At 74.4% G+C, this 56,695-nt stretch carries 51 protein-coding genes, 1 tRNA gene and 2 pseudogenes (1 of these 54 cut by a window edge); 26 read left to right on the plus strand and 28 right to left on the minus strand.

What is annotated here, in order from left to right; genetic code table 11:
• The 3 genes in view from KSP35_RS11395 to mftR are tightly spaced (at most 49 nt apart) and all read right to left on the minus strand, a layout consistent with a single transcriptional unit that may run on beyond the window.
• A protein-coding gene (locus KSP35_RS11395; RefSeq protein WP_217001889.1) for an iron chelate uptake ABC transporter family permease subunit crosses the window boundary here: on the minus strand, positions 1-302 show its 5' end (the start). The gene continues 769 nt to the left of window position 1, outside the view; the window shows 302 of its 1,071 coding nt (coding positions 1-302); the start codon lies at positions 300-302; the stop codon falls past the left edge of the window.
• A gap of 11 nt (positions 303-313) precedes the next feature.
• Entirely contained in the window at positions 314-1,375 is a 1,062-nt protein-coding gene (locus KSP35_RS11400; RefSeq protein WP_217001891.1) for an iron ABC transporter permease, read from the minus strand.
• Between the two features lie 49 nt (positions 1,376-1,424).
• The gene (mftR, locus tag KSP35_RS11405; RefSeq protein WP_217001892.1) at positions 1,425-2,027 is read right to left on the minus strand and encodes a mycofactocin system transcriptional regulator; all 603 of its coding nucleotides are present in this window, start codon (positions 2,025-2,027) and stop codon (positions 1,425-1,427) included.
• Positions 2,028-2,107: 80 nt separating this feature from the next.
• Here mftR and mftA point away from each other — a divergent pair, with 80 nt between their 5' ends.
• The 11 genes from mftA to KSP35_RS11460 all read left to right on the plus strand — a co-directional run bounded on the left by mftA (position 2,108) and on the right by KSP35_RS11460 (position 11,481).
• On the plus strand, positions 2,108-2,242 hold the full coding sequence (gene mftA, locus KSP35_RS11410) for a mycofactocin precursor MftA (protein WP_217001900.1): 135 nt from the start codon (positions 2,108-2,110) through the stop codon (positions 2,240-2,242).
• An 8-nt stretch (positions 2,243-2,250) separates the two neighbouring features.
• Positions 2,251-2,532, plus strand: coding sequence for a mycofactocin biosynthesis chaperone MftB (gene mftB, locus KSP35_RS11415; RefSeq protein ID WP_217001902.1), 282 nt, complete (start codon positions 2,251-2,253; stop codon positions 2,530-2,532).
• Positions 2,529-3,752 carry a mycofactocin radical SAM maturase gene (gene mftC / locus KSP35_RS11420; protein ID WP_217001903.1) on the plus strand — a complete coding sequence of 408 codons (1,224 nt, stop codon included), beginning with the start codon at positions 2,529-2,531 and terminating at the stop codon, positions 3,750-3,752. The genes mftB and mftC overlap by 4 nt, the downstream gene beginning before the upstream one ends.
• Position 3,753: 1 nt before the next feature.
• The gene (mftD, locus tag KSP35_RS11425; RefSeq protein ID WP_217001904.1) at positions 3,754-4,944 is read left to right on the plus strand and encodes a pre-mycofactocin synthase MftD; all 1,191 of its coding nucleotides are present in this window, start codon (positions 3,754-3,756) and stop codon (positions 4,942-4,944) included.
• Entirely contained in the window at positions 4,941-5,618 is a 678-nt protein-coding gene (gene mftE, locus KSP35_RS11430; RefSeq protein WP_217001906.1) for a mycofactocin biosynthesis peptidyl-dipeptidase MftE, read from the plus strand. The genes mftD and mftE overlap by 4 nt, the downstream gene beginning before the upstream one ends.
• Complete coding sequence (locus tag KSP35_RS11435; protein WP_217001908.1) at positions 5,611-6,417, plus strand: mycofactocin-coupled SDR family oxidoreductase; 807 nt, start codon at positions 5,611-5,613, stop codon at positions 6,415-6,417. Before mftE ends, KSP35_RS11435 begins: the two co-directional genes overlap by 8 nt.
• A 1-nt stretch (position 6,418) precedes the next feature.
• Positions 6,419-7,840, plus strand: coding sequence for a mycofactocin biosynthesis glycosyltransferase MftF (gene mftF / locus KSP35_RS11440; RefSeq protein ID WP_217001910.1), 1,422 nt, complete (start codon positions 6,419-6,421; stop codon positions 7,838-7,840).
• A gap of 79 nt (positions 7,841-7,919) precedes the next feature.
• Positions 7,920-9,038 (plus strand): NDMA-dependent alcohol dehydrogenase, encoded by a 1,119-nt coding sequence (locus KSP35_RS11445; protein WP_217001912.1) that lies wholly within the window; start codon positions 7,920-7,922, stop codon positions 9,036-9,038.
• A gap of 22 nt (positions 9,039-9,060) precedes the next feature.
• Positions 9,061-10,008: a MoxR family ATPase gene (locus KSP35_RS11450; protein WP_217001914.1), complete on the plus strand. Its 948-nt coding sequence runs from the start codon at positions 9,061-9,063 to the stop codon at positions 10,006-10,008.
• Between the two features lie 38 nt (positions 10,009-10,046).
• Positions 10,047-10,976 (plus strand): VWA domain-containing protein, encoded by a 930-nt coding sequence (locus tag KSP35_RS11455; protein ID WP_217001916.1) that lies wholly within the window; start codon positions 10,047-10,049, stop codon positions 10,974-10,976.
• A gap of 76 nt (positions 10,977-11,052) precedes the next feature.
• Positions 11,053-11,481: a hypothetical protein gene (locus tag KSP35_RS11460; protein WP_217001918.1), complete on the plus strand. Its 429-nt coding sequence runs from the start codon at positions 11,053-11,055 to the stop codon at positions 11,479-11,481.
• Between the two features lie 30 nt (positions 11,482-11,511).
• Here KSP35_RS11460 and KSP35_RS11465 read toward each other — a convergent pair whose 3' ends face one another.
• Positions 11,512-12,672, minus strand: a complete 1,161-nt coding sequence (locus KSP35_RS11465; protein WP_217001920.1) for a thiolase family protein — start codon at positions 12,670-12,672, stop codon at positions 11,512-11,514.
• A gap of 150 nt (positions 12,673-12,822) precedes the next feature.
• Here KSP35_RS11465 and KSP35_RS11470 point away from each other — a divergent pair.
• A tRNA-Arg gene (locus tag KSP35_RS11470) sits at positions 12,823-12,896 on the plus strand.
• A gap of 109 nt (positions 12,897-13,005) precedes the next feature.
• Here the strand turns inward: KSP35_RS11470 and KSP35_RS11475 are convergent.
• Positions 13,006-14,391, minus strand: coding sequence for a DUF222 domain-containing protein (locus tag KSP35_RS11475; protein ID WP_217001922.1), 1,386 nt, complete (start codon positions 14,389-14,391; stop codon positions 13,006-13,008).
• A gap of 116 nt (positions 14,392-14,507) precedes the next feature.
• On the minus strand, positions 14,508-16,292 hold the full coding sequence (locus tag KSP35_RS11480; RefSeq protein ID WP_217001924.1) for an amidohydrolase family protein: 1,785 nt from the start codon (positions 16,290-16,292) through the stop codon (positions 14,508-14,510).
• A 94-nt stretch (positions 16,293-16,386) separates the two neighbouring features.
• On the opposite strand from KSP35_RS11480, the gene KSP35_RS11485 reads away from it, so the two are divergent.
• From KSP35_RS11485 to KSP35_RS11495, 3 genes are all read left to right on the plus strand, one after another.
• Positions 16,387-17,547: a serine hydrolase domain-containing protein gene (locus tag KSP35_RS11485; RefSeq protein WP_217001926.1), complete on the plus strand. Its 1,161-nt coding sequence runs from the start codon at positions 16,387-16,389 to the stop codon at positions 17,545-17,547.
• A gap of 120 nt (positions 17,548-17,667) precedes the next feature.
• Positions 17,668-18,321, plus strand: a complete 654-nt coding sequence (locus KSP35_RS11490; protein ID WP_217001928.1) for a TetR/AcrR family transcriptional regulator — start codon at positions 17,668-17,670, stop codon at positions 18,319-18,321.
• Entirely contained in the window at positions 18,318-19,514 is a 1,197-nt protein-coding gene (locus tag KSP35_RS11495) for a family 1 glycosylhydrolase (protein WP_217001930.1), read from the plus strand. Before KSP35_RS11490 ends, KSP35_RS11495 begins: the two co-directional genes overlap by 4 nt.
• Positions 19,515-19,586: 72 nt before the next feature.
• Here the strand turns inward: KSP35_RS11495 and KSP35_RS11500 are convergent, their stop codons facing one another.
• Positions 19,587-20,258, minus strand: coding sequence for a PadR family transcriptional regulator (locus KSP35_RS11500; protein WP_217001932.1), 672 nt, complete (start codon positions 20,256-20,258; stop codon positions 19,587-19,589).
• A 116-nt stretch (positions 20,259-20,374) separates the two neighbouring features.
• On the opposite strand from KSP35_RS11500, the gene KSP35_RS11505 reads away from it, so the two are divergent.
• Entirely contained in the window at positions 20,375-21,484 is a 1,110-nt protein-coding gene (locus KSP35_RS11505) for a PHB depolymerase family esterase (RefSeq protein WP_217001934.1), read from the plus strand.
• A gap of 39 nt (positions 21,485-21,523) precedes the next feature.
• Here KSP35_RS11505 and KSP35_RS11510 read toward each other — a convergent pair whose 3' ends face one another.
• The 4 genes from KSP35_RS11510 to KSP35_RS11525 all read right to left on the minus strand — a co-directional run bounded on the left by KSP35_RS11510 (position 21,524) and on the right by KSP35_RS11525 (position 26,831).
• Positions 21,524-23,164, minus strand: a complete 1,641-nt coding sequence (locus KSP35_RS11510; protein WP_217001935.1) for a DEAD/DEAH box helicase — start codon at positions 23,162-23,164, stop codon at positions 21,524-21,526.
• A gap of 106 nt (positions 23,165-23,270) precedes the next feature.
• Complete coding sequence (locus KSP35_RS11515; RefSeq protein ID WP_217001937.1) at positions 23,271-24,095, minus strand: hypothetical protein; 825 nt, start codon at positions 24,093-24,095, stop codon at positions 23,271-23,273.
• Positions 24,096-24,143: 48 nt separating this feature from the next.
• Positions 24,144-25,262: a serine hydrolase gene (locus KSP35_RS11520; RefSeq protein ID WP_217001939.1), complete on the minus strand. Its 1,119-nt coding sequence runs from the start codon at positions 25,260-25,262 to the stop codon at positions 24,144-24,146.
• A 60-nt stretch (positions 25,263-25,322) separates the two neighbouring features.
• On the minus strand, positions 25,323-26,831 hold the full coding sequence (locus KSP35_RS11525) for a neutral zinc metallopeptidase (protein WP_217001941.1): 1,509 nt from the start codon (positions 26,829-26,831) through the stop codon (positions 25,323-25,325).
• A 123-nt stretch (positions 26,832-26,954) separates the two neighbouring features.
• Between KSP35_RS11525 and KSP35_RS11530 the strand changes: the two genes are divergently transcribed.
• The gene (locus tag KSP35_RS11530) at positions 26,955-28,388 is read left to right on the plus strand and encodes a M20/M25/M40 family metallo-hydrolase (RefSeq protein WP_217001943.1); all 1,434 of its coding nucleotides are present in this window, start codon (positions 26,955-26,957) and stop codon (positions 28,386-28,388) included.
• A 54-nt stretch (positions 28,389-28,442) separates the two neighbouring features.
• Here KSP35_RS11530 and KSP35_RS24325 read toward each other — a convergent pair whose 3' ends face one another.
• Together KSP35_RS24325 and KSP35_RS11540 are read right to left on the minus strand one after the other, a co-directional pair.
• Positions 28,443-28,826, minus strand: coding sequence for a PPOX class F420-dependent oxidoreductase (locus KSP35_RS24325; RefSeq protein WP_254127140.1), 384 nt, complete (start codon positions 28,824-28,826; stop codon positions 28,443-28,445).
• A gap of 307 nt (positions 28,827-29,133) precedes the next feature.
• Positions 29,134-30,537: pseudogene (locus KSP35_RS11540) on the minus strand (LemA family protein); the annotation flags it as partial.
• A gap of 55 nt (positions 30,538-30,592) precedes the next feature.
• Between KSP35_RS11540 and KSP35_RS11545 the strand changes: the two are divergent.
• The gene (locus KSP35_RS11545) at positions 30,593-31,768 is read left to right on the plus strand and encodes a cation diffusion facilitator family transporter (protein WP_217001947.1); all 1,176 of its coding nucleotides are present in this window, start codon (positions 30,593-30,595) and stop codon (positions 31,766-31,768) included.
• 116 nt (positions 31,769-31,884) lie between these two features.
• On the plus strand, positions 31,885-32,523 hold the full coding sequence (locus KSP35_RS11550; protein WP_217001949.1) for a peroxiredoxin: 639 nt from the start codon (positions 31,885-31,887) through the stop codon (positions 32,521-32,523).
• Positions 32,524-32,599: 76 nt separating this feature from the next.
• Here the strand turns inward: KSP35_RS11550 and KSP35_RS11555 are convergent, their stop codons facing one another.
• Entirely contained in the window at positions 32,600-33,178 is a 579-nt protein-coding gene (locus tag KSP35_RS11555; RefSeq protein ID WP_217001950.1) for a TetR/AcrR family transcriptional regulator, read from the minus strand.
• Positions 33,179-33,284: 106 nt separating this feature from the next.
• On the opposite strand from KSP35_RS11555, the gene KSP35_RS11560 reads away from it, so the two are divergent.
• Together KSP35_RS11560 and KSP35_RS11565 are read left to right on the plus strand one after the other, a co-directional pair.
• Complete coding sequence (locus tag KSP35_RS11560; RefSeq protein ID WP_217001952.1) at positions 33,285-34,298, plus strand: ATP-binding cassette domain-containing protein; 1,014 nt, start codon at positions 33,285-33,287, stop codon at positions 34,296-34,298.
• The gene (locus tag KSP35_RS11565; RefSeq protein ID WP_217001954.1) at positions 34,295-35,173 is read left to right on the plus strand and encodes an ABC transporter permease; all 879 of its coding nucleotides are present in this window, start codon (positions 34,295-34,297) and stop codon (positions 35,171-35,173) included. Before KSP35_RS11560 ends, KSP35_RS11565 begins: the two co-directional genes overlap by 4 nt.
• Positions 35,174-35,212: 39 nt before the next feature.
• Here KSP35_RS11565 and KSP35_RS11570 read toward each other — a convergent pair whose 3' ends face one another.
• On the minus strand, positions 35,213-38,725 hold the full coding sequence (locus KSP35_RS11570) for an adenylate/guanylate cyclase domain-containing protein (RefSeq protein WP_217001956.1): 3,513 nt from the start codon (positions 38,723-38,725) through the stop codon (positions 35,213-35,215).
• A gap of 73 nt (positions 38,726-38,798) precedes the next feature.
• On the opposite strand from KSP35_RS11570, the gene KSP35_RS11575 reads away from it, so the two are divergent.
• Entirely contained in the window at positions 38,799-39,221 is a 423-nt protein-coding gene (locus KSP35_RS11575; RefSeq protein WP_217001958.1) for a TIGR03618 family F420-dependent PPOX class oxidoreductase, read from the plus strand.
• Here KSP35_RS11575 and KSP35_RS11580 read toward each other — a convergent pair.
• Genes KSP35_RS11580 through KSP35_RS11600 form a run of 5 tightly spaced genes read right to left on the minus strand, consistent with a single transcriptional unit; the run spans position 39,199 to position 42,667 of the window.
• On the minus strand, positions 39,199-40,470 hold the full coding sequence (locus tag KSP35_RS11580) for an NAD(P)/FAD-dependent oxidoreductase (RefSeq protein ID WP_217001960.1): 1,272 nt from the start codon (positions 40,468-40,470) through the stop codon (positions 39,199-39,201). The two genes, KSP35_RS11575 and KSP35_RS11580, sit on opposite strands and share 23 nt — an antisense overlap.
• Positions 40,471-40,523: 53 nt before the next feature.
• Positions 40,524-41,150 carry a hypothetical protein gene (locus tag KSP35_RS11585; RefSeq protein ID WP_217001962.1) on the minus strand — a complete coding sequence of 209 codons (627 nt, stop codon included), beginning with the start codon at positions 41,148-41,150 and terminating at the stop codon, positions 40,524-40,526.
• Entirely contained in the window at positions 41,147-41,593 is a 447-nt protein-coding gene (locus KSP35_RS11590; RefSeq protein WP_217001964.1) for a DUF3052 family protein, read from the minus strand. The genes KSP35_RS11585 and KSP35_RS11590 overlap by 4 nt, the downstream gene beginning before the upstream one ends.
• A 9-nt stretch (positions 41,594-41,602) precedes the next feature.
• Positions 41,603-42,460, minus strand: coding sequence for a DNA-formamidopyrimidine glycosylase family protein (locus KSP35_RS11595; RefSeq protein WP_217001966.1), 858 nt, complete (start codon positions 42,458-42,460; stop codon positions 41,603-41,605).
• 12 nt (positions 42,461-42,472) lie between these two features.
• On the minus strand, positions 42,473-42,667 hold the full coding sequence (locus KSP35_RS11600) for a hypothetical protein (RefSeq protein ID WP_217001968.1): 195 nt from the start codon (positions 42,665-42,667) through the stop codon (positions 42,473-42,475).
• Positions 42,668-42,803: 136 nt separating this feature from the next.
• Between KSP35_RS11600 and KSP35_RS11605 the strand changes: the two genes are divergently transcribed.
• Together KSP35_RS11605 and KSP35_RS11610 are read left to right on the plus strand one after the other, a co-directional pair.
• Positions 42,804-43,562 carry an SDR family oxidoreductase gene (locus KSP35_RS11605; protein WP_217001970.1) on the plus strand — a complete coding sequence of 253 codons (759 nt, stop codon included), beginning with the start codon at positions 42,804-42,806 and terminating at the stop codon, positions 43,560-43,562.
• 74 nt (positions 43,563-43,636) lie between these two features.
• A complete protein-coding gene (locus KSP35_RS11610; protein WP_371748977.1) occupies positions 43,637-44,668 on the plus strand; it encodes an S-adenosylmethionine:tRNA ribosyltransferase-isomerase in 1,032 nt (343 codons plus the stop codon).
• 115 nt (positions 44,669-44,783) lie between these two features.
• On the opposite strand, the gene KSP35_RS11615 is transcribed toward KSP35_RS11610, so the two are convergent.
• Entirely contained in the window at positions 44,784-45,737 is a 954-nt protein-coding gene (locus tag KSP35_RS11615) for a ubiquinol-cytochrome c reductase iron-sulfur subunit (RefSeq protein WP_217001974.1), read from the minus strand.
• A gap of 171 nt (positions 45,738-45,908) precedes the next feature.
• Here KSP35_RS11615 and KSP35_RS11620 point away from each other — a divergent pair, with 171 nt between their 5' ends.
• On the plus strand, positions 45,909-46,670 hold the full coding sequence (locus KSP35_RS11620) for an SDR family oxidoreductase (protein ID WP_217001976.1): 762 nt from the start codon (positions 45,909-45,911) through the stop codon (positions 46,668-46,670).
• A gap of 36 nt (positions 46,671-46,706) precedes the next feature.
• On the opposite strand, the gene KSP35_RS11625 is transcribed toward KSP35_RS11620, so the two are convergent.
• The 6 genes and pseudogenes from KSP35_RS11625 to KSP35_RS11650 all read right to left on the minus strand — a co-directional run bounded on the left by KSP35_RS11625 (position 46,707) and on the right by KSP35_RS11650 (position 54,454).
• Positions 46,707-47,162 carry a hypothetical protein gene (locus KSP35_RS11625; RefSeq protein ID WP_217001978.1) on the minus strand — a complete coding sequence of 152 codons (456 nt, stop codon included), beginning with the start codon at positions 47,160-47,162 and terminating at the stop codon, positions 46,707-46,709.
• 37 nt (positions 47,163-47,199) lie between these two features.
• Entirely contained in the window at positions 47,200-47,679 is a 480-nt protein-coding gene (locus KSP35_RS11630) for a GNAT family N-acetyltransferase (protein ID WP_217001980.1), read from the minus strand.
• Between the two features lie 23 nt (positions 47,680-47,702).
• A pseudogene (locus KSP35_RS11635) lies at positions 47,703-52,345 on the minus strand (DEAD/DEAH box helicase).
• Positions 52,346-52,400: 55 nt separating this feature from the next.
• The gene (locus tag KSP35_RS11640; RefSeq protein WP_217001982.1) at positions 52,401-53,078 is read right to left on the minus strand and encodes a hypothetical protein; all 678 of its coding nucleotides are present in this window, start codon (positions 53,076-53,078) and stop codon (positions 52,401-52,403) included.
• A gap of 21 nt (positions 53,079-53,099) precedes the next feature.
• Entirely contained in the window at positions 53,100-53,951 is an 852-nt protein-coding gene (locus KSP35_RS11645; RefSeq protein ID WP_217001984.1) for an FTR1 family protein, read from the minus strand.
• A gap of 65 nt (positions 53,952-54,016) precedes the next feature.
• A complete protein-coding gene (locus KSP35_RS11650) occupies positions 54,017-54,454 on the minus strand; it encodes a cupredoxin domain-containing protein (protein WP_217001985.1) in 438 nt (145 codons plus the stop codon).
• A 68-nt stretch (positions 54,455-54,522) separates the two neighbouring features.
• On the opposite strand from KSP35_RS11650, the gene KSP35_RS11655 reads away from it, so the two are divergent.
• The gene (locus tag KSP35_RS11655) at positions 54,523-55,194 is read left to right on the plus strand and encodes a metal-dependent transcriptional regulator (protein WP_217001987.1); all 672 of its coding nucleotides are present in this window, start codon (positions 54,523-54,525) and stop codon (positions 55,192-55,194) included.
• A 31-nt stretch (positions 55,195-55,225) separates the two neighbouring features.
• On the opposite strand, the gene KSP35_RS11660 is transcribed toward KSP35_RS11655, so the two are convergent.
• Positions 55,226-56,674, minus strand: coding sequence for a hypothetical protein (locus tag KSP35_RS11660; protein WP_217001989.1), 1,449 nt, complete (start codon positions 56,672-56,674; stop codon positions 55,226-55,228).
• Positions 56,675-56,695 lie beyond the last annotated feature (21 nt).

Consider the following 56,695-nt stretch of genomic DNA (forward strand, 5'->3'; position numbering starts at 1 on the left):
GCCCCCGAGAGCCCGAAGGAGGCCCCGACGAGGATGGCGGTGAGGCCCCGGGGCAGGCGGAGGGTCCGCACGATGAAGCGGGCGTCGGCGTCGCCCTGCCCCACCAGCGACAGCAGCACGTTGCGGATGGACACGGGGAAGTCGCCGACGGCGAGCGACCAGGCGAACACCGCGAACATCAGGGCGAGGGCCACCAGCGACACCGCGACGGCACGGAGCTGGACGCGGGTGCTCCAGCCCACGATGGGGATGCGGATGACCAGCCCACCGGCGCGCGACGGGTGCACCACCGGTCGGAACATCGAGTGGGCGATCACAGCTCGGCGAGCTTGCGCCGGCGCACCAGGGCGATGAAGAACGGGGCCCCGATCACCGCGGTGACCAGCCCCACCTGCAGCTCGCCGGGCCGGGCCACGAGGCGGCCCACGACGTCGGAGCCGAGCAGCAGGATCGGCCCCAGCACCATCGACCACGGCAGCACCCAGCGGTAGTCGGGCCCGGTGATGGCCCGGGCCACGTGCGGGATGGTCAGCCCGATGAAGCCGATGGGCCCGGCGGCAGCCACCGCGGCGCCGGACAGGATGACCACGGCCAGCGCCGAGACGCCCCGGGCCACGCCCACCCGCATGCCGAGCGAGCGCGCGACGTCGTCGCCGAGGGCGAGGGCGTTGAGCGAGCGGGCCGAGCCCAGCGCCAGCACCGCGCCCACGACCATGAACGGCACGACCTCCCGGGCGATGTCGGCGTCGCGCCCGGCCAGGGAGCCGACCACCCAGAAGCGGAAGGCGTCAAGGGTCTGGAGGTCGAGCAGCAGGATGGCGCTGGTGAGCGAGGCCAGCATGGCCGCCATGGCGGCGCCGGCCAGCGCCAGCTTCACCGGCGTGGCCCCGCCCCGGCCCATGGAGCCGAGGCCGTAGACCACGACGCTGGCGATGCCGGCGCCGAGGAACCCGAACCACACGAAGCTCCCGAGCGAGGTGATGTCGAGGAAGCGGATGGCCATGACGACGGCCAGCGACGCCCCCGCCTCGACGCCGAGGATCCCGGGGTCGGCGAGCGGGTTGCGGGTGACGCCCTGCATCACCGCGCCCGACAGGCCCAGCCCGGCGCCGACGGCCACGCCCACCACCGTGCGGGGCACGCGCAGGCTGCGCACGATCAGGTGGTCGTTGCTGCCGTCGAAGTGCAGGAAGGCGTCGAACACCGACGCGATGGGCACCGACTTCGAGCCGAACGCCAGCGAGGCCAGGACCACCAGGAACAGCGCGCCGAGCGCCACGACCAGCCCCAGCAGCCGGGTCCACGACGAGCCCAGCAGGCCCCTCCGCTTGGTGGGCTCCACCGCGGCGGGGGCGGCGTCGGTCAGGGCGGTCACCCGACGGACCGTAGTAGGTGCCCCTAACTCACCTCAACAGCGGCACCTATCAGTGGGGCTCGTCGACGAACCCGGTCGCCAGGGCGCGCAGCGCGGCGTCCAGGTACACCGTCAGGTCCGCGTCGCCCACCGCCACCCAGCGGTCGAAGGCCGCCCGGCACGCGGCGAGCGTGGTGCGGCCGATGGCGAGCGGCACCAGGGCGTCGGCCGACTCGCCCCTCCGCCGGCCGGCGTACTCGCTCACCGCCTCCTCCCAGGGCTCGTAGCGCGAGGCCGCGCTGGCGGCGAGCGCGGGCACGCTGCCGATCAGGTGCATGCGGGCGCGCAGCTCAGCCACGTCCTGGGCCCGGTACCGGTTGACCCCGACCACCACCACGCGGATGGCCTCCATCAACGGGAGCTCGTCGTCGACGGCGTCGAAGGCCGACCGCAGCGTCGCCACCTCCTGGTCGAACTGGTGCCACAAGACCGAGGCCTTGGAGTCGAAGTAGCGGAAGAAGGTGCGGCTGCTGACCCCGGCCCGCTCGGCGATCTGCTCGACGGTGGTGTCCTCGAAGCCCTGCTCGCCGAACAGCTCGAGGGCGATGAGCTCCACCGCCCGGGCGCTGGTGCTCGGCGGCCGGCCGGCCCGCTCGCCCCTTGCTTCTGTCATGGTGTGACAGTATCGTCCGAACACCCTCGCCACCGGCTCCGCGGCCCACCGCTGCGGCGCCCTCCCCCAAGGAGCACCGCATGACCGCCTCCCCCGCCGATCCCACCGCCGAGGTCCGTCCGGTCGACGCCGACGTCGACGCGGCCGACGAGCTGGTCGTCGACGAGGTCCTCGTCGAAGAGGTCTCGATCGACGGCATGTGCGGCGTGTACTGAGCGCCACCGTGCCCACGGAGTTCGACCTCGACGCCGGGTGGCGCCTGCACCCGAAGGTGTCGATCCGGCCGGAGCGCTTCGGCGCCCTGCTGTACCACTTCGACACCCGCAAGCTGTCGTTCCTCAAGAGCCCCACGATCCTCGCCGTGGTCCGGGCGCTCGACGCCGCGCCCAGCGCCCGCGCCGCGTGCGCCGAGGCCGGCATCGCCGAGGCCGACCTCGCCCCCTACGCCCGGGCCCTCTCGACCCTGGCCGACTCCCAGACCATCTGCCGCCGGAGCGCTGCGTGACCACCACCCCCACCAAGGTCCGTCCCCTGGTCGAGGAGTTCGCCGCCGGGCTGGACGCCCCGATCTGCCTCACCTGGGAGCTCACCTACGCCTGCAACCTGGCGTGCACCCACTGCCTCTCCAGCTCGGGCCGGCGCGATCCGCACGAGCTCACCACCGCGCAGGCCAAGGCCGTCATCGACGAGCTCGAGCGCATGCAGGTCTTCTACGTCAACATCGGCGGCGGCGAGCCCACCATCCGCTCCGACTTCTGGGAGCTGGTCGAGTACGCCACCGCCCACCACGTCGGCGTGAAGTTCTCCACCAACGGCAGCCGCATCACCGCCGAGGTCGCCCGCCGCCTGGCCGCCAGCGACTACGTCGACGTGCAGATCTCGCTCGACGGCGCCACCGCCGAGGTCAACGACGCCATCCGCGGCGAGGGCACCTACGCCACCGCCCTGGCCGCCATGGACCACCTGGCCGCCGCCGGCTTCACCGGCTTCAAGATCTCCGTGGTCATGACCCGGGAGAACGTCGCCCAGCTCGACGCCTTCAAGGCCATCGCCGATCGCTACCAGGCCCAGCTGCGCATCACCCGGCTCCGCCCCTCGGGCCGCGCCGTCGACGTGTGGGACGAGCTGCACCCGCTGCCCGAGCAGCAGCACGAGCTCTACCGGTGGCTGCTGGCCAACGGCGAGGACGTCCTCACCGGGGACTCCTTCTTCCACCTCGCCGGCTTCGGCGAGTCGCTGCCCGGCCTCAACCTCTGCGGCGCCGGCCGCGTGGTGTGCCTGATCGACCCGGTGGGCGACGTGTACGCCTGCCCCTTCGCCATCCACGAGAACTTCCTGGCCGGCAACGTGCTCAGCCCCGGCGGCTTCGGCCACGTGTGGCGGGAGTCCGAGCTGTTCACCGAGCTGCGCGGCCCGCAGTCGGGCGGGGCCTGCGCCTCGTGCTCGGCCTACGACGCCTGCGGCGGTGGCTGCATGGCCGCCAAGTTCTTCACGGGCCTGCCGCTCGACGGCCCCGACCCCGAGTGCGTGAAGGGCTACGGCGAGTCCGCCCTCGACGCCCGCGACGGCGTCGCGCTGCCCGTCCCCACGCCCGACCACTCCAAGCCCAACCGCACGTCGGTCCCGGTCGCCATCGGGGCCCGCCCCGGTCGCACCACCGCCCCGGACCGCGCCTGCGACGAGAGCCCGCTCGCCGGGCTCCAGATCCCCGTCGGGAGCAACTGACATGGCCAACCCCTGGTTCGAGACCGTCGCCGAGGCCCAGCGCCGGGCCAAGAAGCGCCTGCCGCCGTCGGTCTACGGCGCCCTGGTCGCCGGCTCCGAGGCCGGCGTCTCGCTCGATGGCAACCTGGCCGCCTTCACCCAGCTGGGCTTCGCTCCCCACCTGGTGGGCCTGGCCGACGAGCGGTCCCTCGCCACCGAGGTCATGGGCCAGCCCATGTCGATGCCGGTGATGATCTCGCCCACCGGCGTGCAGGCCGTCGACCCCGACGGCGAGGTCGCCGTCGCCCGGGCCGCCGCCAACCGCGGCGTGGTGATGGGGCTGAGCTCCTTCGCCAGCAAGCCCATCGAGGAGGTCACCGCGGCCAACCCGCAGACCTTCTTCCAGATGTACTGGTGCGGTTCGAAGGACCAGCTGGTGCAGCGCATGGAGCGGGCTCGCGCCGCCGGGGCCAAGGGGATCATCCTCACCCTCGACTGGTCCTTCTCCAACGGCCGGGACTGGGGCAGCCCCACCATCCCCGAGAAGGTCGACCTCAAGGCGGCGCTGCGCTTCGCCCCCGAGGCGCTGACCCACCCGAGGTGGCTGGCGGCCTTCGCCAAGACCAAGAAGATCCCCGACCTCACCGCACCGAACATGGCCGCCCCCGGCCAGCCGGCGCCCACCTTCTTCGGCGCCTACTACGAGTGGATGCAGACCCCGCTGCCCACCTGGGACGACGTGTCCTGGCTGTGCGCCGAGTGGGGCGGCGAGGTCATGCTCAAGGGCATCGGCCGCATCGACGACGCCAAGCGCGCCGTCGACGCCGGCGTCACCGCCATCTCGGTGTCCAACCACGGCGGCAACAACCTCGACACCACCCCGGCACCCATCCGCTCGCTCCCGGGCATCGCCGAGGCGGTCGGTGGCGACGTCGACGTCGTGCTCGACGGCGGCATCCGCCGCGGCTCCGACGTCGTGAAGGCCGTCGCCCTCGGCGCCAAGGCCGTCATGATCGGGCGGGCCTACCTGTGGGGCCTCGCCGCCAACGGCCAGGCCGGCGTCGAGAACGTGCTCGACATCTTCCGGGGCGGCATCGACTCCGCCCTCCTGGGCATCGGCAAGGCCGACGTCCGGGACCTGGTCCCCAGCGACGTCGTGGTGCCCGAGGGCTTCCGCCACGTGGCCGGCGCCGACGAGCCCACCTCGCCGTGATCCTCGGGTCGGCCACCTGGACCGAGGTCGACCTCGTGGCCGACCGGCTCGTGCTGGTCGTCCCCCTGGGCGCCACCGAGCAGCACGGGCCGCACCTGCCGCTCGCCACCGACACCGACGTCGCCGAGGCCGTCGCCCGCCGCGCCGCAGGTCGCCGGTCCGACGTCGTGGTGGCGCCTGCGCTCCCCTACGGCTCCAGCGGCGAGCACGTCGGGTTCGCCGGCACCCTGTCCATCGGCCAGGAGGCCCTGGAGCAGGTGGTGCTCGAGCTGGGCCGCTCGGCCGACGCCTTCGCCGGCGTGGTGTTCGCCTCCGGCCACGGCGGCAACGCCGGCCCGCTGGCCCGCGCCATCGCCACCCTCCGGTCCGAGGGCCGCCAGGTCGCCGCCTGGCACCCCACCGGCTACGTCGACGCCCACGCCGGTCGCACCGAGACGTCGCTGGTCCTCGCCCTCGACCCGGGCGCGGTCCGGGCGGGCGCGCCGAGCCCGGCGACCGCCGACCCCTCGCCGAGCTCCTGCCCGCCCTCCAGGCCGGCGGCGTCCGCGCCGTGGCCGCCAACGGCGTCCTCGGCGACCCCGCTGGTGCGTCGGCCCCCGAGGGCGAGGCGCTGCTCGCGGCCCTCGTCGACCAGCTGCTCGCGGCCATCGACCAGGTGGCCCCCCCGTGGCTGAGGGAGCCGCTCCCCGGGTCGGGATCGTCACCGGCGCAGCCCGGGGCATCGGCGCCGCCACCGCCCGCCGGCTGGCCGCCGACGGGTGGCGCCTCGTGCTGGTCGACCGGGCCGCCGACGACCCTGCGCTCGCCTACCCGCTCGCCACGGCCGACGAGCTGCGCGCCGTCGCCGAGGCGTGCGGCGGGCCGGACCACGCCCTCCCCGTCGTCGCCGACGTGCGGGACCAGGCCGCCCTCGACTCGGCCGTCGCCCTCGCCGTCGACGGCTTCGGCGGGCTCGACGCCGCGGTGGCGGTGGCCGGTGCCATCCACGGTGGCCTGCCCGCCTGGGAGACCAGCGACGACGCGTGGTCGGCCATGGTCGGGGTGAACCTCGAAGGCGTCTGGCGCCTGGCCCGGGCCGCCGTCCCCGCCCTGCTGCAGCGCCCCCAGCCCCGCAGCGGGCGGTTCGTGGCGGTGTCGTCGTCGGGCGGCACCCTGGGCCTGCCCCTGCTCGCGGCCTACACCGCCGCCAAGCACGGGGTCGAGGGGTTCGTCCGCAGCCTCGCCGCCGAGCTCGGGGTGGAGGGCATCACCGCCAACGTGGTGGCGCCCGGGTCCACGGTCGGCGCCATGCTCTCGGCCTCGGCCGACGTCTACGGCCTCGACGACCCCGCCGAGTTCGCCACCCACGCGCTGCAGAAGCGGCTCCTCGAACCGGACGAGGTGGCGGCCACGCTGCACTGGCTCTGCGGGCCCGACACCGGCGCGGTCACCGGTGCGGTCCTGGCGGTCGACGCCGGCATGACCGCGGGCTGAGGTGCTGCCGGGCTCCTGGCGGGTGGCGCTCGACCCCGACGCCCGCCGCCGCGACGACGGGCACGTGCTGCTCGGCGGTGCGCCCTTCCGCGTGCTCCGCTTCAACGACCGCGCCGCCCGGGTGGTCGAGCGCCTGCTGGGCGGCGAGCCCCTCGGCGACGACCCCGACGCCCAGGCGCTGGCCCGCCGGCTGCTCGACGCCGGGCTGGTGCAGCCGCTCCCGGGCCCCGGCCCCCGCCCCCCGGGCGACGTCACCGTGGTCGTCCCCTTCTGCGGCCCCGCCGCCGAGCTGGCCGCCACCCTCGCCGCCCTCGGCCCGACCGGACCGTCGATCGTGGTCGACGACGCCTCGCCCGATGCCGATGCCGTGGCCGCCGCGGCGCAGCGCTTCGGCGCCCGCCTGGTGCGCCACGAGGCCAACCGCGGGCCGGCGGCGGCCCGCAACACCGGGTGGCGCCAGGCCGCCACCGACGTGGTGGCCTTCGTCGACGGCGGCTGCCTCCCCGATCCCGGTTGGCTCGACGCCCTCCTCCCCCACCTCGACGACCCGGCCGTGGCCGCCGTCGCCCCCCGGATCACGAGCGTCGCATCCCCGACCCTGCCGGAGGCCCTCGCCGCCTACGAGCAGGCGCGACCCTCGCTCGACCGGGGCGCGAGGCCGGCGGCCGTGGCGCCCCGAGGTCGGGTGCCGTTCGTGCCGACGGCCACCCTGGTGGCCCGCCGCGCCGACCTGGAGGAGGTCGGCGGCTTCGACGAGGGCCTCCGCTTCGGCGAGGACGTCGACCTGGTCTGGCGGCTCGTCGCCGCCCGTCGCACCGTGCGCTACGAGCCCGAAGCCACCGTGCGCCACGTGTCCCGGGCCACCACCCGCGCCTGGCTGCGGCAGCGCTTCGACTACGGCGCGTCCGCCGCTCCCCTCGCCCGCCGCCACGACGACGCGGTCCGCCCGCTGGGCACCGCGGCGCGGGTGGCGGCGGCGTGGGCGCTCGCGGCCGGCGGCGGCGTGGTGCCCGGGGTGGTGTGCGCCGGGGCCACCACGGTCGCCCTGGCCCGCAAGCTGCCGCCCCTGCCCGATCGAGGCCGCGAGGCCCTCCGCCTCTCGTTGCAGGGCCACGCCTACGGCGGCCTGGCCATCGTCGACGCCCTCCGCCGGCCGTGGTGGCCCCTGCTCGCGCTGGCCGCCCTGGGCTCGCGCCGCGGCCGCCGCCTGGCGGCGCTCGTGGTGGTCGTCCCCCCGGCGGTCGAGTGGGCCCGCGAGCGGCCACCGCTGGCGCCGCTCCGATGGATCGGGCTCCGGCTGATCGACGACGTGGCCTACGGCAGCGGCGTCTGGGCCGGCTGCTGGCGGGGGCGATCAGCCCGTGCCCTGCGCCCCGTGCTCGTGCGGGATCGACGCCCTACGCTCCCCGCTGCGGCCTCTTGACCAATCGGTCAGGTCCGTCCGCCGAAGGGGGTACCGTCGACCCCAGGAAACCGAAGACGCGATTCTCAAGGGGAAGATCATGCCTACCACCACACGTGCCGCCGTCCTTTGGGAGGTCGGGGGCGACTGGATCATCGAGGACGTCGAGCTCGACGATCCGAAGGAGGGCGACGTCCTCGTCAAGATGGTCGTCGCCGGCATGTGCCACTCCGACGAGCACTCGGTCACCGGCGACCTGCCGCTGGGCCTGCCCGTCATCGGCGGCCACGAGGGCGCCGGCATCGTCGAGGCCGTCGGGCCGGGCGTGAAGAGCCTGGCCGTCGGCGACCACGTCTCCATGTCGTTCATCCCGAGCTGCGGCCGCTGCAAGAGCTGCGTGAGCGGCAAGGGCTACCTGTGCGACGAGGGCGGCAAGCTCTTCGACGTCGGCATGATGAGCGACGGGCGCATCGCCCACACCTGCAAGGGCGAGCCCATCGCCCGCTACGCCCAGCTGGGCACCTTCTCCGAGCACATCCTCGTGAGCGAGAACTCGCTCATCAAGGTCGAGCCCGACCTCCCGATGCACGCCGTGGCCCTCGTGTCCTGCGGCGTGGCCACCGGCTTCGGCTCGGCCACCGAGCGGGCCGGCACCAAGCCCGGCGAGACGGTGGCCGTGGTGGGCATCGGCGGCATCGGCATCAACGCCGTGCAGGGCGCCAAGGCCGCCGGCGCCAGCCGGATCATCGCCATCGACCCCGTCGAGTTCAAGCGCGAGAAGGCCATGGAGCTGGGTGCCACCCACACCTTCGAGTCGATGGAAGCGGCCCAGGCCGAGGTCCCCGGCCTCACCTGGGGCGACATGTGCGACCGCGTCATCCTCAGCCCCGGCGTGGTCACCGGCGACATGATCGCCCCGGCCCTGGGCCTCACCTCCAAGGGCGGCACCCTGGTCGTCACCGGCCTCGCCTCCATGGCCGCCATGGACGTGCAGATGAACCTGTTCATGCTCTCGATGATGAACCAGGAGGTGAAGGGCACGATCTTCGGGTCGATGAACCCCCGGCACCAGATCCCCAAGCTGCTCTCCATGTACCGCGAGGGCAACCTCAAGCTCGACGAGCTGGTGACCACCCGCTACAAGCTCGACGACGTCAACGAGGGCTACAAGGCCATGCGGGAGGGCACCAACATCCGCGGCGTCATCGAGTTCTCGTGACCCGGCGGATCGCCCCGGCCCGATGACGGCCGAGTTCGGTCCCGCTCTGCTGCGGCGCCTCACCACCCAGGTGGTGGGGCGCCGTCGCGAGCTGGAGGTGATCATCGCGGCGCTGGCCGCCGGCCGGCACCTCCTGCTCGAGGGGCCGCCCGGCACCGGCAAGTCCACCGTGCTGCGCGCCATCGCGTCGGCCACCGACGCCGGCTACGAGTTCGTCGAGGGCAACGCCGAGCTGACGCCGGCCCGCCTCGTCGGCTCGTTCGACCCGGCGGCGGTCCTGGCCGAGGGCTACGGGCCCGACGCCTTCCTCGACGGCCCGCTGCTCAGCGCCCTGCGCGACGGCTCGCTGCTCTACGTCGAGGAGATCAACCGCATCCCCGAGGAGACGCTCAACGTCCTCATCACGGTGATGAGCGAGGGCGAGCTGGGCGTGCCCCGGCTCGGCCGCATCACCGCCGCTCCCGGCTTCCGGTTGGTCGCGGCCATGAACCCGTTCGACGCCGTGGGCACCGCCCGCATCGCCTCCGCCGTCTACGACCGCTGCTGCCGGCTGGCCATGGGCTACCAGTCCGTCGAGGACGAGGTCGACATCGTGGAGCGCGCCGCGCCCGTGGCCGCGGCTTCGATCGGCCCGGCCGGCGTGCTGGCCGCGGTGGCCACCGGTCGCGACACCCGGGACCACGCCGACGTCCGCACCGGCTCGTCGGTGCGCGGCGCCATCGACCTGGTGCTGCTCGCCCACGAGCTCTCGCTCCTGCGCGAGCGGGCTCCGCTCGCCGCCGACGTCACCCTCGACGCCGCCCAGCTGGCCCTGTCGGGCCGCATCCGCGTGCGCGACGGCGGGAGCCGCAGCGCCGAGGACATCGTGCACGAGCTGTGGCTGCGGCACCTGGCCCCGCTGGCCGGGCCGGCCGACCCGGACGGCGCGCCGGCGGGCGCCGACGGCCTCGGGGCTCCGGGAAAAGCCTGAGCCCGCCGCCCGGTGGCGGGCGGCCTCCCGACGACGAGGTGCTCGAGGGCGACGCCGCCCAGGAGGCGGTGGCCGAGGCCGGCCGCCGCACCGTCTCGCGCCGGGACCTGGCCCGCCACCAGCGCTTCGACCAGGTCTCGAAGGAGGTCGGCACCCTCGACGAGGGCCAGTTCGACGACCTGCTCGAGGAGGCGCCCGATGACGCCCTCGCCCTGCTGGCCGACCTCAACGGCGCCACCGACGAGCGCCTCCGCGCCCTCGCCCACCGCCTGTCGGCCCGGGTGGTGGTCGACCTCGCCCGGTCGGCCACCAGCACCACCCGCCGCGGGGTGGGCCGCCTCGAACGGGCCCGCGCCGACCGCGCCGCCGGCGACCTCGACCTCGACGGCTCCCTCGACGCCATCGTCGCGGCGCGCCGCGGCGGCCTCCCGCCTCGGGCCGAGGACCTGTCGGTCAGCGCCTGGCGCCGGCCCGCCACCGCCGTCTGCCTGCTGGTCGACCGGTCCGGCTCCATGACCGGTGAGCGCCTGGCCACCGCGGCGGTCACCGCCGCCGCCGTGGCGCTGCGGGCCGGCGACGACTGCTCGGTGGTCGCGTTCGGCAGCGAGGCCATCGTGCTCGGCTCGCAGGGCCAGCCCCGACCACCCGGCGACCTGGTGGTCGACCTCTGCCGCCTGCGCGGCTTCGGCACCACCGACGTCGGCCTGGCCCTGCGCGCCGCGGCCTGGCAGCTGTCGCGCTCCGGCGCCGAGCGCCGGCTCACCATCCTGCTGTCGGACTGCCGCGCCACCGCCGGCGGCGACCCCCTCGACGACGCCCACGCCCTCGACGAGCTGGTGGTGCTCACCCCCGGCGACGACACCGCCGACGCCCAGGCCTTCGCCCGCGCCGCGGGCGTCCGCTGGGCCCCGCTCCACGGCCCCAGCTCGGCGCCCGCCGCCCTCGACGAGCTGCTGGGCGACCGCTGAGCTCGGACGGCGCGCCGAGCGGGGCCCGGGGTGCGCGACGATGGCGGCGGCCGCTGACGGGGAGGGACGCGACGCCATGGGCACAGCGAGGGCATCGGGGCACGAGCGCGACGACGCGGGGGCCGAGCCGCCCGCTGACCTCGACCAGCTGCGGGCCGACGTCGCCCGCCTCCACGCCGCGGTGGCCGAGGCCGGCGCCGTCCTGTCCGGCGTGGGCCCGGCGGCGAGCTCGCTCGCGTCGCCCGGGCCGGGGGTGGCCACCGCCGACGGGGGCAGCGAGGCCCGCTGGTCGCTGCGCAGCAACGCCGCCCGCAAGGGCGTGCGCACCGGCGTCCAGCTCGGCATCGCCGCCGCGCCGAGCGCCGCCCTGTGGGTGGGCGGCATCCTGCCCGCCGCCGCCACCCCGTGGCTGGCCCTCGTCGTCACCCCGCTGGTGAGCTACGGCCAGAACAAGCTTGAGGACCGCAAGGTCGTCAAGCCCCTCCTGCGCAACCCCCCGCCCTGAGCCCAGCCCGCCACCGGGTGCGGCGAGCAGCTAGAGGCGCTCGATGACGGTGGCGGAGCCCATGCCGCCCGCAGCGCACATGGCGACGGCACCCCACTGCTGGTCGGCGCGGATGAGCTCGTTGACCATGGTCACGATCATCCGGGCCCCGGTGCAGCCGACGGGGTGGCCGAGCGAGCAGCCAGAACCGTTGACGTTGACGATCGACGGGTCGAGCCCCATGGCCCGGGTGAAGGCCACGGCGACCGAGGCGAACGCCTCGTTCACCTCCACCGACTGGAGGTCGCCGACGCCGATGCCCGACTTGGCCAGCGCCTTCGGCAGGGCCTTGCTGGGCGCCAAGCCGGTCTCCACCGGGTCCAGCCCCACCGAGGCCCACCCCCGGATGGCGGCGAGGGGCCGCAGCCCGTGCGCATCGGCGTACTCGCGGCTGCACAGCACGAGGGCAGCGGCCGCGTCGTTGAGGCCCGAGGAGTTGGCGGCGGTGGTGGTGGCGCCGGCGACGTCGGGGTTCAGCACCGGCAGCGACGCCAGCTTCTCGAGCGTCGAGGTGCGGCGCGGGTGCTCGTCGACCAGGAACTGGCCGCCGCCCGGCAGGTCGACCGGGACGATCTCGGCCTCGAAGCGGCCCTCGTCGATGGCCCGCACGGCGTTCTGGTGCGACGTGAACGCCCAGTGGTCGGCGTCCTCGCGGGACACCCCGGCCAGCCGGGACGTGTTGTCGCCGACGGTGAGCGCCATGTTGAACGGCGGGGCCTCGGGCGTCTCCGGGTTGCCGGGCGACATCCAGAAGCCGGGGATGCCGTCGACGCCGGGCTTCGACGTGCCGGGAGAGGTCGACATCGACTCGGTGCCGCCGCCGATGCCGACGTCGATCATCCCGGCCGCGATGTTGGCGGCCACCCACTGGGTGCCGGCCATGCCCGACGCGCACCAGCGCTGCGTCGCCACGCCGCCCATGCCGGTGAGCCCGAGCCGCACGGCCACGTTGCGGCCGATGTTGCCGCCGCCCTGCATCGACTCCCCGAAGCCCATGTCCTCGAACTGGTCGAGCGCGATGCCGGAGCGCTCGACCGCCGCGCCCATCGCCACCTCCGCCAGGTCGAACGCGTCGACCCCCACCAGAGACCCCTTGTACGCCGTGGCGATCGGGGTGCGGGCAACGCTGACGATGACGACATCGGTGGACATGGCAGCGGACGGTAGCTGCCCGCGGTCCCCGGAGCCGAGGTCCGGACCGGGCCCCGGCCAGCCGAGCCCCGCAGCGGTCGCAGCACCCTCGATGTCGCACCGATCGGCTCGGGCCAGACCAGTCGCGACCTCTAGCATCAGCTGGAACCCGTCCCCGTAGCTCAGTCGGATAGAGCGACCGCCTCCTAAGCGGTAGGCCCCCGGTTCGATTCCGGGCGAGGACACCGATCCGCTGCGATCGCTCCCGCGCTCGCGGCCCTTCCGGCTCGGGGCGCGCCGAAGGCCCGCCGAGCGGGGCTCGGCGGGGTCGGCGGTGCTTGGGCGGGGCGAGGGCTAGAGGATCTCGGTGCCGTCGGGGCGGAGGACGTGGAACTGGCCGACGGCGTCGCGGGTCACGGTGAAGCCGTGCTCCTTCAACCGGTTGTGGCGGCCACAGGCCGGCGCACCGTTGGCCGGGCACGTCGCACCCCCACCCCCAGGGCCGCCACCTCCGGATCCCCCACCCCCGGAGCCGCTGCCGGCATCGCCGCGGTCGGCCCAGGCGGTGAGGTGGTCGATCTGGCAGCCCGACGCCGGGACCTCGCAGCCGGGCCAGTAGCAGCGGCTGCTCGACAGCCGGACGGCGATCGCCGCCGGACCGGTGAAGCACCGCGACCGCCGGCCCAGGTCGGTCACCACGCCGTCGGCACCGACCACCACCCGGCGGAGGTGCCCGACCAACGCCTGGGCCACCACCTCGCTCGGGTCCAGCGGCTGGCCGTCGATGGTCGAGCACCGGAACCGCGCGCCCGGCGTGCCCGGTGCTGCGTCGAGGTCGACCGCCACCTGCTCGTCCGCCGCGCCGGCCAGGCGGCGCAGGTATCGCTCGAAGGTGTCCTGGTCGATCACCACGTTCGTGGTGATCGCCGCCCCCACCCCGCCCACCGCGCTGGCTGCGAACCCGCGCCGCATGTTCACCGTGAACGCATCGGCCCACCGCTGCTCGGTCGTCCGGCGCAGGTCCTCACCCGTCGCCGCATCACCCAAGCGCTCCCGCGCCTCCGCCCAATCGGCGTCGAGCTCCGCCTCGTACAAGGCATGCATCCCCGCCGAAACCTCCGCGCCCTCGAGCGACCCCATCCGGAACGACCCCCTCCAGCCGCCCCGGTCGTAGTCCTGGTGCATCGACCACGTGCGGTTCGCGTGGCTCGCCTGCGAGCGATCCGCCGTGCCATCCTGGTCCACCCGCCGCACGAAGTCGGTCATCCGCTCGTCGAACGCGGCGTACGACTCGTGCGCGGCGCACCGCGCTGCGGTCGCGTCCTCCCGCACCAGCTCGGACCGCACCCGCGGGTTCGCCCACACCCGGGCGATCCGCTCGACCTGCGCCACCCCCACCCGGCCGGCGCCGAACGCCTCGGCCACCACCGGCAGGTCCCGCAGGGCCCGCCCCACCTGCCACCGTCGCCTCGCCTCCACGTCGGACAACCGGGCTACGTGGCGCACCAGCACCTTCGCCGACCCGTGCCCATCGACCCGGTGCAGGCCCCGCTCCTGGATCCGCCCCATCACCGCCACCTGCAGCGCCGCCAGCCGCCGGGCCGGCACCTCCACCGCACCGATCACCGCGCGTGCGTCGGCCGCATCGAGCGGGTCCAACCCCACGGCCGCCAGCCGGTCCAACGCCCGCGACAGGTCAGCCAACGCTCCCGCCTGCTCCCGATCCACGACGGCTTCCATGACCCCAAAGGTACCGAGGGGGTGTGACGCTTTCCGGTGCTGGGAGCACCTTTCCGCCACTTTCCTGGCGAATCCCAGACGAGCCCAACGGCCGAGACGGATCGACCGCCAGCGCGCTACCCCGCCGCCACCGGTTCGGCCGGTACGGCGGTGCCGCGGGCGAGGCGACCGGGGCGGGCGCCGGTGTCCTGGTCGTGGTCGCGGGTGACCACGCCGTTGACCAGGGTAGCCACGTAGCCCTCGGCGCCCTGCATGATGCGGGCGGCGCCGGTGGGCAGGTCGTGGCGGAGCTCGGGGGACTTGATGGTGAGGCGCTCCAGGTCGATCACGTTGAGGTCGGCCCGCTTGCCGACCTCGACGGTGCCGCGGTCGGCGAAGCCGTAGAGCTCGGCGTTGGCGCCGCTGAGCTTGCGCACCAGCAGCTCCACCGGCAGGCGCTCGCCCGCGGTGCGGTCCCGTGCCCAGTGGGTGAGGTGGAACGTCGACGCCGAGCAGTCGGAGATCAGCGTGACGTGGGCCCCGGCGTCGCCGAGGCCGGTGACGGTGTCGGGGTGCAGCAGCATCTCGCGGCAGGCGTCGAGGTTGCCGCCCACGTAGTTCGAGCCGAGCAGGGCGTAGAACGCCGTCCCGTCGTCCTCGAGCAGGAGGTCGTACATGTGCTCCACCGGGTCCTTGCCCTGGGCCAGGGCCTGGGCCCAGACCGAGTCCTCCATGCGGGGCTCGTACTGCACCGGCTCGGCGAGCGAGAAGGTCAGCGGCAGCGCCGGGATGAACACCTTCACGATGGCGCGGGAGAAGTCGGTGGGCGCCTCGGTGGGGTCGGCCTCGCCGAGGATGGCCTCGCGGATCTCCGGCCGCCGCAGCTCGGCCACCCGCTCGGCCAGCGGCAGGTGCGCCAGCTCGAGGTAGGTGGGCCGGTCCATGAACAGGTGGTAGGTGTCGAGGCTGGTCATGATCGTGACCGAGCGGGGGATCACCTGGGGTCGGAGCTGGGCGCCGGCGGCGTTGGCCTCGGCCGAGGCGTCGAGGATGAGCCGCCAGTGGTCGGGGTCCTCGAAGAGCTGGGCGGTGGTGAAGGTGACCGGGCGGCCGCTGGCCTTGGACACCGCGTCGAGAAGCGGCAGCTCCTCGATGGGCGTGGCCCGCTCGCCGCCCAGGCCGTCGAGCGCGCCGATGGTGCCGGCGACGATGGCCTCGAACACGCCGTGGCCGGCGCGGCGCAGGGCGTCGCCGAGGGCGAGGAGCTCGTCCTCGGCGGCGTAGGTGCCGGGGACGGGGCGGCCCGACTTGGCGCGGTGGCCGATGGTGCGGGAGGTGGAGAAGCCGACCGCGCCGGCCCGCAGCGCGTCCTCGACGATGGCCGACATGGCGGCGATGTCGTCGGCGGTGGCGTCCTCGTTGGCCGCGCCGCGCTCGCCCATGACGTAGAAGCGCACCGGCCCGTGGGCGATGTGGGCGGCGACGTCGAGCGCGTACTCCCGGGCGTCGATCACGTCGAGGTACTCGGCGAAGCTCTCCCACGTGCCCCACGGCATGCCGACGCTCAGCGCCGAGCCAGGGATGTCCTCGACGCCTTCCATGAGGTCGATGAGGGCGTCGGTGTCGCTGGGGTGCACGGGGGCGAAGCCGACGCCGCAGTTGCCCATCACCAAGGTGGTGACGCCGTGCTCGGCCGAGGACTCCATGGTGTCGTCCCAGGTGACCTGGCCGTCGTAGTGGGTGTGCACGTCGACCCAGCCCGGGGTCACGAGGAGGCCGGTGGCATCGATGGTGCGGGCCGCCTCCTCGGTCACCGACCCGACGGCGACGATGCGCCCGTCGCGCACGGCGACATCGGCCACGAAGGCCGGCGCCCCCGATCCGTCGACCACGGTGCCGCCCTTGATCACGATGTCGAGCACGTCGACCACCCTTCGCTCGGTTCCCCTGCGGCGATGGTAGGACGGTCGTGCGATCGCTGCTCGCCTGCTCGGCGTCGTCGTTACGCTCGCCGCCATGACGCAGCAGCCGCAGGTCGAGGGGTCCACCGAGCCGGGGTTCGAGGCGGTGGCCGACGCCTTCGCCGCCGGCTTCGCCCACGGCGAGGTGGGGGCGAGCTGCGCGCTCTACGTCGACGGCCAGCCCGTGGTCGACCTGTGGGGCGGCATCGCCGATCCCCGCAGCGGAGCGCCCTGGACGCGGGACACGGTGGCCATCGTGTTCTCCTGCACCAAGGGGGTGTCGTCGATCGTGGCCCACATGCTGGTGGAGCGGGGCCAGCTCGACCCCGACGCGCTGGTGACCGAGTACTGGCCCGAGTTCGGCGCCGCCGGGAAGGAGGCCACGACGGTGCGCGACGTGCTGAGCCACCGCACCGGCCTGCCGGTCGTCGACGGTCCCGTCACCATGGAGGACGTCGCCGACCCGGCCGGCATGGCCGCCCGCCTCGCGGCCCAGGCGCCGCTGTTCGCCCCGGGATCGGCCCACGCCTACCAGGCCGTCACGTTCAGCTGGACCTTCGGCGAGATCGTGCGGCGGGTCACCGGCGAGAGCATCGGCACCTTCGTGGCCCGCGAGGTCACCGGGCCGCTGGGCCTCGACCTGTGGATCGGCCTGCCGCCCGAGCTCGAAGGACGGGTCGCGCCCATCCAGCCCATCGACGTGCCGGCCGAGCTGGTGGAGCTGGTGCTGCCCACGGGCTCGCTGCCGTGGCGAGCCCTCACGCTCAACGGTCTGTTCCCGACGCTGATGGCCGGCGACGAGGTGGGCGTCAACGACCCGGCCGGCCACGGCGTCGAGCTGCCGGCGGCCAACGGCATCACCAACGCCCGGTCGCTGGCCCGCCTCTACGCCGCCACCATCGGCGAGGTCGACGGCGTCCGCCTGCTCCAGGCCGACACCGTGGCCGCCGCCTCGGAGGTCCGCTCGACGGGTGCGCCGTGGGGGGAGGAGGTGGCCGGCGCCAGCTGGGGCACCGGCTTCATGCGCCCGTTCCCCCGCCAGCCGATGCTGGGTGGCGGGTCCTTCGGCCACGACGGCGCCGGCGGCTCCATCGCCTTCGCCACGCCCGAGCGGGGCATCGCCTTCAGCCACGTGGCCAACCAGATGCTGGTGACCCCCGAACCCGATCCGCGCACCGCCGCGCTGCTCGCCGCCGTCGAGGCCTGCCTCGGCTGAGCGCCCCGCAGGTCAGGCGACGTTCTCCTACCGATCGGTAGAAGTTCCTTGACGGCGGTCGCTCGCGCGCAGATTCTACAGACCTGTAGAAGTGTGCCCCGCCCGGCTCCAGGACGACCGATGCCCGAACCCACCACCGCTGCCCCCGATGCCAGGTCCAGGCCCCGCGCACGGGCCGGCGCTGATGACCGCACCCGCCAGACCCGCGGCGAGGCCCGGCGCGAGCAGATCATCGCCGCTGCCGTCGAGCTGTTCGCCGCCAAGGGCTTCCGGGGCACGAGCATCGCCGAGCTGGCCGACCGCGTGGGCATGACCCACCCGGGGCTCCTCTACTACTTCGGCACCAAGGAGCGGCTGCTCGAAGAGGTGGTCGCCGCTCGCGAAGCCACCGAGCACGAGGCCTACCTCGGCTCGCTGGGCGAGCACGCCTCGGTGTTCCACCTCGACCAGGTCGCCCGGTTCGTCGTCGACCGCGCCGTGCTCGCCCGCCTGTACCTGGTGCTCGCCGCCGAGAACCTCGACCCCGGCGACCCGCTGCACGACTTCTTCGTCGAGCGCTACCGCTACGCCCGCGGCCTGGCCCGCGAGGTGCTGGCCCAGGACCAGGCCCTCGGCCTCGTCCGGGCCGACCTCGACGTCGAGCAGCTGGGCACCGAGGTCATCGCCACGATCATGGGCCTCGAGGTCCAGTGGCTCATGGATCCCACCGCCATCGACCTGGTGGCCGTCGTCGGCCGCTACGTCGACGGCCTCCGAGAATGGCTCACCCCATGACCACCTGGCCCGAAGGGTTCCTCTGGGGCACCGGTGCCTCCTCCACCCAGAGCGAGGGCGCCGCCCCCGCCTCCGACTGGTACGACTGGGAACGGGCCGGCCACGCCCCCATCTCGGGCGACGGCAACGGCTTCGCCACCCGCTACGCCGAGGACTTCGCGATCCTCGCCGAGCTCGGCCTCCCCCACCACCGCATCTCCATCGAGTGGGCGCGCGTCGAGCCCGAACAGGGCCGCCACGACGCCGCCGCCGTGGCCCACTACCGCGCCGTGCTGCAGGCCGCGCTCGACGCCGGCATCGAGCCCTGGGTGTGCCTGCACCACTTCAGCCTCCCCCGCTGGTTCGCCGAGCTCGGCGGGTTCCTGGTGGCGGCCAACCGGACCGAGCACTGGGCCTGCCACGTCGACTGGGTGGCGGAGACCTTCGGCGACCTGGTGCGGGGCTGGCAGCCGGTGAACGAGACCAACTACTACCCCTTCGCCGCCTACCTCGGCCGGGGGTGGCCGCCCGGCCACGACAGCTACGACGAGTGCGCCACGGTCAGCCAGCAGCTCCAGCTGGCCACCGCCGAGGCCGCGGTGCGGCTCAAGCAGACGGGTGCCCCGGTGTCGTCGATCTTCGGCCTCACCGGCTTCGAGGCGCTCGACGACGATCCGCGGACGCTGAGCCTGGCGTCCTTCCTCACCGACCTGCACTGGGAGGCGGGCCTGGGGCTCTACCGCGACGGGGTGCTGCGCGTGCCCGGCCGCGACCCCATCGAGCGGCCCGACCTCGCCGGCTCGTTCGACCTGATCGGCTTCAGCTTCTACACGACCATGGGCATCGCCGAGGGGGCCATGGTGGCGTACCCGGCGGACGCCCCCCGGTCGCCGCTGGGCTACGGCATCGACGCCGACGGCCTCGGCCGGGTGCTCGACCGGCTCCACGCCACCGTGCCCGGCGCGCCGATCCTGGTGGCCGAGTACGGCCTCGGCACCGATGACGACGCCCAGCGCGCCGCCTACCTGGAACGGGGCCTCGAGGTCGTGCAGGAGGCGCTGGCGAAGGGGATCGACGTGCGGGGCCTGTTCCACTGGACCGCAACCGACAACTACGAGTGGCTCCACGGCTACGACGTCTCGTTCGGCCTCATGGACCGCGACCGCAACGTCCGGCCGAGCGCCGAGGTGCTGCGCCGGGCCGCCCGGTCCTGAGCTGGCCGCCGCACGCGGAAGGGCCCACCGCGCTGGCGGTGGGCCCTTCCGGTGGTGCGGGGATCGACGGGATCAGGCCTCGGCGGCCAGGACCTCGTAGATCTTGCGGCGAGCCTCGGTGAGGATCTCGACCGCCTTGGCCTGCTGGGCGGTGCTGCCGGCCTGGAAGACCTGCTTCACCGCCGCCATGGTGGAGCCGAGCACCTCGCGGAGCTCGAGGACCACCGGCTCGGCGCCCAGGCCGGCCTGCTCCCACGGGGGCGGGCCCTCCCGGGAGTCGACGGCGGCCTGGCCCTCGTCGGTGAGGTCGAAGCGGCGCTTGCCCTCGACCTCCTCGCTGGTGACCAGGCCCTCCTCCTCGAGGAGGGTGAGGGTGGGGTACACCGACCCGGGGCTGGGGGTCCACGCACCGTTGGTGCGCTCGCCGAGCTCCTGGATCATCTCGTAGCCGTGCATGGGGCGCTCGGCGAGGAGGGCGAGGATCGCCAGCCGCACGTCGCCCCGACGGGCCCGGCCCCGGCCGCGGGGGCCGCCGAAGCCACCCCCACCGAAGCCGCCCATGCCGCCTCCGAAGGGGCCGCCGCGGGGACCGCCGCCGAAGCGGCCGCCCCGACCTCGGGGGCCCCGGCCGCCGAAGCGGTCCGCCGGGAACCCGCCCTCGGCCACGGTCTCGTCGTAGGCCGCCCGGCGGCGGCCACCTTCTGCTGAGGCCCACGGGCCCCGGTTGCTGCGTTCGTCGAACATCGTGTCCAACCTTTCGTCGTTCTCGTTTGCGATGCAGTCACGATATATCGGAAGCGTATCGTTGACACCCCCCTCGCCGCAGCGACGTCGGTCACGCTCCGGTACGCTCCCCCGCCGTGCCCCACCTGCTGCGCCGCCCCCTGCTCCCCCTCGTCGCCCTCGCCCTGGTGCTGGCGGCCTGCTCCGGCAGCGACTCCGGCGGGGCCAGCTCGTCCGACGGCAGCAGCGGCACCAGCACCACCACCGCCCCGGCCAGCACCACCGCGGCGCCGGCCGCCACCACCACGACCGTCCCCACCGGCGTGGCCGCCGGGGCCGTGGCCCCCGGCAAGGCCGTGCGCTCGTCGGGCTGCGACACCGCCGACGGCGCCAAGCTGAGCCTGGCGAAGCAGCCCATCGGCGACGGCCGCTTCTACCTGATCTCCACCCCGGGCGGCGACGGCGACACCCCCCGCCCCCTGGTGCTCGACCTCCACGGCCTGCTCGAGGGCGCCCAGATCCACAGCCAGATGTCGGGCTTCGGTCCCTACTCCCAGGAGCACGGCTTCGTGGCCGTCTTCCCCCACGGCAGCGGCAAGCCGGTGAAGTGGGACGTCGGCCTCGACCGCAAGGCCAACCCCGACCTCGTCTACCTCGACGCCGTCCTCGACGAGGTCGAGGCCCGGCACTGCATCGACACGTCGCGGGTCTACGCCACCGGCCTGTCCTACGGGGCGATCATGTCGTCGACGCTGGCCTGCGTGATGGGCGATCGCATCGCCGCCATCGCCCCGGTGGCCGGGCTCACCGTGCCGGAGGGCTGCAAGCCGTCGCGGCCCATCCCGGTGCTCACCTTCCACGGCACGGCCGACCCGATCCTGCTGTTCAACGGCGGCGTGGCCAACCTGAGCGGCCTGCTCGGCGGCAGCGACGAGAAGACCGAGCCGCCGAAGGCGGACCTGAACGGCAAGGGCTACCCCGCCGCCGCGGCGGCCTGGGCGAAGCTCGACGGCTGCACCGGCGAGCCCACCGACCAGGACCTCACCGCCAGCGTCATCCAGCGCACCTGGGAGTGCCCGGCCGACTCGCCGGTGGAGTTCGACATCGAGGTCGGCGCCGGCCACTCGTGGCCCGGCAGCGAGTTCTCCAAGGGCATCGCCAACATCGTCGGTCCCACCGACGACACCATCGACGGCACCGACTTCATCTGGAAGTTCTTCCAGCGCTTCCAGCTGCCCGCCACCTGAGCGGCGGCCCCGCTGCGGGCCGGCTGCGGGCCGGCTCGCTCAGCGCTTGGCCAGGCGCTCGGCCACCTCGAGGCGCTTGCGCAGCTGGGCCACGGTGGCCTCGGTGATGCGCCCCACGCCGGACAGCCGGTTGAGCTCGGCGTTGACCTGGGCGTGGGTCTGGCCGGTGCGCCGCACCAGCAGGATCACCAGCTCGCTGTTCTGCTCGCGGAGGCGCTTCTTCTCCTCGCGGCGGGTGCGGGCGGCGTCGCCGCCGAACGCCACGCCCAGCTCGTCGAGCGAGCGGCGGTCACCGGCCAACGGGGGCGGCGGGGCGAGGTCGAGGACCAGCGTGGGGTCGTCGTCCAGGGTCAGCTCGAAGTCGTCGTCGACGTCGTCGGCGTCCCAGCTGTTGTGGGTCTCGTGCTCGGTGGCCACCGCCGAGAGGGCGGCGAACAGCGACAGCTGCTCCTCCTCGCCCTGCAGGTCGAGGGCGGCCTCGTCGCGCTCGAAGCGGTCGGTCTCGCGCTTGCGGAGGCTGTGGCGACGCTGGTCGGCGATCTGGAAGGCCCGGGACCGCAGGCGGGGGTCGTCGGGGATGAACAGGTACGCCTTCTGGTCCTTCACGCCCGGCGTCCACCGCACGAAGCGGCCGACGGCCTGGCGGAAGAACAGCTCGGTCGTGGTGGTGGTGGCGTAGACGCCCACCCGCAGCCGCGGGATGTCGACGCCCTCGGACACCATGCGGACGGCCACCAGCCAGGCATCGGTGCCCGACGCGAAGGTGGCGATGCGGTTCGACGCGTCGGGGTCGTCCGACAGCACGACGGTGGCCTGCTGGCCGAAGCGCTCCCGCATGATGCGGACGATGCCGCGCGCGTGGTCCTGGTCGGTGGCGATGATCAGGCCGGCGGCGTTCGGCTGGTCGGCGCGGAGCTTCTCGAGCTGGGCGATGGCCTCGCGCAGGACGGTGGGCAGCCACTCGCCCTCGACCGAGAGGGCGGTGCGGAGCCGCTGGCTGGAGCGAGCCTGGTCGAGGGCGTCGTCGAACGGCGCGGCGTTCAGCGAGCCGTCCGGCTCCGTCCACTCCATGTGGCCGTTGGTGCGGGGGAAGTACACCGGCCGCACCACCCGGCGGTCGGCGAGCGCCTCCCCGTAGCCGTACTCGAAGTCGGGCGTGGCCTCTTCGAGCACGTAGTTGACGAACGGGATGGCTCGCGTGTCGGAGCGGAACGGCGTGCCGGAGATGGCCAGGCGGCGGGCCGCACCCTCGAAGGCCACCCGCACCGACTCGCCCCACGCCCGGTCGTCGCCGGCGTGGTGGATCTCGTCGAACACCACGAAGGCGTCCCGGGACACGGTGGCCAGCGTCTCGGCGCTCGACGCCACCTGCTGGTAGGTGGTGACGATGCCGTGCATGTCGCTCGGCAACCGCCCGTCGGCCGCCGACCACGCCGGGTCGAGGTGCAGGGCGAACGCCGCCGCGGCCCGGGCCCACTGGACCTTCAGGTGGGCGGTGGGGGCCACCACCACGAGGCGCCGCCGGGGGTCCTGGGCCAGCACGTGGCGGGCCGCGGTGAGGGCGAAGGTGGTCTTGCCGGCGCCCGGGGTGGCCACGGTGAGGAAGTCGGCCTGGTCGCTGGCCACGAACTTCTCGAAGGCGGCCTTCTGCCACGGCCGGAGCCGGATGGAGCGGGTCATCGCCGGGTTGCGGAGGGGTGGGCCAGGTCACGCACGGGAGCAACGAGTCTGCCACGCCGGCCCCGGCCGCCGGACCCCGCCGAGGGTGATCTCCGACCCTCGCCGGTCAGGTGGGACGGGTGCCGGTGCGGGCCGCGAAGGCGTCGACGGCGTCGGCCCAGGTGGGCAGGACCTCGGTGGCGGCGGGGTGGTCGGTGAAGCGCCCGTGGCCGTCCTCGTCGCACGAGGCGTCGACCACGCGGCCGTCGACGTGGAGGCGCGCGAAGGGGCGGTTGGCCACCCCGGTGTGGGTCACCGACACCGCGGCCAGGGCGTGGACGTCGCCGCGATCGAGGGCCGGGCCGAGGACGCGGTACCGGAGCGTGGTGCCCCAGTGGTCGAGCCGCACCGAGAGGTCCCAGCCGTGGTCGGGCTCCGGGCCGAGCGCCGCCCAGCACGGGCCGGCGGTGCCTTCCACCACCTCGTCGGGCGCGGTCGGGATCGGCAGGCCGATGCCGAAGAACGGGTCGCACGCCCAGGTCGTCCCCTCGACGTCGGCCACCACCGCGGCGTGCACGTCGACCACGGGGGCGCCCTCGTCGATCCGCCGGGTGGCCGCCACCCGCACGGGGCCCACCTCGGCGTAGTCGACCAGCGCGGCCATCACCGTGGCGAGCACCCAGCACGACCACGACGGTGAGGGGGCGCCGCCCGGCGGGGCCGAGCCGATGGCGAGCTGGTGCGCCAGCACCTGCTTGGCGAGGGCGTCGACGTCGGCCCCCGGCGGCACCTCGCCGGCGGCCACGGCGGCCAGCTTGGCCGTGGACCCGGTGGGCACCCGCTCGGGCAGCCGCACCGCCAGCGCCGCCGGCCCGTCGCCGCCGGCCCAGCCCAGCGCCTCGGCCAGGTCCCGCGCCACCCCCGCATCGATCCGCCAGGTCCGCTCGCCCACCTCGCGAGTGTCGCACCGTCGGCGGACCCGGCTGGCACGCGGCGCGGGTCAGTCGGCCAGGAGGTCGGCGGCGAGGGAGGCGATGGCGGTGTCGCGGCGGTTCTGGCGGATGAGGTGCTGGTCGAGGGCGGCCGTGACGTAGCCCACGCTGAGGCCGGAGTCGGGGTCGGCGAAGGCCAGCTGGCCGCCGGCGCCGTTGTGGCCGAACGAGCGGGGCGAGGCGGTGCGGCCGAAGCCGCGCTGGTGGGCGTGGCCGTCGTCGCCGGCCACCACCAGGCCCAGCGTCCGGTTGGCCGGGACGCCGTACAGGTCCGGCAGCGAGTTGCGGACGTTGCCGGTGCCGTCGGCCCGCATCTCCTCGGACCAGAAGCCGGCCGGGTCGTGCAGGAACGCCTGGTAGAGCATCGCCAGGTCGGCGGCGCGCATGACGCCACCGCCGCCGGGCACGCCGAGCTCCTGCGCGGCCGGGTCGTTCAGGGTGAGCAGGGCGCCGAGGGCGACGTCGGGCGGGATGAGGGCGGCGATGTCGATCTCGAAGCCGAACGCCTCCTTCATCTCCGCCGGGGTGGGCGGCGCGCCGACGCCGACGGTCTCCACGATCCCGGCCCGGCCGTCGGGCTTGATGCCCAGCAGGCGGGGCAGGCCGAGCGGGTCGGTGACCAGCTGCTGGATGGCGTCGGTGTGGTCGAGGCCGGTGACCTCCGCCAGGATCTCGCCCAGCACCCAGTGGCCCGCAGTGGGGTGGTACATGAAGGTCTCGCCGGGCACCAGGGTCAGGCGCCACTTGGCGAACGCCTCCAGGCGGCTCTCGCGCGTGTCCCACTTCGGCGGGCCGAGCGGGGCGTAGGGGAAGCCGCCGGTGTGCAGCAGCACCTGCTCGACGGTCACCACCTGCTTGCCGTTGGTGGTGAACGACGGGAGGTACTCGGCCACCGGCGCGTCGATGGACACGTCGCCCCGGTCGATCAGCTGCCAGAACGCGGCGGCCACCAAGCCCTTGGTGGCGCTGAAGACGATGAACCGGCTGTCGTCCGGCGCGCCGAAGGTGGCGTCCACCACCAGCTTCGAGTCCTGGGCCACCGCGATCTGCACGGCAGGCGACAGGCCCTCGTCGACCTCTTGGCGGACCCGGGCGAGGAGGCGTTCGATCTTGGCGTCGTCGATCACGGCGCCGACCGTACGCCGCTCGGCGCCGCTCCGCTTGACCCCCGGGTCAAGGGCGACGGGTCAGCTGCTGGCCTTGACCTCGCCGCAGGTGTCGGCCCCGCGGACCACGCCGGCCCGGAACGCCTTGACCCGCTCGAAGCCCGGGCCCTGGCGCTCGCGGTCGGAGTCGGTGCGGAAGGTGAGCAGCACCGTGACCGCCTCGTCGAGGTCGCCGGGCGAGAGGATCAGGCCGAACGGCAGCTCCTCGCCCTGGTTGGTCTCGGCGGTCGGCAGCAGGGCCCCGGCCCAGGCGCCGGTGTAGCAGTCGGCCTGGAGGGTGGCGGTGCGCTCGCTGTCGGGCTGGCTGCCGAGCTCGTCTTCGACGGCGAGGCCGTACTGGGTGCCGAACAGCGCGCCCACGGCGAAGTCCCCGAGCTTGTACGCCTCGGGCAGGGTCTCCTCGGCGTCGAAGCCCACGTAGTGGTCCGGCACGCAGTAGAAGAGCCGGAACTGGTCGACGGTCTCGCCGTTGCAGCTCGGCGGGTCGCTCGGCGAGAACGCCTTGGCGGCCTTCAGCGGGGTCCAGTCCTTGCCGTCGCTGATCTTGGGGAACTCGTCCTTCCAGTACAGCTCCAGCGACTCGAAGGCCAGGGTGTCGATGCCCTCGACCTCGTTGCCGTCGCTGTCGGTGCTGGCGCTGAACGGCAGGTTGCCGGCGTTGTCGAGGTCGTCCTGGGTGGTGAAGGGGAACTGGTACGGAGCGGGGTCGCCGTCGGTGTACTCGGCGCAGCGCGAGGCGCTCTCCTCGAAGCCGTCCTGGAAGGCGCCCACCCGGTCGAAGCCGGAGCCGTGGGCGTTCGGGTCGTCGGCCTTCGAGCCCGGGGCGTCGCGCAGCGAGAGGATGCCGGCGAGGGCGTTGTCGAGGTCCTCGGTGGTGACCGAGAAGCGGCCCTCGCCGTCGCTCACGTGCTTGACCCAGGCGCCGGCGAAGCAGTCGGCCTGGAGCTCGAGGACCACGGTGGGCTCCTCGATCTTGGCCCGGGCCTGGATGGCGTGGCCCCACTCGTGGGCCAGCACCACGGCGATGGTGAAGTCGCCGAACTGCTTCGACAGGTCGGGGAACAGGCCCTCCTGGTCCCACGCGACGGCATCGTCGGTGGGGCAGTAGTAGGCGTTGTAGAGCACCTGGTCGAGGTCGGGCGGCGAGCACGGCAGCGTCTTCGGGTCCGAGCTCGAGTCGACGGCGAAGAAGCCGCCGGAGACGGGCTGGTACTCGTCGCCGTCGAACACCTTCGGGAACTCGGTGCCCCAGAAGTCCTGCAGGTCGGCGATGGCGTTGACCGCCACCTTGTTCAGCTCGGAGCCGTCGTCGTTGGCGACGTCGATGTCGGTGGGCGGCGGCGTGGTGGTGGTGGGCGCGGCCTCCGTGGTGGGCGTGATGTCGGAGCCGATGACGCCGCCGTCGCCCTTGCCGCCGGTCTTGGGCGCGCCGCCGTCGCTGGAGACGTCGACGCCGCACGACGCGAGCAGCGCGGCGATGGCCACGACGACGATCGCGGTGCGACGACGGAGGGAGGGGGTGGCTTCCACGTGCACTCCTACAGGGCCCGACCAGCAAGGGGAGGTCCGTAGTTCACCACGTCCGGCGACCTGGGTCGCGCCCGGACGGGCGATCGGTGCGCCCCGGCCGGCCCCGCCTGCGACACTCGGCCCATGGCCCTGGACCCGATCGCCGCCGTCGAGCACACCCGCCGGACCTGGGACGAGCAGATCCAACCCGCCCTCGAGGACTACATCCGCGTGCCCGCCGTGTCGGTGGCGTTCGACCCGGACTGGGAGGACCACGGCCACCTCGACGCCGTGGTCGACGCGGCCGCCGCCTGGGCCCGGGAGCGGCCGATCGAGGGCCTGTCGGTCGAGGTCGTCCGGCTGCCCGGCCGCACGCCGCTGCTCTGGTTCGAGGTGCCGGCCACCGCCGGCGTCGACCCCAGCGCCACCGTCCTGCTCTACGGCCACCTCGACAAGCAGCCGCCCATGACCGGTTGGCGCGACGGCCTGGGCCCGTGGGAGCCGGTGGTGGTCGACGACCGCCTCTACGGCCGGGGTGGCGCCGACGACGGCTACGCGGCCTACGCATCGCTGGCCGCCATCGAAGCCGTGCAGGCCGGCGGCGGACGCCACGCCCGCTGCGTCGGGCTCATCGAGTGCAGCGAGGAGTCCGGCAGCCCGGACCTGCCCTCCTACGTCGAGCACCTGGCGCCCCGCATCGGCACGCCCGGCCTGGTGGTGTGCCTCGACTCGTTCTGCGGCGACTACGAGCGGCTGTGGACCACCACGTCGCTGCGCGGCCTGCTCGGCATCACCCTCGAGGTCGAGGTGCTCACCGAGGGCGTCCACTCCGGCAGCGCCAGCGGCGTGGTGCCCGACACCTTCCGCATCGCCCGCCGGCTGCTCGACCGGGTGGAGGACGCCGACACCGGCCGCATCCTCGTGTCCGAGCTGTGGGCCGACGTGCCCACCGGCCGGGTCGACGAGATCGCCGCGGTGGCCCGGGACCTGGGCAGCGCGCTCACGTCGTCGTACCCGTTCGTCGACGGCGCCCGGCCCACCGTCCCCGCCTCCGAGCCCGCCGCCCAGCTGGCCGCCAAGACGTGGGAGCCCACCCTCACCGTCATCGGCGCCGACGGCCTCCCGCCGGTGCAGACCGCCGGCAACGTGCTGCGCCCGTCGACCACGCTCTCGCTGTCGTTCCGCCTGCCGCCCACCGTCGACGCCGCCACCGCCGGCGCCGCGGTGGTCTCCGCCCTGACCGGCGACGTGCCCCAGGGCGCCCGCACCACCGTCGTGGTCGAGAGCGCCGAGTCCGGCTGGGACGCCCCCGCCACCGCGCCGTGGCTGGCCGAGGCCATGGCCGCCGCCAGCGAGGCCACCTTCGGCCAGCCCGCCCGCAGCCTCGGCGAGGGCGGCTCCATCCCGTTCATGGGCATGCTCGGCGAGCGCTTCCCCGACGCCCAGTTCCTGCTCACCGGCGTGCTGGGGCCGGCGTCGAACGCCCACGGCCCGAACGAGTTCCTGCACCTGCCCACCGGACGGAAGGTCACCGCGACGGTGGCCCTGGTGCTCGACGCCCACGCCGCGCAGGGCTGAGCCGAGCCGGTCGGTCCCGGCCGCTCGGGCCCGCTCCGGCCGCCCGGCGCCGGGTCAGCCGAAGGAGACGATCACCGCGGCGTTCTCGCCGCGGCCGAAGCGCGACTTGAGCGACGAGCCCAGGTGCACCAGGCGGAACTGGATGCCGTACTTGCCCTGCAGCGCCTGCACCGCTGCGGCGTGGTCGGGGCCGCTGGTGACCACCACCGCGGTCGCGCTGACGGCCGACGAGCCGTCAGCCACCTTGCCCCGGGCGTCCGACGGCCGGAGCGACACCGCCGAGGTGTGGGCCAGGCGCTTGACCTTGCCCGACTCGGCGGCGGTGGTGAAGGCCGCCCGGCCGTCGGGCAGCGGCGCGATCCACACCGGCGTCGACACCGCCTCGCCGTTGCGGCGGTAGGTGGTGAACGAGACGTACTTCGCGTCGGCGATGGCCATCGCCCGACGCTACCGGCGCCGGCCCCACCCCCGAACTTGTGGGCCCAGACCGCCGCGGACGGCGGCGTGGGCCCACAAGTTGGAGGAGGAGGGGTGCGTCGGGGGTGGGTCGGGGTGGTTCAGAAGGCCGAGCCGGGGGCGGCCGGGGGCGGGGGCAGGTGGCCCTCGGGCGGCTCGGGCGCGGGGATCGACGGCGGCTGCACCGGCGCGCCGGCGTCGCCACCGACGAGGGGGGCCGTGGGGGGCCGTCGGGGTCGTCCGGGTGGTCGGCCGCCGCCGGGGCGACCGAGGCGTCGGGCAGGCGGCGGTCGGCCTCGTCGGCCTCGAACAGCCGCCACGACGGCACCTCGACCATGCGGGCGAACAGGTTGCCGGGGAACTGCTGGCGCCGGTCGCGCAGCACGTTGATGGCGTCGTTGTAGAAGGTGCGGGCCGAGGCGACGGACTCCTCGGCGTCGGTGATGCGGCGCATGAGGTCGACGAAGACGGTGTTCGCCTTGAGGTCCGGGTACGCCTCGGCGAGCGCCACGGCCTGGGCGGCGGCGCCCCGCTGGCCGCGGTCGGACGCCTCGGCCGCCACCAGGGTCGCGTCCTGGGGCAGCACCTCGGTGGCGGGCAGCGCGTGGTCGGCCCGCAGGCCGGCGACGGTGGCCTGCACGTCCTGCTCGTGGCTGGCGTAGGCCTCGGCCACCGCGGCCAGGTTGGGCAGCAGGTCGGCTCGACGGCGGAGGCTCACGTCGATCATCGACCAGGCCTTGGCCGCCTGCTCCTTCACGGTGACCTGCCGGTTGTAGTTGCGCACCAGCGTGATGAGGAACAGCACGAGCAGCTCGGCGGCCACCAGCCCGATGGGCCAGGCGAGGTGGATCGAGCCGGTGACGGCGTGGCTGAGCAGGAGGCCGAACGCGAACGAGATCGCCAGGGCCAGGAAGCCGCTCACCTGCGCCGTGGAACCGGTGGAGCTGGCCACCTCCTCCTCGGACTTGGTGGTGATCATCAGGTCGCCCTCGGCGCTGCCGGAGAACTCCAGGCCGGTGGCGTCGGTGCGAGGCGTGGCGTCGCCGAGCAGGTAGATGGGCTGGCCGGCGCGGAGCACGTGCTCGGTGATGCGGCAGCGGCCCTTGAGCTCCCAGATGGGCTCGGCGGTGCCCTGCTTGAACCAGCTGCTGGCCACCGGCTGCTCCAGGAACGAGGCGTCGGCCAGGCTGCGCTGGCGCTCCTGCACGTCCTCGCCCACCAGCACCCACTGGCGTAGCTGCCACCGGCTGTACGGCGGCGCGAAGTTGCGACCCAGCCCGTTGCAGAGCGTCTGCTCGCTCTCCAGCTCGGCGCCGCGGGGCCGCACGAGGATGCGGCCGGTGTCGTCCTGGATCCAGAAGGGGGCGGCGGTGGCCCGCTTCTCGACGGTGACCCACGAGCCGCCGTCGTCGTCGGACCGGTAGCGCTCGAGGTGCCACTGGAACCACACCGCCTGGGTGCCCGAGAACGGCGTGGTGATGGCCTGGCCCACCGGCACCGCCTGGCCCACCACCTCGTTGCGCCCGACGAACACGCCACGGCAGGTGGAGGTGGGGGTGTCGTCGACCTCCCACTTCTTGCGCCAGGCGCCCAGCGCGCTGAAGCCCAGGATGGCCGCCGCCACCCCGCTGATCGCAGTCCACGTGTACTGCCGCTCGGCCGCCAGGACCATGGCGGTGGAGGTCGCACCCATGGGCGGTTTCTACCAGTCGGTGCCGAGGGCGCTGGGCGGGTGCCCGCCTCGTACCATGGTCCGGCAGATCCCCCACCGCCCAGGAGCACCGCAGGTCATGGCCCCCGACGCCGAGCACGCCGAGCCCCCGCCGGACGCGGCCGCCCCGGAGCCCGAGGACGAGACCGAGGACGAGGCCGAGCTCATCGACGGCGAGGCCGGCCACGGCCACGGCACCAAGGCCGTCATCGCCGCCCTGCTCGCCAACTTCGCGGTGGCCGCCGCCAAGTTCGTGGGCTTCCTGGTCACCGGCTCGTCGTCCATGCTGGCCGAGTCGGTGCACTCCGTGGCCGACTCCGGCAACCAGGGCCTGCTGCTGCTCGGCGGGCGCCGGGCCAAGAAGGCCGCCGACGAGGAGCACCCGTTCGGCTACGGCCGCGAGCGCTACTTCTGGGGCTTCGTGGTGGCGCTGGTGCTGTTCACCCTCGGCTCGCTGTTCGCCATCTACGAAGGCCTCCACAAGATCGAGCACCCCGAGGACGTCAAGAGCCCGATCTGGGCCGTCGGCATCCTCGGCTTCGCCCTCATCGCCGAGGGCCTGTCGTTCCGCACCGCCCTCAAGGAGGCGGCCCGCCTCAAGGGCGACGCCAGCTACTGGCAGTTCATCCGCCGCTCCAAGACGCCCGAGCTGCCCGTGGTGCTGCTCGAGGACTTCGGCGCCCTCATCGGCCTGGTGCTGGCCATGGGCGGCGTCGGCCTCTCGGTCGCCCTCGACGACGGGCGGTGGGACGGCTACGGCACCCTGTCCATCGGCATCCTGCTCGGTCTCATCGCCATCGTCCTGGTGGTCGAGATGAAGAGCCTGCTGATCGGCGAGTCGGCCTCGCGCAAGGACATGGAGGCCATGCGGGCCGCCATCGAGATCGAGCCCGAGGTCATCCGGGTCATCCACCTCCGCGCCGAGCACATCGGCCCCGAGGAGCTGCTCGTGGGAGCCAAGGTCGAGTTCCTCCACGAGCTCACCGTGGTGGAGGTGGCCCAGGCCATCGACCGGGTGGAGCGCAACATCCGCGCCAACGTGCACGCCGCCCGGGTCATCTACCTCGAGCCCGACGTGCATCGCGACCACCGGGCCACCGGCGGCTACGTGGCCGAGCACCAAGGCCACATCGACCGCCACGACCCGGACTACGCCACCATCACCGGCCAGCACCGCGCCATCGACGTCGACGACGACATCTGGGCGCCGTAGCGGCCGCCCTTGACCCAAGGGCGGATACCTGATGGGGTTGGTCGGGAATCTGCGGGCGGCCGAGTAGGTTGACCAGGTTCCCCCTACGACAGACCACACCTGAGAAAGGCCACACCATGGCTACCCTCCGCCTGGGCGACGACGCCCCGGACTTCACCGCCGAGACCACCGAAGGCACCGTCAACTTCCACGAGTGGAAGGGCGACAGCTGGGCGGTCCTGTTCTCGCACCCCAAGGACTTCACCCCGGTCTGCACCACCGAGCTCGGCCGGGTGGCCGCCCTCAAGGACGAGTGGGACAAGCGCAACGTGAAGGTGATCGGCATCTCCGTCGACACCTCCGAGAGCCACGAGGGCTGGGCCCAGGACATCAAGGACGTCACCGGCGCCACCCTCAACTTCCCGCTGATCTCCGACAGCGAGAAGAAGGTCGCCGACCTCTACGACATGATCCAGCCCAACGCGTCCGACACCACCACGGTGCGCTCGGTCTTCGTGATCGGCCCGGACAACAAGCTCAAGCTGAGCCTCACGTACCCGGCCTCCACCGGCCGGAACTTCGACGAGATCCTCCGCGTGATCGACTCGCTGCAGCTGACCGCCAACTACAAGGTGGCCACGCCGGTCGACTGGAAGGACGGCGAGGACGTCATCATCGTGCCGGCCGTCTCCGACGAGGAGGCCAAGGAGAAGTTCCCGAAGGGCTGGGACGCCAAGAAGCCCTACCTCCGGGTCACCCCGCAGCCCAACAAGTAGCCCGCCGCTCCCCCGGGAGCGCGCTCGCTCGCCACGGTGGCCGGTCCCTCGGGGCCGGCCACCGTCGCGCCCGGGCTCAGGTGGCGGGCGGGCTGCCGAGCACGAGCTCGCGGACGACGGCCTTGGCGCGGACCCGGAACTCGTCGGCGCCCATCGACGCGAGCAGGCCGCCGCCGAAGTCGTTGATGCCGCCGACGGCGCCGATGGCGAGGCCGAGGCGGACCCGCTGGTCGGCGGGCAGGGACGGGTCGGCCAGCATCCGGTCGAAGCGGGCGTGCATCTCCTGGTGGGCGGCGAAGCCGTCGGAGGTCTCCGACAGCACCTCGATGGCGCTGCGGTTGCGCTCGATGATCCCGAACAGGGCGAAGTGGTCGACCACCCAGTCGACGACGTCGGCCAGGGCGTCGGCCCAGGACTCGAGGTCCGACAGGTTCTCGGTGAGCGCGGGGAACCCGGCGAAGTACTTGAGGATGGGCTCCAGCAGGGTCTGGAGGATCTCGTCCTTGCTCTTGAAGTGGTAGTAGAGCGCCGCCTTGGTGAAGCCCAGGCGCTCGGCGATCTCGCGCAGCGAGGTGGCTTCGTAGCCCTGCTCGGCGAAGAGCTCGGTGGCCACCTCGAGGATCCGGTCCCTCGTGGTGACGGTCGGTTCGGTCACGTGACCGATGCTACTTGACGATCGGCAAGTAGAGGCTTACCGTCCGGCAAGTAAGTACTGACCGGCCGGCAAGTAGGCGACCGGCACCTCCCGAACGGAGCACCCCATGTCCGACGACCTCGTGATCGAAGCGGTCGACCTCCACAAGTCCTACGGCGCCACCCAGGCCGCCGCCGGCGTCAGCCTGGCGGTGCCCCGCGGCACCATTCTCGGCGTGCTCGGCCCCAACGGGGCTGGCAAGACCACCAGCGTCCGCATGCTCACCACCATGACCCGGCCCGACTCGGGCACCGCCCGGGTGGCGGGCCTCGACGTGGTGGCCGACGCCGACCGGGTCCGCCGCCGCATCGGCGCCACCGGCCAGGACGCCACCCTCGACGAGGCCCTGACCGGGCGCCAGAACCTGGTGCTCATCGGCCGGCTGTCGAAGCTGGGCCGCGCCGAGGCCAAGGCCCGGGCCACCGAGCTGCTCGACCGCTTCGACCTCACCGGTGCCGGCGAGCGCCAGGTGAAGGGCTACTCCGGCGGCATGCGCCGCCGGCTCGACCTGGCGGCCAGCCTGGTCACCCGCCCCCAGGTGCTGTTCCTGGACGAGCCCACCACCGGGCTCGACCCCACCAGCCGCCTGCGGATGTGGGGCGTCATCCGGGAGCTGGTGGCCGACGGCACCACGCTGCTTCTGACCACCCAGTACCTCGACGAGGCCGACGAGCTGGCCGACGCCATCTCGGTCATCGACCACGGCCGGGTCATCGCCGACGGCACCGCCGCCGAGCTCAAGGCCGCCGTCGGCGGCCAGCAGCTCGAGGTCACCCTCAGCGCTGCCCACCCCGGCGCCGCGGGCGCCCTGTCGCCGTTCGTGACCGGCGCCGTCTCGCTCAGCGACGACGGCCGCCACCTCAAGGCCGCGGTGCCACCGGGCAGCGGCACCGCCACCGCGGTGATCCGGGCGCTCGACGCCGAGGGCATCGCGGTCGACGACCTGCAGTTCCACCACCCGTCGCTCGACGACGTGTTCTTCGCCCTCACCGGCACGCCCGCCACCACCGCCGACGACGCCGTCGCCGGCACGACCGACCCGACCCCCGACGCCATCGAGCTCGAAGAGGTGCCCGCATGACCGCCACCGCCGTCCCCACCCGACCCGCCGCCCTCGCCCCGAGCTGGGACGACGAGCCCACCGGTGGCCCCACCACCCGAGCCCGCGAGTGGTGCAGCGACGTGGCCGTGCTCACCTGGCGCAACCTGATCCACGTGCGCCGCGAGCCGGCCCAGCTCTCCGACGCCACCGTCCAGCCCATCCTGTTCACGGTGCTGTTCGTCTACATCTTCGGCTCGGCCATGGTCCTGCCGGGCGGCGGCACCTACAAGGCCTTCGCCATCGGCGGCCTGGTGACGATGAACCTCACCACCGCCTCCATGGGCACCGCCGTGGGGCTCAGCTCGGACCTGTCCACCGGTGTCATCAACCGGTTCCGGACCCTGCCCATGTCCCGCAGCGCCATCCTCGCCGGGCGCACCATCTCGGACCTGCTGGCCGCCACCCTGTGCGCCAGCATCGTGCTGCTCACCGGCCTGGTCATCGGCTGGCGGCCCGACCACGGCATCACCGGCGTCGTGGGCGGCGTGGCCGTCGCGGTGCTCTTCGCCTACGCCCTCAGCTGGTTCACGGCGTGCATCGGCCTGCTGGTCAGCGACCCCGAGTCGGCCCAGGCCGTGGGCCTGGTGATCCTGTTCCCCCTCGCCTTCCTGTCGAGCTGCTTCGTGCCCACCCAGGGCCTGCCCTCGGTGCTGCGCACCATCGCCGACTGGAACCCGATCTCGGCGGTGGCCGGGTCGTGCCGGGAGATCTTCGGCAACCCCAACCCGGCCGGGGCGGTCGACATCTGGCCGGCCCAGCACCCGATGGCCATGGCCCTGCTCTCGAGCCTGGCCATCCTCGCCGTCTGCGTGCCGGTGGCCAGCCACCTCCTGCAGAAGCGCACCACCGACTGAGGGGACCGACGGCGCGAACCGGCGGGCCGGCCCTCCCCTTCAGGCGGGGACGGGCCGGGCGGTGAGGTCGAAGATGCGGGCCCAGCCGTGGGGGTCGATGCCCAGGTTGCTCGCCACCCGGCCGGCCCGGGCCACCTGGTCGGCGGCGTCGACGGCACCGGTGCGGTGGGCGACCTCGGCGGCGGCCAGGCCCACCACGGCCTGGGCCACGAGGTCGTCGGTGGCCTCCACCAGCAGGTGGGCCGCCTCGATGCGGGCGGCGGCCGCCTCGGTGCGGCCCTGCGTGGCGGCCTGCAGGGCGGCGCCGACCTGGGCCAGGCCCCGGTCGAGGTAGGTGGCGCCGGTGAGCGACGCGACCCGGTCGGCCCGCTCCTCGGTGTCCGGCGCGCCGAGCACCGCCGAGAGCAGCGTCTGGGCGGCGGCCAGGTTCGGGTCGTCGGTGGGCGGCTGGTCGAGGCCGAGGGCCAGGCAGGCGCCGTCGACGTCGCCGCGCTGGAGGGCCACCATGCCCAGGGCCACCGACGGGTCGTCGCCGCCCACCTCGGCCAGGGTCTGCAGCTCGTCGACCACGTCGGCGGCCCGCTCGGGCTCGCCGATCTGCACGGCGGCAGCGAGCCGGGTGAAGCGGGCCAGCTGGCCGCCGGCGGCGCCCCGCACGTCGATCGAGCCGCCCTCCTCGCCGGCCTGGGCCAGCAGCTCGAAGCCCTCCTCCACCCGGCCGACCATCACGAGCGACCGACCCAGCGTGCCGCCGGCCTGGCCGAGGCCATAGCGGTCGCCGAGCGACTCGAAGGTGCGGCGGGCCTGGGCCGCCAGCTCGACGGCCTCGCCCGACCGACCGGTCCACAGGCGCACCGAGGCCAGCAGCAGCGTCATCATGGCGGTGGCCCACGGATCGTTGCGCGAGCGAGCCTCGCCCAGCACCTGCTCGCCGAGGGCGGCCGCCTCGACGATGCGGTGCTGCTGGAAGCGGATCCAGCTCAGCAGCCCGAGGCTCCACGCCAGGCCGCGCGTGTCGACCGGGTCGGAGAACCGCTCGACGGCAGCCTGGATGTGCTCGTCGGCCTCGGCCAGGTGGCCCAGCACGAAGGCGGTCCAGGCCAGGTTCTGCATGGCCCAGCCCTGGCCGGTCCGGTCGCCGACCTCCTCGAAGGCGGCCAGCGCGGCGGTGGCCGAGGCCTGGGCCTCGGCCATGCGGCCACCGAAGATCTCGGCCATGCCCCGCTGGCGGAGGGCCTCGGCCCGGCCGGCGTGGGCGTCGAGCGCCTGGTAGCGCGCGACGGCATCGGTGAGCGAGGCGACGGCGGCGTCGACGTCGCCCTCCTTCTGCTCGATGCGGCCGCGGATCACCAGGGCGTCGGCCTGGGCGAGCGGGTCGCCGGCCTCCTCGGCCAGGGCGCACGCCTGGTCGACATCGGCCCGGGCGGCGCCCAGGTCCCACACCTCGGCGTTGAGCACGGCGCGATCGAGGTGGAGGCGGGCGACCTCGGCCGGCGGGACCGAGCCCTCGGGGCCGAGCAGCGTGAGGGCCTGGCCGTAGAGGCGGATGGCGGTGTCGAGGGCTTGGTCCCGACCCGCCCGCTCGGCGGCCTCGACCACCCAGCGCCGGGCCTGGTCGGCCAGGTCGGCGGGGAAGGCGGCGGTGCGGCCCACCGGGCCCAGCTCGCCGGCCAGGGACACGGCCGTCGCGTAGTGGTGGGCCAGCTGGTCGACCACCCAGGCCGGACGGGGGCGGCGGGTGGCCACCGCCTCCTCGAGGTAGTGGGCGATGCCGAGGTGGCTCTTGGCCCGGTCGGCCTTGGTGACGGTCTGGTACGCCACCTCGCGCACGAGGTCGGAGCGGAACGACCACACGTGGTCTTCCAGCTCCATGATCTCGTCGTCGACCAGCTGGGCGAGGGCGACGTCGACGTCGAGGTCGGCGTGGAGGTGCCGGGCCATCTCGCGCAGGCCGGCCACCGGGCCGCGCTGGCCGATCACCGCGGCGTCCTGGAGGATCGAGCGGGCCGAGGGGTCGAGGTCGTCGAGGCGGGCGGCCACCAGGCCGCGGAGCGTGTCGGGCAGGGTGGCCACGTTGGGCCCGGCCCCGGCGGCACCGTCGAGCAGGCTCACCAGCTCCTCGAGGAAGAACGGGTTGCCGCCGCTGCGGTCGAGCACGACGTCGGCCACCTCGGGCGGCACGGCCCGGCCCACCAGCGAGGTGAGCAGCGCGGAGGCGGCCTCGCGGCCGAGCGGGTCGAGGTGCAGCACCAGGGTGTTGTGGCGCCCCGGGCGCGGGGTCCACTGGTCGAGCAGGGCCGGGCGGGCGGTGGCCAGCACCACGATCGGGCAGTGGTGCACGGTGGCGAAGATGTCGTCGATGAGGGTGAGGACGGCGTCGTCGGCCCAGTGCAGGTCGGAGATCTGCAGCACCAGGGGGCGGTGGTCGGAGAGGGCGGCGGCATACACGCCCAGGGCCCGGCCGGCCTCCTCGCGCACGGTGGTGGGGTCGGCGCCGGCCGGCGGCTCGTGGCCGAGCAGGGTCAGGAGGCCCTCGGTGGTGCGACCGACCTCGGGGTCGGTGACCGGGCGGCGCAGGGCCACGCCCACCTGGGCGAGCGCTGCGGCGCGGTCCTCGTCGAGCGACTCGCCGTCGCCCACGCCCAGCCCGTCGCGCAGGGCGTCGGCCACCGGCCACCACACGTTGGCCTCGCCGTAGGGCACGCAGCGGCCCTCGCGGACCACCACGCCGTGCTCCTTCGACGCCCACTCCGAGACCTCGTCGGCCAGGCGGCTCTTGCCCATGCCGACGTCGCCCATGAGCAGCACCATGAGGGCCCGCCCGTTGGTGATCGACGTGTCGACCGCGTGGCGCAGCAGACCCAGCTCGTGGTCGCGGCCGACCAGCGGCACGTCGACCCGGCGGGCACGGTGGCCGGGCGGCAGGGTCGGGGCCACGGCCCGCCAGGTCTCCACCGGCTCGTCGCGGCCCTTGGCGGCCAGCAGGCCGCGGGGCTCGTAGGCGATGGTGTGGGCGGTGGCCTGGTGGGTGGCCGGGCCGACGAGGACCTCGCCGGGCTCAGCCGAGGTCTGGAGCCGGCTGGCGGTGTTTACGACGTCGCCCATGGCCGTCACCGAACCGGCGGCGCGCATGGCGCCCACCAGCACCTCACCGGTGTTGACGCCCACGCGGATCTGGAGGGCCTGGCCGATCTCGGCCACCTCCTCCAGCAGCGTCTCCTGCATGCGCAGCGCCGCCCGGACGGCCCGCTCGGCGTCGTCCTCGTGGGCCACCGGGGCGCCGAAGAGGGCCACGAGGGCGTCGCCCACGATCTTGTCGACCTGGCCGCCGAAGGCGGTGACGTCGGCGGCCAGCCGCTCGAAGCAGCGGTCGACCAGGTTCTTGACCCGCTCGGGGTCGAGCCGCTCCGAGAGCGAGGTGAAGCCCACGAGGTCGGCGAAGAGCACGGTGACCACCCGTCGCTCGTCCCCCTCCGTCCGCAGCGACCGGCCGCAGCTGGCGCAGAACCGGGCGGCGTCGTCGGCCGTGGCCCCGCAGGCCGAGCAGATCATGTGCGGAGTGTACGGCCCATCGGGGTGACCCCGGCTGGTGCGTTCCGGCTCCGGTGGGTGGCAGGCTCGGGCCATGTCGCTCGACCCCACGAACCTGCCGGACGAGGCCCTCGCCTTCCTGGCCGAGTACCACCTGGCCAGCCTGACCACCTTCCGCCCGGACGGCACGCCCCACGTGGTGCCGGTGGGCTTCGGCTACGACCCGACTCGGGCGCTGGTGCGCATCATCACCTTCGCCCCCAGCAAGAAGGCGCGGAACCTGCTGGCGGCGCCGGGCAGCCGGGCGTCGGTGTGCCAGGTCGACGGCGGGCGCTGGCTGACGCTGGAGGGCCCGGCGACGGTGACCGACGATCCCGAGCGGGTGGCCGCCGCTGTCGAGGCCTACGCCGCCCGCTACCGCCAGCCCGGCGAGCGGGCCGACCGGGTGGCCATCGAGATGCAGGTCGACCGGGTGCTCGGCCGGGGCGGCGCCCCTACTCCCGCGAGCGGAAGATGAGCCGCGGGCCGCGGTCGTAGGTGAGCCAGTTCCAGAACCAGTTCACGAAGACCGACAGCCGGTTGCGGAAGCCGGCCAGCAGGAGCAGGTGGAGGCCCAGCCAGGCCAACCATGCCGGGAAGCCGCGCAGCTTGATCCCCAGCGGCAGCTCGGCGACGGCCCGGCTCCGGCCGATGGTGGCCATGGTGCCCTTGTCGAGGTAGTGGAAGGGCTCGGTGCCCCGGCCGTCGAGGCGGCGCACCACCTGGCGGGCCGCATGGCGGCCCGACTGGATGGCCACCGGCGCCAGCTGCGGCAGGGGCCTGGCGTCCTTGGCCTTCGGATCGGCGATGGCGGCCACGTCGCCGATGGCCCAGATGCCGGGGTGGCCCTGGACGCTCAGGTCGGCGGCCACCTCCACCCGGCCGGCCCGGCCGGTGGGCAGCCCGAGCGCAGCGGCCACCGGGTTGGCCTGCACGCCGGCCGCCCACACCAGGGTGTGGCACGGGACCAGCTCGCCGCCGTCGAGCTCGACGCTGGTGGCACGGACCCGGTCGACCGTGGCGCCGGTGCGGACCTCGACGCCGCGGGCCTCCAGCGCCTCGCGGGCGTGGCGGCGCGACACCTTGGCGAACGGGGTCAGCAGGTCCGGGAGCATCTCCACCAGCACCACCCGGGCCCGGCCCACGTCGAGGTGCTTGAAGTCGCGGTCGAGGACCATGTGGAACAGCTCGGTGAGGGCACCGGCCACCTCGACGCCGGTGGGGCCACCGCCCACCACCACGAACGTGAGGGCACCGTCGTCGATGAGCGACGGGTCGGCGTCGGCGGCCTCGAAGCGCTCGAGCACGTGGTTCCGCAGCCGCACCGCATCGGCCAGGTTGTAGAGCGGGAAGCCGTGGTGCTCCACGCCGGGGATGCCGAAGGTGTTGGTGGTGGCGCCAGCGGCCAGGACGAGGTGGTCGTAGGCGAGGTCGGCCACCTCATGGCCGTCGCCCTGCAGGTGGAGGCGCCCGGCCTCCAGGTCGGCGCCGATCACCGTGGCCTGGCGGAACTCGAGGTTCTCCTGGCGGCCGACGATGCCGCGCACCGGGTACGCCACGTCGGCGCTGGCCAGGCCCGAGGTGGCCACCTGGTAGAGCAGCGGCTGGAACGTGTGGAAGTTGTTCTTGTCGACGAGCGTGACGTCGACGGGGGCGCCGGCCAGCTCCTTGGCGGCGGCCAGCCCACCGAAGCCGGCCCCGACGATCACCACGTGCGGACGGTCCATGGGGCCACCCTACGAACGGGTCGGGCCGCCCACCACCGATTTCGTGAAACTTCTCACAAGCTCGGTTGGGCGCCCTCGGAGCGGTAGCGAGCCGGGTCGGACCAGGCGTGGGTGCGAGCGTCGAACCCCGCTGCCTCGGGGAGCAGCCAGGCTCGGGCGCCCGGCTCGCCGTCGCGGATGGCCGAGGCGCTCACCGGGCGGTGGTCCTCGCCCACCGGCAGCAGGCGCACGCCCTCGAGCCGTTCGAGCCCGGCCAGGTCGTCGTCGGCCCGCGGTGCCACCAGCACCAGGGGCAGGCGGGCGACCGCGGCGTCTCGGGTGGCGGGGTCGTCGCCGTACCAGGCGGCGTCGTTGACCTGGCGCCACTTGTCGGCGCCCATCACCACCGCGTCGTAGCCGGCAGCGAGGTCGGCCACGAGGCGGTGCTCCGACAGGACCACGCCCAGCCACGGCCGGGAGGCCGCCACCTCGCGCAGCACGGCCAGCCGGTCTGCGAGCGTGGGCACGGCCACGCCCTCCTTGCCCAGCGCCGAGCGCGACACCACCCAGTCGACCCGATCGAGCTCGGCGGCGGCGACGGCCGCCTCGGCCACGGCGAGGTGGGCGACCGTCGGCGGGTTGAACGAGCCCGGGTAGCAGCCGATGCGCAGGCCCGGATCTCGGACCGGCCGCCCCGTCACGCGGAGCCCTCGAGCGCCGCGCGACGCTCGGCCCGGCGCTCCTTGCGCCACACGACCCGCAGCCCGGACCACGTGGCGTCGATGGCGCAGACCTTGTTGTCGACCAGCCCGAGCGGGAGGAACACCTCGCGCACCGTGTCCTCGGCGACGTCGGTGGGGACGTTCGAGGCCTTCTTCGGCCAGGCGATCCAGAGGCCTCCGTCGACGTCGAGCGTGGCGATCAGCGGGTCGACCAAGGCATCGAGGTGGGCCCGTCGGGTGACGAACGCGACCACGACGTCGGCGGCACCATCGGCATCGGTGCCGCCGCGCTGGTCGATGTCGGCGGGCAGGGACTCGGCGAGCAGGTCGCCGAACCCGTCGGGCGCCTCGACCAGGGCGAGGCGGGAGCCGGTGGCGATGCCGAGCTTCTTCGCCAGGGGCGTCCCCGAGTAGCCGGCCATCGCCCGAGGCTAGGAGGGCGTCGCCGCAGCGGGCGGCACCGGTCCCGGCGGCACCCGGCCGGTGGCGCCGGGGGGCTGGCAGCGGGGGCACCAGTAGGTGCTGCGGTTCTGCTCGCCATGGCGCTGCATGCGGATGGGCGTGCCGCAGCGGGGGCAGGGCCGGCGGGCCTTGCCGTAGACGGCCACCGAGCCGGCCGGACCGGCCACCGTCGTGCGGCGGGTGGTGGTGAGGTTGAGCAGCAGCAGGCGGTTGGCCGCCTCCAGCAGCTGGCGGCGCACCTCGACGGGCACCCGGCCCACCGCCACGAACGGGTCGACGAAGCAGCGGTGCAGCAGCTCGGACTTGTAGACGTTGCCGATGCCCGAGGCCACCCGCTGGTCGAGCAGGACCTCGGCGGTGGTGGTGCCGGGATCGGCCACGGTGTCGAAGCGGGCGAGGGCGGCGTCGAGGTCGACGTCGGGGGTGCACAGGTCGGGGCCGAGGTGGCCGATGGGGTCGCGGGCGGTGCCCAGCGGGCCGCCCGGCTGGGCAGGGCGGTAGGTCTGGACCTGCGGTGCCGAGAAGCACACCGCCTCCCACCCGTCGACCGCCACCAGCGCCCGCAGGAGGTGGCGGGGCTTCCGCCAGCGGGCACCGGCCGGGTACAGGTGCCACGAGCCCGGCATGCCGAGGTGGGTGCGCAGGGTCAGGCCGTCGTCGAAGTGGATCAGCAGGTGCTTGCCGACGGCCTCGACGTCGCGGATGCCGACGCCGACGGTGGGCCGGTCACCCAGCAGCCGGGGCGCCTCGAAGCGGCGCAGCGTCGCGCCGGCGAGCGCCGGCCGCAGCCGGTTCGCGGTGCGGTGGAGGGTGTCACCCTCGGGCACGGCAGACCTCGGTCACGCGTCGGCGTCGCCCTTCCAGCGCTCGTCCTCGTCGTCCCACGCCTCGTTGCGGGCCTCGTTGGTGGCCTTCCAGTTCCGGGCCGCCTCCTCGGAGGGGTACGGGCCGAGGGCGTTGTCGGGGTCGTCCCGCTGCTCGCCCGTCTCGGGCTGCGAGTGGGTCAGGCACCAGTACCACTGCGTCGTGCTCACGGGACACCTCCGGGCTCGGGGACCTCCGGACGCTACCCGTGGCCTGCGGATCCCGGAACTGCTCGGGCGGCGGACATAAAAACAGGTGAGGCTGTGTTTATGGTGGTACCCACCACACCGACCCGGAGGTCCACCCATGGACGCCACCACGCGCACCGCACCCGTCGCCCTCGTCACCGGCGGGTCCCGAGGGCTCGGCCGGGCCCTCGTGGACGGCCTGCTCGCCGACGGCTGGTCCGTCGTCACCGACGGCCGGGACGCCGACCGGCTCGCGGCCACCGCCGCCGAGCTCCGTGCCGCCGACCCCACCGCCGGCGATCGGCTCGTCGCCCTCGCCGGCGACGCCGCCGACCCCGCCCACCGGGACGACCTGCTGGCCGCCACCGACGCCGCCGGCGGGCTCGACCTGCTGGTGCTCAACGCCGGCGACCTCGGCCCCAGCCCGCTCCCCCGCCTGGCCGACCTGGGCGAGGACGACCTGGCCGCGGTCCTCGCCGCCAACGTCGTGGCGCCGCACGCCCTGGCCCGCGCCGCCCTCCCCCAGCTCCGCGCCGCCCACGGCACCGTCGTGGCCGTCACCTCCGACGCCGCCGCCGAGGCCTACGAGGGCTGGGGCGCCTACGGCGCCAGCAAGGCCGCCCTCGAGCACCTCGCCCGGGTGCTCGCCGAGGAGGAGCCCGACCTGGCCGTGCACCGCATCGACCCCGGCGACCTGCGCACCGACATGCACCAGGCCGCCTTCCCCGGCGAGGACATCTCCGACCGCCCCGAGCCCGCCACGGCCGTGCCCGGGATCCTCGCCGTCGTCCACCGTCGCCCGCCCTCCGGCGGCCGGTGGCAGGCCCAGGCCGTGACCGCCGATCCCACCTCCGTCCCGCAAGGAGCCCCGTCGTGACCACCACCGCCACCACCGCACCCGTCCCCGCCGCCCGCCCGTCGGACCGGGCGCCGACCGCCCCGGCCGGCGACGTGCTCGACTTCCACCTGCCCACCGAGCTCGAAGCCCACGAGCCGCCCGAGGCCGCCGGCCGCCCCCGCGACGACGTCCGCCTCCTCGTGAGCGTCGGCACCGAGGAGCCGGTCGACACCCGCCTCGGCGCCCTCCCCTCGCACCTGCGGCCGGGCGACCTCCTGGTGATCAACACCTCCGCCACCATCCCCGCCGCCCTCGACGGCATCCGCGCCGACGGCGAGCCGGTGGCCGTCCACCTGTCGACCCCGCTGCCCGATGGCACCTGGCTGGCCGAGGTCCGCCGCCGCACCGACGGCACCACCGAGCCCTACGGCCGCACCATGGCCGGTGAGGTGGTCGAGCTGCCGGGCGGCGCCCGCCTCGTGGGACGCACGCCGTGGCAGGCGTCGACCCGGCTGACCGTGGCCGACCTCGACCTGCCCGGCCCGGTGCTCCCCTACCTCGCCCGCTGGGGCCATCCCATCCGCTACCGCCACGTGCCGGTGCCCTGGCCGATCGGCACGTACCAGACCGTGTTCGCCGACCGTCCCGGCTCGGCCGAGATGCCCAGCGCCAGCCGGCCCTTCACCGCCGAGGTGGTCACCCGGCTCGTCAGCGCCGGCGTGGGGATCGCCCCGGTGACGCTGCACACCGGCGTCTCGTCGCTGGAGGAGCACGAGGACCCGTACCCCGAGCGCTTCGACGTCCCGGCCAGCACCGCCGAGCGGGTGGCCGACACCCGCGCCCACGGCGGCCGGGTGGTCGCCCTCGGCACCACCGCGGTCCGGGCCCTCGAGTCCGCCGTCGGCCCCGACGGACGGCCCACCGCCGCCTCGGGCTGGACCGACCGGGTCATCTCCCCCGAGGCGCCGCCCGTGCTCGTCGACGGCCTCATCACCGGTTGGCACGAGCCCCGGTCGTCGCACCTCCGCATGCTCGAGGCCATCGCCGGCCGCCCCGCCCTGGCCCTCGCCTACGACCGCGCCGTCGCCGCCGGCTACCGCTGGCACGAGTTCGGCGACCTCCACCTCATCCTCCCCCCGCGCTGACCCCCGCCCCCCACCCCTCGCCAACCCTCCGAACTTGTGGGCGCACACCGCCGAAAACGGCAGTCCTGGCCCACAAGTTCAGGTTGCGGACTCCCACCCCATCGAACTTGTGGGCTCACACCGCCGAACACGGCGGTCCTGGCCCACAAGTTCGGGTCGGGGGCGGGACGGGTCGGTTGGGGCGGGGAGGCCGCGGCGTGGTCAGCCGGCGGGGGTGCCGGAGATGCAGTGGGGGGCCCTCGGCCTCCTGGCCGGTGGTGTTGGTGCCGACGGGCGGGCCGAGGATGACCTGGCCGGTGTTCACCGTGAGGGCGCCGCCGGACACCGAGATCGGGAAGCGGTCGAGGCCGCGGGGTGCCGGGCCGGCCTTCTTCTCGCCGACGTGGTCGTACTGGGAACCGTGGCAGGGGCACTCGAACCACTGCGACGTGAGGCAGGCCGGCACCCGGCAGCCCAGGTGCACGCACTTCTGGTAGAGCGCCACGAAGCCGGCCTCCATGCCCACCAGCTCGGCCGGCGAGTAGGCAGCCTTTGCCTTGGGGAGCGCGTCGTCGGGGTACGGCACCACCCACATCCGGCCGTCGGGGTAGTAGGCGAAGCCGGTGCCGGCCTTGATGGCGCTGTTGACGTCGTTGATCGAGCCGATGGCGATCTTCGAGCCGAAGCCGGCCGTGGTCGTCGGCCACAGGTACGCCAGCAGGGCGGCGCCGAAGCCCGACAGCGACAGGGCGAAGCCGCCGATGATGCTGCGGTTCAGGAACTGGCGACGGGTGGTGCCGACCTCCTCGGGGTCCGGTGGCCGCCACTCGACCGGGGCGGGCGAGCCGTCGACGGGCTCGAGCTCGCCGGCCCGCCGCGCCAGCACCGCGGCGTGCTCCACCTCGGCGCCGCGGCTGCGGGACGGGGCGTGGCGGGGTCGGCTCCAGCGGCGCCGGTCGCGGGCCCGGGCGTCGCGGGCCAGGTCGCCGGTGGCGTCGCCCGAGTGGGCGCGCCGGCTGCTCGTGATCACCAGGGCGGCGGCGGCGAGCAGGCCGACCGCGAGCAGCGTGAACGTGAGGTCGGGGGACATGGTCGGTACCTCCTTCGGCCGGGAGGTACCGCCTGATGGCGGGGACGCGGGCGCCGGGCGCTCGTGGAGCGGGCCATCCGGCGCAGGACTCGGCGCGGGATGTGGGTTGCGACCTCGACGGTACGCCCGGGTCCGGCCGACGCGACGTCGCCCCCGCGCGAAGCTCCGACGATGCAGAGCACGGAGCTGGACGGCAAGGTCGCACTGGTCACGGGAGCAGCGAACGGGATCGGCGCCGCGGTGAGCCGGCGGCTCGCCTCGCAGGGCGCGTCGGTGGTGGCGGCCGACGTCGACGACGAAGCCGGCGAGGCCGTGGCCGCCGAGGTCGGCGGCCTCTACGTGCACCTCGACGTGCGGGACCTGGCCCAGAACGAAGCTGCGGTGGCCGCCGCGGTCGACCGGTTCGGCGGCCTGGACCTGGTGCACCTCAACGCCGGCGTGAGCAGCGGCCACGGCCTCGGCGCCGACTTCGACGAGGCCGCCTACCGCCGGGCCATGGGCATCAACCTCGACGGCGTGGTCTACGGCGTGCACGCCGCCCTACCCGCCCTGCAGCAGCGCGGCGGCGGCACGATCATCGCCACCGCCAGCATGGCCGGGCTGACCCCGGTGGCCCTCGACCCGATCTACGCCGCCAACAAGGCGGCGGTGGTGGCCCTCGTGCGGTCCCTCGCCGAGGCCTACCGGGCCGACGGGATCCTGGTGAACGCCCTGTGCCCGTCGTTCGCCCACACGAACATCATCACCGGCATCAAGGCGTTCCTGGACGAGGTCCACTTCCCGATCCTCGACGTCAGCGAGGTGGTCGACGCCTTCGTGGCGATCCTCGACGGGGGCGGCACCGGCGAGGCCTGGTTCGTGGTCCCCGGCCGCGAGAGCCAGCCCTTCGGCTTCCGCAACGTGCCCGGGCCACGGTCGACCGAGCCGCACTGACCCGAGCCCCACTGACCCGAGTCGCCGGGCCGGCCGTCAGGAGCGGAGCAGCACCACGTGCTGGCCGCCGCCGGCCTCGACCTCGGCGGTGACCTCGAGGGCGGGCCGCAGGCGGGAGATCCGGTCGACCAGCCAGGCGGCGGCCTCGGCGGCGTCGGCCTCGCTCGGGCAGCGGGCCATGGCCTCGCGGCCCCGCTTGCGCTCGAGGCGCTCCACCGCGGCGAGGATCGGCGCCGGGTCGACGACGAAGAGGTGGTCGGGCCACGGGACCACCGGAGCGGTGGCCCCCTTGCCGGTGTTGCACCCCCGGTGGGCCAGCCGCTCCTGGCCGTCGTCGCCCTTCTTGGCCTTCGCCTTGGCCTTGGCCTTGGTGAGCACCGTGTCGATGCTCGGGCCGCGGGGGTCGTTCACCGACATGTCGGGGTCGACCGGTTCGTCGCAGAGCCAGCAGCGCCAGCCGTCGGCGTCACCGACGTCCTCCAGCCGGCTCACCGGGCGGTCGCGGACGGGTGCGGGCGGAGGCGGCGGGTCACCGCGGCACGGTACCGCCCGACGGCAGGGCCACGGCCATGGGGTGGTGCGGCCCGATGCCGGCGATGGGGAACTCGGGGCCCTCGACCACGAACCCGGCCCGCTCGTAGAACGGCACGGCCCGGAGGCGGGCGTTGCACCACAGGAGGTCGCACCCCGAGGCGGTGGCGTGGGCGACGGCGGCGGCCAGCACCAGGCCGCCGATGCCCTGGCCCTGGAAGCCGTCGGCGGCCGCCATCCACTTGAGCCGCCACGGCGCGACGACGTCGTCCCGCCACCAGCAGGGCTCGGGACCGACGGTGACGGTGGCGATCGGCTCGTCGCCCGCCTCGCCGGCGGCCGCGCCGGCCGGGAACGCAGCGAAGGTGGCGATCGGCGGTCCGCCCTGCACCGGCAGCAGCACGGGGTCGTCGGGATCGTGCGGACGGAGCACGGCGTAGCGGAGCCGCTCGGTGGCGGCTTCCGGCACCTGCTCCACTCGGAACGCTCCTGGTCCGGGCATCAGCGGTTGCGGAGGACCAGGCCCTTGTAGCCGTCGGCGAAGCCGGCTTCGCGCAGCGCGTCGGCCTGCCCGGACTCGCGCGCCGGGGCGCCGTCGATCTTGGCGATCTCCAGCGAGCGACGGCGGCCCGAGCGCACCACCGACGCCAGCGCGTCGGACCAGCGGCCGTCGACGATGGCCGCCGGGAAGGTGAGCAGGCTCCGGCCGCTGCGCTCGACGTAGACCGCGGCCTCGCCGTCGACCAGCACCACCAGCGCGCCGGCGGCGCGGGCCGGGCGGCCGTCGGTGGGTGGCCACGGCAGCGAGGCGCCGTAGGGCTGGGCGGGGTCGGTGGCGGCGAGGACCACGATGTCGTCGCGGTCGTTGCCGCCGCGCCCGTCCTGGCCCCCGAGGGCGTCGGTGCGGCGGGCGTCGCGAGCCGAGCGCAGCCGGTCGACCGCGCCGGGCAGGGCGAACTGGGCGGCGCCGAGGCCGGCCACGAAGTAGCCGCGCCGCACCGCGCCGCGCTCCTCCATGGCCTTGAGCACGGGGTACACGCCGGCGAAGCCGCCTTCGATGCCCTCGCCCAGCGCCGCCTCGCGGGTGAGCACGCCGTAGCGCTCGAGCAGCTGGGTGGCCCGGGCGTGGGCCACCTCCGTCGGCGTCGGCGCCGGTTGGCCGGGCAGCGGGGCCCGCAGCGGCGCCACCAGCGACCAGCGACCAGCTCCCGCCGGCGGCCCGAGCCGGCTCAGCCGACCGGGCCGCGGCCGGGCCCGGGCGCCGGCCCGCTTGGCGGCGGCCGTCCCCTTCTTGCCGGGGCTGCCGGCCACGAAGGCCCGCAGCGGCGCGAGGGAGTCGTTGGTGACCTCGCCGGCCCACACCAGGTCCCACAGGGCCGCCAGCACGGTGGGGTCGTCGTAGTCGGCGCCGGCCTCGGCCGAGGCCCGCACGAGGTCGTCCCAGAAGGACGCGCCGCGAGCGGCCAGGTGGGCGCGCAGCGCGCCGTGCACCGGGCCCTCCGGCGCGTCGTCGGCCGAGGCCTCCGGCACCAGCACGTCGACCTGGTCGCGGAACACCAAGCGGACCCGGCCGTCGCCGGCGCCCAGCGGCCCGGCGCCCACCCACACCACCTCGCCGCTGGTGCAGAGCGAGTCGAGCAGCGAGCGGTCGTAGGTGGCGAGGCGGGCGGGCAGCACGTCGGACTCGAGGATCGACGCCGGGATCGACGCGCCGGACAGCACGCTCAGCGCCTCGACCAACCCGTCGACGCCGCGCCGGGGCAGGCCCACGCCCTGCCACGGCGGCAGGAAGCGGCCGAGGGCGGCGCCGTCGACCGGTTCGACCTCGGCCCGCAGCACGGCGAGGGACCGGCGCCGGAGCTGGCGCAGGACCTCCGGGTCGCACCACTCGCGCTCGTGGCCGCCGGGCCGGAACTCGCCGCGGACCAGGCCGCCCGAGGCCACCAGCGCATCGAGCACGGGCCGGATGCGGTCGACGCCGAGGCCGAGGCGGGTGGCGACGTCGCGCGCCACGAACGGCCCGTGGGTGCGGCCGTGGCGCACCACCAGGCCTTCGAGCGGGGCGTCGACGGAGTCGGTGTAGGCGGCGGGCAGCCCGATCGGGATGTTGCAGCCCAGCGCGTCGCGCAGGCGGCCGGCGTCCTCCCCCGCCGCCCAGCGCTCCTCGCCGGCGATGCCCACCGGCATGACGCGGCGCTCGCGGGCCAGCTGCTCCAGGGCATCGGGGACCGAGGCGGCGAAGGCCTCCGTGCACCGGGCTGCCAGCTCCTCGACGGTGAGCGGCCCCAGGATGCGCAGCAGGTCGTGCACCTCGTCGACGTCCGCGCCCGCCACCGCTCGGCCAGCCGCTGGAGCTCGTCCTCCAGGTCCGCCAGCACGTCGGCGTCGAGCAGGTCCCGCAGCTCCTCGGCGCCCAGCAGCTCGCGCAGCAGGTCCCGGTCGAGGGCCAGCGCGGCGGCCCGGCGCTCGGCCAGCGGGGCGTCCCCCTCGTACATGTAGACCGAGATCCAGCCGAACAGGAGCGACTGGGCCATGGGCGACGCCTGTTGGGTGTCGACCGCCACCACCCGCACCTTGCGGGCCCGCAGGTCCCGCAGGAGGCCGCGCAGGGCCGGCAGGTCGAAGACGTCGTTGCAGCACTCCCGGGTGGCCTCCAGCAGGATCGGGAAGCTCGGGTGCTTGGCCGCCACGGCCAGCAGGTCGGCGGCCTTCTGGCGCTGCTGCCAGAGCGGCGTGCGGCGGTCGGGCCGGCGGCGGGGCAGGAGCAGGGCCCGCGCCGCGGCCTCGCGGAACCGGGCGGCGAACATGGCCGTGCCCGGCAGCTGGCCGATGATGATCTCGTCGATCTCGTCGGGATCGATCAGCAGCTCCTCGGTGGGGAGCTGGTCCACCGCCTCGGGCAGGCGGATGACGATGCCGTCGTCGCTCCACATCAGCTCGACGTCGAGCCCCCAGCGGTCGAAGAGCCGGGCCCGCAGCGCCATGGCCCACGGCGCGTGCACCTGGGCGCCGAACGGGCTGAGCACGCAGATGCGCCAGTCGCCGATCTCGTCGCGGAACCGCTCCACCACGATGGTGCGGTCGTCCGGCACGGCGCCGGTGGACTCGGCCTGCTCCTGCAGGTAGCCGAGCAGGTTGCTGGCCGCCCAGTCGTCGAGGTCGTGGCGGGCGCGCAGGCGCTCCCGGGCCTCGGCGTCGGGCAGGGCCCGGACCTCGCGGACGAAGGCACCGAGCGCGGCGCCCAGCTCCAGCGGGCGGCCGGGCCCGTCGCCGTGCCAGAACGGCATCTTCCCGGGCTGGCCGGGGGCCGGGGTGACGATCACGCGCTCGTGGGTGATGTCCTCGATGCGCCACGTGGAGGCGCCGAGCAGGAAGGTCTCGCCGGGGCGGGACTCGTAGACCATCTCCTCGTCCAGCTCGCCCACCCGCGTGCCGTCGGGCAGGAAGACGCCGTAGAGGCCGCGGTCGGGGATGGTGCCGCCGCTGGTGACCGCCAGGCGCTGCGCGCCGGCCCGCCCGCGGACCGTGCCGGTGGCGCGGTCCCACACGATGCGGGGCCGCAGCTCGGCGAACTCGTCCGACGGGTAGCGCCCGGCCAGCAGGTCGAGCACCGCCTCCCACACCTCCTGGCTCAGCTCCGCGAAGGGCGCGGCCCGGCGCACCATGGCGGCCAGGTCCTCCACGGCCCACTCGTCGAGGGCGCAGGAGGCCACCACCTGCTGGGCCAGCACGTCGAGCGGGTTGCGGGGATAGGTGGTGTGCTCGATCAGCCCGTCGTGCATGCGCTGGGTGACGACCGCCGCCTCCACCAGGTCGGCCCGGTGCTTGGGGAAGAGCTTGCCCCGGCTGGGCTCGCCCACCTGGTGGCCGGCCCGGCCGATGCGCTGCAGGCCACGCGACACCGCGCCCGGCGACTCGACCTGGATCACCAGGTCCACCGCCCCCATGTCGATGCCCAGCTCCAGCGACGACGTGGCCACCAGGCCCTTGAGCTTCCCGGACTTGAGCTCGTCCTCGATGATGAGCCGGCGCTCCTTCGACAGCGAGCCGTGGTGCGCCTTCACCAGCTCCTCGACGCCCGCAGCGTTGGACACGCCGACCGACTCGTTGCCCGAGAAGCGGAAGCCGTCGGTGGAGCCCGGCTCGGCACCGGCCGCCACCGCCACCTGCTCGGCGGCCAGCTCGTTGAGCCGGGTGGCCAGCCGCTCGGCCAACCGCCGGGCGTTGACGAAGATCAGCGTGGAGTTGTGCTCCTGCACCAGCTCCAGCAGCCGCGGGTGCATGGCCGGCCAGATGGAGCGGCGGGCCGGGGCAGCCGACGCCGGGCCCCCGGCCTGGTCCTCGATGATCGTCCCCAGCTCGCCCAGGTCCTCCACCGGGACCACGACCTCGATGTCGAGCTCCTTGCGCATGCCGGCGTCGACGATGGTGACCGGCCGACGCACCGGCGCGGCCGCCGGCTGGGGCGAGTGGAACCCGCCGAGGAAGGTGGCGATCTCGTCGAGCGGGCGCTGGGTGGCCGACAGGCCGATGCGCTGCGGCGGCTTCTCGCACACCTCCTCCAACCGTTCGAGGGTGAGGGCCAGGTGCGAGCCCCGCTTGGTGGCGGCCAGGGCGTGGATCTCGTCGATGATCACCGCCTCGACGTTGGCCAGCGTCTCCCGCGCCGCCGAGGTGAGCATGAGGTAGAGCGACTCGGGCGTGGTGATGAGCAGGTCCGGCGGGTTCCGCACCAGCTTGCGACGCTCGTCGGCCGGGGTGTCGCCGGTGCGCATGCCGACGGTGGGCGCCTGCACCGGGTGGCCCAGCCGATCGGCGGCGTGGCCGATGCCGGTGAGCGGCGATCGCAGGTTCTTCTCGACGTCGACGGCCAGCGCCCGCAGCGGCGAGATGTAGAGCAGCCGGGTGCGGCCCGCCCCCTCCGGCGCCGGGGTGGTGAGCAGCCGGTCGATGCCCCAGAGGAACGCGGTCAGGGTCTTGCCCGAGCCGGTGGGGGCCAGGATCAGCGTGTGCTCGCCGGCGGCGATGGCCGGCCAGCCCTGCTCCTGGGCCTGCGTGGGCGCGGGGAACGACGACGAGAACCAGGCCCGGACGGGCTCGGAGAACAGCTCCAGCGACGAGATGGCCTGCAGCCTACGGACCACCCCAGACAGGGGCGCCGGGGCTCCCGCAGATCACCCGAAGGCGATCAGGCCGGAGTCAGCCGGCAGGCGAGAGGTTGCACGTCGCGTCGATGGCCTGGAGCTTCGCTATCAGATCGCTCGACATCTCGTCCTTGGTGAGCGCCGAAGCGAGGTACTGCCGGGTGGACGCCTCGTCCAGCTCGCCCTCCAGGCAGGCCTGCTGGGTGGCGTCGAGGTCCTCGCTGAGCACGTCGGCGAACTGGCCGTAGATGTCGACGTCGCAGTCGACGAAGGCGTCGATCATGGCCAGGCCCTGCTCGTCGTCGAGCTTCAGGTCCGGGAAGCTGAAGTCCGGGTCCTCGAGGTCCTTCGGCGACGCGCCGAACGACGTGAGCGCGTCGACCCCGATGGTCTCGATCCACTTCGGCGCCACGCAGGCGGCCTCGTCGTCGGTGACCTGGAGCTCGTCGGAGGCGGCGTCGCCCGACGCCAGGCCCTTGGCCAGCGAGGCCGCGTAGCTCGCCGCGTCGCCGCTCTCCCCCGACCCGCCGGAGGTGGTGGTCGTCTCGTCGTCGCCCGACGCCGTGGTGGTGGTGCCGTCGTCGTCGGACCCGGCGGTGGTGGTGGTCGCCTGCTCGCCGGCGGGCGCCTTGGTGGTGGTGCTCGATGCCCCGTCGCTGCCGCCGCTGCCGGAGCAGGCCGCCAGGGAGGCCACGAGGAGCAGGGCGCCGACGGTCGCGGAGAGCTTGCGCATGGCGGCGACGCTAGTGGTCGCTCACACCGAGGCCGGGGTGCCGTCGGCGCTCACCGACGGCGTGGCGGCGGGCGCCGGCGCCGACTTCTTCTCGTAGAAGAAGAAGACCAGGGCCGGCACGAGGTAGCCCCAGTAGCCCACGAACTGCAGGACCGAGGGCGCCGGGTCCCAGCCGAAGATGCCGGCCAGGAACTTGCCGACCTCGCTGCTGCTGGTGAGCCAGTGCACGCCCTTGACGTTGTAGACGACGTCGACGGTGTTGCCCTGCACGAACGCCACCGCCTTCGATACCAAGCCGGCGGCGAACACGATGATCAGCGAGCCCGTGACCTGGAAGAAGCGGCGCATGTTGAACTTGTGGGCGCCCTGATAGATCACGACGCCGAGGGCGGTGGCGACCGCCAAGCCCACCAGGGTGCCGACGACCACGCTGCGCCCGTTGTCCTCGGCGGTGGCCGAGATGAGGAACAGGGCGGTCTCGAGGCCCTCGCGCACCACGGCCAGGAAGGCCACCATGGCCAGCCCCAGCGCCGAGCTCTCGGCGATGGCCGAGCCGGCCTTGCCCTCCAGCTCCTTCTTGAGGTGCCGGGAGTTCTTCCGCATCCAGAAGATCATCCAGGTCAGCAGCGCGGCCGCGGCGACGCAGATGATGGCGAAGGTGTTGGTGCGGGCCTTGCCGGTGAGCCCGTCGAGCGTGAGGTGGAGGATGATCCCGGCGGCGGTGGCGACTGCGAGGGCGGCCAGGGTGCCGCCCCAGACGGCCCGGGCCATCTCCGGCTTGGAGCTGCGCTTCACGAAGGCGAGCACGATGGCCACGATCAACGCCGCCTCGAACCCTTCTCGGAGGGCGATCAGGAAGCTGGCGCTACTCATGGATGTAAGGCTTACCGAACACCCGCTCCCACCGCAACCCACCCCCGGGGGTTCCCGGCCCCTGATCAGCCCCTCGGGGCCTCGGCCACCACCAGGCGACCCTCCATCGTGGCGTGCGGGTCGCAGGCGAAGGTGTAGCTGCCGGGCTCGGTCAGCTCGACGGTGAGCTGCTGGGTGGTGACGCCCTGGACCAGGTCGGTCGACGCGTTCACGCCGTGGCCGGTCACGTGGAAGTCGTGCGACACCCCGCCGTCGCGGTTCTCGAAGGTCACCACCAGCGTCCCGGGCTGGACCTCGAGGCAGGTCACGTCGAACGCCAGGTTCTTCCCCACCACCGTGACCTCGGTCGTGCCGTCGTCGCCCGGCGCCACCGTCGTGCAGTCGGCGGGGGCGCCGGCATCGCTGCCGCCGTCGCCGCAGGCCACCAGGGCCCAGGGGCCGGCCGCCAGGGCGAGGGCCAGGAGGAGGGCGGGGACGCCGCGGCGGGGCGATCGGCTGGTCACGGCCGCGACGGTACCGACGGGCCGACGTTCGCCCCCCCATCAGGGTTCCGGCCCCGTAGACTCACGTCGTGGCCGACACCAGAGCACGCGAGTACCACCCTGCCTTCGAGGAGTACTGCGAGGCGATCTTCGAGCTCCACGAGGACGACGTCGACGTCATCCAGGCCCGCATCGCCGAGCGCCTGGGCGTGTCCCGCCCGGCCGTGTCGGAGATGATCCGCCGCATGGAGCACGAGGGCCTGGTCGAGATCGACCGCGCCGTGCGCCTCACCGTCGCCGGCACCCGCCTGGCCGAGCAGGTCGTGCGCCGCCACCGCCTGGCTGAGCGCCTCCTCACCGACATCCTGGGGCTCTCGTGGGCCGAGGCCCACCAGGAGGCCGGCAAGTGGGAGCATGTCATCTCCGACAACGTCGAGACGGCCATCATCCGCCTGCTCGAGGACCCCACCACCTGCCCCCACGGCAACCCCATCCCCGGCTCCGCCTACCAGGCCCCCGACACCGTCGCCCTGTCGGACCTCGGCGTCGGTGCCGGCTTCACGGTCATGCGGATCCCCGAGGAGCTGGAGTTCACCCCCGGCCTGCTCGAGTTCCTCGAGGACGCGGCCATCCAGCCCGGCCACGAGGGCACCGTCACCGCCTCGTCGCCCGACGGCACCACCACGGTGGAGATCGACGGGCGCCACATCGGCGTCGGCTCCTTCGCCAGCTCCCGCATCCTGGTCTCCGCCCCGGCCTGACCCCGGGCGACGCCGGCCCGCTGCGGGTCGGTCAGCTCGGCTCCGCCGCGCCCGCCCGGCGCCACGACCACGCGGCCAGGGCGGCGAGGGCCGCCATCCAGCCCACCAGGCGCACGTCGTCGACCGCGGCGAGGACCCGCCCGTCGGGCAGCAACAGCCGCCACGCCTTCGAGAGCGGGTTCGTGGTGCTGGCGAAGTCGATGATGATCGTGCTGGTGCCGCGGGCCACCTCCACCTGGAGCCACAGCCACGCCAGCAGGCCGAAGCCGCTGGCGGCCAGGAACCAGGGGCGCACCCGCTCCCACCGCAGCACGGTGCCGAACCACCACGCCACGCTCAGCACGATCAGCGGCACGACCACCACCACCTGGCGGCCCGGCCACCACCACCCGTGCATGGTCAGGGCCACGAAGGTGGCGTTCAGCCAGCCGGCGCCGAGCGGGAGGCCCAGCGCCAGCCAGCCCTTCGGTCGGCGCCGCACCAGCGCGGCGGCCGCCGGCACCGCCGCCAGGAACGCCGGGGCCCAGGCGAGCAGGCCGAAGTCGTGGTCGGTGAGCAGGTTGACCAGGCGCTGGGAGCGGCTGGCGTAGTCCGGCGACTCGCCCATCACGGTGAGCTCGCCGCCGCCGAAGTGGTTGCCGGCGGCGTACACGGTCCAGCCGCCGTAGACCGCCTGGTGGAAGGCGCCGAAGGCGACGGCGGCCAGGCCCAGCCCGACCACGGCGCCCACCAACAGCCCTCGGCGCGCCCGGGCCTGGGCGAGGGCGAAGAGGCCGACGAGGGCGAGGGCCAGCGCCACCGGCGCGTACTTGACGGCCAGCCAGGGCAGGGCCGCCACCGCCACCACCCACGTGGCCGTGCACCGCCGGTCGGCCGGTCCCATGAGCGCCGCCACCGCGGCGGTCACGGCCAGCGCCGCGGGCAGCTCGGGGTAGATCTGGGTGCCGTAGGCGGCGAGCGGAGGCACCACGCCGAAGCCGGCCACCACCACGCCGGCCACGCCGAGCGGCACCCCGAAGCGCACCGTCGCCGTCCACACCAGCAGGGCGGCGAGGGCGGCCGCCATGGCCACCATGGCCAGCTTCGCCCCGAACCAGCCGCCGAGCCCGAACGGCACGGCGAGGATGGCGGGCAGTAGCGGATCGTGCGGGCTGAGGCGCTGGCCACCGGGCAGCGGCGCGGTCTGCTGCGGCAGGGTGGCGCGGTGGTAGGCGCGGTAGCTGTGGTCGCGCAGGTCCGGGCCGATGTCGAGGTCCTGGCGGTGGAAGAGGCTGCCGGCGGTCATGAGGTAGTACGGCTCGTCCGCGGTGACCTGCGCCCCCACCGCCGCAGTGCTGCCGATGCCGGCCAGCGCCGCCAGGCCCACCACCAGGGCCACCAGGGCCATCGTCCGCCGCAGGGCCCGCACCTCGACCGACGGCTGCGACCGCTCGTCGCCGTCCTCGGCGACGGGAGTGAGGGCGGTCGTCGGGTCGGGCACGCCGCGACGCTACCGACCGGC

It is taken from the genome of Aquihabitans sp. G128 (assembly GCF_019048865.1).
Lineage (GTDB): Bacteria > Actinomycetota > Acidimicrobiia > Acidimicrobiales > Iamiaceae > Aquihabitans.

Coding starts and splice junctions, on each gene's coding strand:
- KSP35_RS11580 (WP_217001960.1), bottom strand. CDS start 40,470: ATGGACCGTCCGCACGTGGTGATCGTCGGGGCCGGCTTCGGTGGGCTG.
- KSP35_RS11570 (WP_217001956.1), bottom strand. CDS start 38,725: ATGATCTGCTCGGCCTGCGGGGCCACGGCCGACGACGCCGCCCGGTTC.
- KSP35_RS11560 (WP_217001952.1), top strand. CDS start 33,285: ATGTCCGACGACCTCGTGATCGAAGCGGTCGACCTCCACAAGTCCTAC.
- KSP35_RS11640 (WP_217001982.1), bottom strand. CDS start 53,078: ATGCGCAAGCTCTCCGCGACCGTCGGCGCCCTGCTCCTCGTGGCCTCC.
- KSP35_RS24325 (WP_254127140.1), bottom strand. CDS start 28,826: ATGGCCATCGCCGACGCGAAGTACGTCTCGTTCACCACCTACCGCCGC.
- KSP35_RS11450 (WP_217001914.1), top strand. CDS start 9,061: ATGACGGCCGAGTTCGGTCCCGCTCTGCTGCGGCGCCTCACCACCCAG.
- KSP35_RS11615 (WP_217001974.1), bottom strand. CDS start 45,737: ATGTCCCCCGACCTCACGTTCACGCTGCTCGCGGTCGGCCTGCTCGCC.
- mftR (WP_217001892.1), bottom strand. CDS start 2,027: ATGACAGAAGCAAGGGGCGAGCGGGCCGGCCGGCCGCCGAGCACCAGC.
- KSP35_RS11510 (WP_217001935.1), bottom strand. CDS start 23,164: ATGACCCGCTCCATCCGGCTCCGGCCGTGGCAGAAGGCCGCCTTCGAG.
- mftD (WP_217001904.1), top strand. CDS start 3,754: ATGGCCAACCCCTGGTTCGAGACCGTCGCCGAGGCCCAGCGCCGGGCC.
- KSP35_RS11530 (WP_217001943.1), top strand. CDS start 26,955: ATGGCCCTGGACCCGATCGCCGCCGTCGAGCACACCCGCCGGACCTGG.
- KSP35_RS11550 (WP_217001949.1), top strand. CDS start 31,885: ATGGCTACCCTCCGCCTGGGCGACGACGCCCCGGACTTCACCGCCGAG.
- KSP35_RS11545 (WP_217001947.1), top strand. CDS start 30,593: ATGGTCCGGCAGATCCCCCACCGCCCAGGAGCACCGCAGGTCATGGCC.
- KSP35_RS11620 (WP_217001976.1), top strand. CDS start 45,909: ATGCAGAGCACGGAGCTGGACGGCAAGGTCGCACTGGTCACGGGAGCA.
- KSP35_RS11485 (WP_217001926.1), top strand. CDS start 16,387: ATGACGCAGCAGCCGCAGGTCGAGGGGTCCACCGAGCCGGGGTTCGAG.
- KSP35_RS11460 (WP_217001918.1), top strand. CDS start 11,053: ATGGGCACAGCGAGGGCATCGGGGCACGAGCGCGACGACGCGGGGGCC.
- KSP35_RS11575 (WP_217001958.1), top strand. CDS start 38,799: ATGTCGCTCGACCCCACGAACCTGCCGGACGAGGCCCTCGCCTTCCTG.
- KSP35_RS11465 (WP_217001920.1), bottom strand. CDS start 12,672: ATGTCCACCGATGTCGTCATCGTCAGCGTTGCCCGCACCCCGATCGCC.
- KSP35_RS11645 (WP_217001984.1), bottom strand. CDS start 53,951: ATGAGTAGCGCCAGCTTCCTGATCGCCCTCCGAGAAGGGTTCGAGGCG.
- KSP35_RS11445 (WP_217001912.1), top strand. CDS start 7,920: ATGCCTACCACCACACGTGCCGCCGTCCTTTGGGAGGTCGGGGGCGAC.
- KSP35_RS11475 (WP_217001922.1), bottom strand. CDS start 14,391: ATGGAAGCCGTCGTGGATCGGGAGCAGGCGGGAGCGTTGGCTGACCTG.
- KSP35_RS11605 (WP_217001970.1), top strand. CDS start 42,804: ATGGACGCCACCACGCGCACCGCACCCGTCGCCCTCGTCACCGGCGGG.
- KSP35_RS11495 (WP_217001930.1), top strand. CDS start 18,318: ATGACCACCTGGCCCGAAGGGTTCCTCTGGGGCACCGGTGCCTCCTCC.
- KSP35_RS11590 (WP_217001964.1), bottom strand. CDS start 41,593: ATGGCCGGCTACTCGGGGACGCCCCTGGCGAAGAAGCTCGGCATCGCC.
- KSP35_RS11500 (WP_217001932.1), bottom strand. CDS start 20,258: ATGTTCGACGAACGCAGCAACCGGGGCCCGTGGGCCTCAGCAGAAGGT.
- KSP35_RS11490 (WP_217001928.1), top strand. CDS start 17,668: ATGCCCGAACCCACCACCGCTGCCCCCGATGCCAGGTCCAGGCCCCGC.
- KSP35_RS11565 (WP_217001954.1), top strand. CDS start 34,295: ATGACCGCCACCGCCGTCCCCACCCGACCCGCCGCCCTCGCCCCGAGC.
- mftA (WP_217001900.1), top strand. CDS start 2,108: ATGACCGCCTCCCCCGCCGATCCCACCGCCGAGGTCCGTCCGGTCGAC.